At 71.0% G+C, this 57,671-nt stretch carries 39 protein-coding genes and 1 riboswitch (2 of these 40 only partly in view); of the genes, 18 read left to right on the top strand and 21 right to left on the bottom strand.

Features of this window, described 5'->3' with window-relative positions:
- The 6 genes from ACFYY2_RS19475 to ACFYY2_RS19450 form a co-directional block, all read right to left on the bottom strand.
- Positions 1-576, bottom strand: partial view of an ABC transporter permease gene (locus ACFYY2_RS19475; protein WP_388744285.1) — the 5' portion only. Its footprint begins 414 nt before the window's first position; the window shows 576 of its 990 coding nt (coding positions 1-576); the start codon lies at positions 574-576; its stop codon lies off the left edge, out of view.
- Between the two features lie 91 nt (positions 577-667).
- Positions 668-2,431 carry an ABC transporter substrate-binding protein gene (locus tag ACFYY2_RS19470; protein ID WP_388744282.1) on the bottom strand — a complete coding sequence of 588 codons (1,764 nt, stop codon included), beginning with the start codon at positions 2,429-2,431 and terminating at the stop codon, positions 668-670.
- A gap of 44 nt (positions 2,432-2,475) precedes the next feature.
- Positions 2,476-3,468: an ABC transporter permease gene (locus ACFYY2_RS19465; RefSeq protein ID WP_388744279.1), complete on the bottom strand. Its 993-nt coding sequence runs from the start codon at positions 3,466-3,468 to the stop codon at positions 2,476-2,478.
- A 365-nt stretch (positions 3,469-3,833) separates the two neighbouring features.
- Positions 3,834-4,625: an enhanced serine sensitivity protein SseB C-terminal domain-containing protein gene (locus tag ACFYY2_RS19460; protein ID WP_388744276.1), complete on the bottom strand. Its 792-nt coding sequence runs from the start codon at positions 4,623-4,625 to the stop codon at positions 3,834-3,836.
- A 156-nt stretch (positions 4,626-4,781) separates the two neighbouring features.
- Entirely contained in the window at positions 4,782-5,552 is a 771-nt protein-coding gene (locus ACFYY2_RS19455) for an enhanced serine sensitivity protein SseB (protein WP_388744273.1), read from the bottom strand.
- A gap of 192 nt (positions 5,553-5,744) precedes the next feature.
- Positions 5,745-6,434 carry an AAA family ATPase gene (locus tag ACFYY2_RS19450; protein WP_388744270.1) on the bottom strand — a complete coding sequence of 230 codons (690 nt, stop codon included), beginning with the start codon at positions 6,432-6,434 and terminating at the stop codon, positions 5,745-5,747.
- Between the two features lie 184 nt (positions 6,435-6,618).
- Positions 6,619-6,716: riboswitch (glycine riboswitch) on the top strand.
- A 166-nt stretch (positions 6,717-6,882) separates the two neighbouring features.
- On the opposite strand from ACFYY2_RS19450, the gene gcvT reads away from it, so the two are divergent.
- The 4 genes from gcvT to ACFYY2_RS19430 all read left to right on the top strand — a co-directional run bounded on the left by gcvT (position 6,883) and on the right by ACFYY2_RS19430 (position 11,300).
- Complete coding sequence (gene gcvT / locus ACFYY2_RS19445) at positions 6,883-8,010, top strand: glycine cleavage system aminomethyltransferase GcvT (protein ID WP_388744267.1); 1,128 nt, start codon at positions 6,883-6,885, stop codon at positions 8,008-8,010.
- Positions 8,011-8,102: 92 nt separating this feature from the next.
- Positions 8,103-8,480: a glycine cleavage system protein GcvH gene (gene gcvH / locus ACFYY2_RS19440; RefSeq protein WP_327114327.1), complete on the top strand. Its 378-nt coding sequence runs from the start codon at positions 8,103-8,105 to the stop codon at positions 8,478-8,480.
- Positions 8,481-8,499: 19 nt separating this feature from the next.
- A complete protein-coding gene (gene glyA / locus ACFYY2_RS19435) occupies positions 8,500-9,759 on the top strand; it encodes a serine hydroxymethyltransferase (RefSeq protein WP_388744263.1) in 1,260 nt (419 codons plus the stop codon).
- Between the two features lie 155 nt (positions 9,760-9,914).
- A complete protein-coding gene (locus ACFYY2_RS19430) occupies positions 9,915-11,300 on the top strand; it encodes an L-serine ammonia-lyase (protein WP_327114331.1) in 1,386 nt (461 codons plus the stop codon).
- Positions 11,301-11,392: 92 nt separating this feature from the next.
- Here the strand turns inward: ACFYY2_RS19430 and ACFYY2_RS19425 are convergent, their stop codons facing one another.
- Both ACFYY2_RS19425 and ACFYY2_RS19420 read right to left on the bottom strand, forming a co-directional pair.
- Entirely contained in the window at positions 11,393-12,229 is an 837-nt protein-coding gene (locus ACFYY2_RS19425; RefSeq protein ID WP_388744258.1) for a glycoside hydrolase domain-containing protein, read from the bottom strand.
- Between the two features lie 357 nt (positions 12,230-12,586).
- Positions 12,587-19,342: a glycoside hydrolase domain-containing protein gene (locus ACFYY2_RS19420; RefSeq protein WP_388744254.1), complete on the bottom strand. Its 6,756-nt coding sequence runs from the start codon at positions 19,340-19,342 to the stop codon at positions 12,587-12,589.
- Positions 19,343-19,948: 606 nt separating this feature from the next.
- Here ACFYY2_RS19420 and ACFYY2_RS19415 point away from each other — a divergent pair.
- The 5 genes from ACFYY2_RS19415 (at position 19,949) to ACFYY2_RS19395 (ending at position 24,096) form a co-directional block, all read left to right on the top strand.
- Positions 19,949-20,422, top strand: a complete 474-nt coding sequence (locus tag ACFYY2_RS19415; protein WP_388744251.1) for a carboxymuconolactone decarboxylase family protein — start codon at positions 19,949-19,951, stop codon at positions 20,420-20,422.
- Between the two features lie 124 nt (positions 20,423-20,546).
- A complete protein-coding gene (locus tag ACFYY2_RS19410; protein WP_388744248.1) occupies positions 20,547-21,491 on the top strand; it encodes an ABC transporter ATP-binding protein in 945 nt (314 codons plus the stop codon).
- Entirely contained in the window at positions 21,488-22,456 is a 969-nt protein-coding gene (locus ACFYY2_RS19405) for an ABC transporter permease subunit (protein WP_388744244.1), read from the top strand. The genes ACFYY2_RS19410 and ACFYY2_RS19405 overlap by 4 nt, the downstream gene beginning before the upstream one ends.
- A gap of 48 nt (positions 22,457-22,504) precedes the next feature.
- On the top strand, positions 22,505-22,900 hold the full coding sequence (locus tag ACFYY2_RS19400) for a GntR family transcriptional regulator (protein ID WP_388744241.1): 396 nt from the start codon (positions 22,505-22,507) through the stop codon (positions 22,898-22,900).
- A 188-nt stretch (positions 22,901-23,088) separates the two neighbouring features.
- Positions 23,089-24,096 (top strand): terpene cyclase, encoded by a 1,008-nt coding sequence (locus ACFYY2_RS19395; protein ID WP_388744237.1) that lies wholly within the window; start codon positions 23,089-23,091, stop codon positions 24,094-24,096.
- A gap of 138 nt (positions 24,097-24,234) precedes the next feature.
- Here the strand turns inward: ACFYY2_RS19395 and ACFYY2_RS19390 are convergent, their stop codons facing one another.
- The 7 genes from ACFYY2_RS19390 to ACFYY2_RS19360 form a co-directional block, all read right to left on the bottom strand.
- Entirely contained in the window at positions 24,235-24,450 is a 216-nt protein-coding gene (locus ACFYY2_RS19390) for an EF-hand domain-containing protein (protein ID WP_327114431.1), read from the bottom strand.
- Between the two features lie 103 nt (positions 24,451-24,553).
- On the bottom strand, positions 24,554-25,735 hold the full coding sequence (locus tag ACFYY2_RS19385) for a beta-propeller fold lactonase family protein (protein ID WP_388744233.1): 1,182 nt from the start codon (positions 25,733-25,735) through the stop codon (positions 24,554-24,556).
- Positions 25,735-26,529, bottom strand: coding sequence for a polysaccharide deacetylase family protein (locus ACFYY2_RS19380; protein WP_388744230.1), 795 nt, complete (start codon positions 26,527-26,529; stop codon positions 25,735-25,737). Before ACFYY2_RS19380 ends, ACFYY2_RS19385 begins: the two co-directional genes overlap by 1 nt.
- Before the next feature lie 377 nt (positions 26,530-26,906).
- On the bottom strand, positions 26,907-27,410 hold the full coding sequence (locus ACFYY2_RS19375) for an ATP-binding protein (protein ID WP_388744226.1): 504 nt from the start codon (positions 27,408-27,410) through the stop codon (positions 26,907-26,909).
- Positions 27,411-27,672: 262 nt separating this feature from the next.
- Positions 27,673-28,440 (bottom strand): enoyl-CoA hydratase/isomerase family protein, encoded by a 768-nt coding sequence (locus tag ACFYY2_RS19370; RefSeq protein WP_388744223.1) that lies wholly within the window; start codon positions 28,438-28,440, stop codon positions 27,673-27,675.
- 90 nt (positions 28,441-28,530) lie between these two features.
- Positions 28,531-29,781, bottom strand: coding sequence for an Ig-like domain-containing protein (locus ACFYY2_RS19365; protein ID WP_388744220.1), 1,251 nt, complete (start codon positions 29,779-29,781; stop codon positions 28,531-28,533).
- Between the two features lie 203 nt (positions 29,782-29,984).
- Positions 29,985-31,205 carry an Ig-like domain-containing protein gene (locus ACFYY2_RS19360; protein WP_388744217.1) on the bottom strand — a complete coding sequence of 407 codons (1,221 nt, stop codon included), beginning with the start codon at positions 31,203-31,205 and terminating at the stop codon, positions 29,985-29,987.
- 270 nt (positions 31,206-31,475) lie between these two features.
- On the opposite strand from ACFYY2_RS19360, the gene glgX reads away from it, so the two are divergent.
- From glgX to ACFYY2_RS19340, 4 genes are all read left to right on the top strand, one after another.
- Complete coding sequence (gene glgX, locus ACFYY2_RS19355) at positions 31,476-33,596, top strand: glycogen debranching protein GlgX (RefSeq protein WP_388744351.1); 2,121 nt, start codon at positions 31,476-31,478, stop codon at positions 33,594-33,596.
- A gap of 174 nt (positions 33,597-33,770) precedes the next feature.
- Positions 33,771-35,597, top strand: a complete 1,827-nt coding sequence (locus ACFYY2_RS19350; protein WP_388744214.1) for an ABC transporter ATP-binding protein — start codon at positions 33,771-33,773, stop codon at positions 35,595-35,597.
- The gene (locus ACFYY2_RS19345; RefSeq protein ID WP_388744210.1) at positions 35,594-37,465 is read left to right on the top strand and encodes an ABC transporter ATP-binding protein; all 1,872 of its coding nucleotides are present in this window, start codon (positions 35,594-35,596) and stop codon (positions 37,463-37,465) included. The genes ACFYY2_RS19350 and ACFYY2_RS19345 overlap by 4 nt, the downstream gene beginning before the upstream one ends.
- A gap of 463 nt (positions 37,466-37,928) precedes the next feature.
- Positions 37,929-39,974, top strand: coding sequence for a M4 family metallopeptidase (locus ACFYY2_RS19340; protein WP_388744207.1), 2,046 nt, complete (start codon positions 37,929-37,931; stop codon positions 39,972-39,974).
- 96 nt (positions 39,975-40,070) lie between these two features.
- Here the strand turns inward: ACFYY2_RS19340 and ACFYY2_RS19335 are convergent, their stop codons facing one another.
- Positions 40,071-41,858 carry a SpoIIE family protein phosphatase gene (locus tag ACFYY2_RS19335; protein ID WP_388744347.1) on the bottom strand — a complete coding sequence of 596 codons (1,788 nt, stop codon included), beginning with the start codon at positions 41,856-41,858 and terminating at the stop codon, positions 40,071-40,073.
- A gap of 192 nt (positions 41,859-42,050) precedes the next feature.
- Positions 42,051-44,723, bottom strand: coding sequence for an alpha-glucan family phosphorylase (glgP, locus tag ACFYY2_RS19330; protein WP_388744204.1), 2,673 nt, complete (start codon positions 44,721-44,723; stop codon positions 42,051-42,053).
- Positions 44,724-45,431: 708 nt separating this feature from the next.
- Here glgP and ACFYY2_RS19325 point away from each other — a divergent pair.
- From ACFYY2_RS19325 to glgB, 4 genes are all read left to right on the top strand, one after another.
- Complete coding sequence (locus ACFYY2_RS19325; protein WP_388744201.1) at positions 45,432-47,528, top strand: alpha-1,4-glucan--maltose-1-phosphate maltosyltransferase; 2,097 nt, start codon at positions 45,432-45,434, stop codon at positions 47,526-47,528.
- Positions 47,525-49,231 (top strand): maltose alpha-D-glucosyltransferase, encoded by a 1,707-nt coding sequence (treS, locus tag ACFYY2_RS19320; protein WP_329040719.1) that lies wholly within the window; start codon positions 47,525-47,527, stop codon positions 49,229-49,231. The genes ACFYY2_RS19325 and treS overlap by 4 nt, the downstream gene beginning before the upstream one ends.
- A gap of 248 nt (positions 49,232-49,479) precedes the next feature.
- The gene (locus tag ACFYY2_RS19315; RefSeq protein WP_388744198.1) at positions 49,480-50,919 is read left to right on the top strand and encodes a maltokinase; all 1,440 of its coding nucleotides are present in this window, start codon (positions 49,480-49,482) and stop codon (positions 50,917-50,919) included.
- A 49-nt stretch (positions 50,920-50,968) separates the two neighbouring features.
- The gene (glgB, locus tag ACFYY2_RS19310; protein ID WP_388744195.1) at positions 50,969-53,371 is read left to right on the top strand and encodes a 1,4-alpha-glucan branching enzyme; all 2,403 of its coding nucleotides are present in this window, start codon (positions 50,969-50,971) and stop codon (positions 53,369-53,371) included.
- 83 nt (positions 53,372-53,454) lie between these two features.
- Here the strand turns inward: glgB and trxA are convergent, their stop codons facing one another.
- The gene (gene trxA, locus ACFYY2_RS19305; RefSeq protein ID WP_388744192.1) at positions 53,455-53,799 is read right to left on the bottom strand and encodes a thioredoxin; all 345 of its coding nucleotides are present in this window, start codon (positions 53,797-53,799) and stop codon (positions 53,455-53,457) included.
- Positions 53,796-54,212, bottom strand: a complete 417-nt coding sequence (locus tag ACFYY2_RS19300; protein WP_388744188.1) for a MerR family transcriptional regulator — start codon at positions 54,210-54,212, stop codon at positions 53,796-53,798. Before ACFYY2_RS19300 ends, trxA begins: the two co-directional genes overlap by 4 nt.
- A gap of 186 nt (positions 54,213-54,398) precedes the next feature.
- Between ACFYY2_RS19300 and ACFYY2_RS19295 the strand changes: the two genes are divergently transcribed.
- On the top strand, positions 54,399-55,871 hold the full coding sequence (locus ACFYY2_RS19295) for a glycoside hydrolase family 16 protein (RefSeq protein ID WP_388744185.1): 1,473 nt from the start codon (positions 54,399-54,401) through the stop codon (positions 55,869-55,871).
- Between the two features lie 7 nt (positions 55,872-55,878).
- Here ACFYY2_RS19295 and ACFYY2_RS19290 read toward each other — a convergent pair whose 3' ends face one another.
- Both ACFYY2_RS19290 and ACFYY2_RS19285 read right to left on the bottom strand, forming a co-directional pair.
- On the bottom strand, positions 55,879-57,114 hold the full coding sequence (locus ACFYY2_RS19290; RefSeq protein ID WP_388744182.1) for a hypothetical protein: 1,236 nt from the start codon (positions 57,112-57,114) through the stop codon (positions 55,879-55,881).
- 211 nt (positions 57,115-57,325) lie between these two features.
- A protein-coding gene (locus tag ACFYY2_RS19285; RefSeq protein WP_388744179.1) for a cation:dicarboxylate symporter family transporter crosses the window boundary here: on the bottom strand, positions 57,326-57,671 show its final stretch. It continues 1,022 nt past the right edge of the window; 346 of the gene's 1,368 nt are visible here — the last part of the coding sequence; its start codon lies beyond the right edge, outside the window; its stop codon occupies positions 57,326-57,328.

Raw genomic sequence — 57,671 nt, 5'->3', positions numbered from 1 at the left:
CCACTCGACGGGGTTCTGGGTGAACGGGACGTACTCGCCGTTGCCGAACAGCGCCAGGACGACGAGGCCGGTGAAGAACATCGGCAGGGAGACACCGGCGAGGGCGACGCCCATGGAGAGGCGGTCGAAGAGCGACCCCCGCTTGAGGGCGGAGACGACACCGGCGGCGACACCGGAGACGACCCAGAGGACGGCCGCACCGATGGCCATGGACAGCGTGACCGGGATGCGGTCGATGAGCTGGGGCCAGATCTCGGTGTGGGTCTTGAAGGAGTAGCCGAAGCACGGGGCATGACAGGTGACCGGGTCGGGACCGAACTGGTAGTCGGCGCCGACGACGATGCCCTTGATGAAGTTCCAGTACTGCAGGTACAGGGGCTGGTCGAGCCCCAGGTTCTTCTTGACCGCGGCGATGACGTCGGGGTCGGGACTCTTCCCGACGTACTGAGCGGCCATCGAGTCGAGGGTCTGCCCGCCGAGGCGGGGGACCAGGAAGAAGATCGCGAACGTGACTGCGCTGACCACCAGCAGCAGCAACACCGCGGCGAATACGCGTCGGATGATGTACGCAGCCACAGCCGTGCGGCGCCGGGCGGGCGAGCGGGTTGACACCCGCCGGCCCGGCGCCTTCACCTGCCTTTCAAATGATGCTGTCGATGAACAGGTGTTACTTCTTGGTCGAGGTCATCAGCACGTAGTCGTACATGCCGAGGTATGCGTCCGTGACCGTGACGTTCGCCGCGGAGTCCGGGCGGTACAGCAGGTTCTTGCGGTAGACGAGCGGGACGACCGAGGCGTTCTCCATGACCTTCTGGTCGACGTCGCCCCAGGCGGCGTTGCGCGCGGTGGCGTCCACCGTGCCGATGCCCTTGACGAGGGCCTCGTTGACGGCCTTGTCGTTGAGCTCCATCAGGTTCGTGCCACCGGACGGCTTGATGGCCGTGCCGTTCACGATCTGGTCGAGGAAGCCGAAGCCGGTCGGCCAGTCGGCACCCCACTGCATCATCATCATGCCCGCGTTGTTCTTGTGCACCCAGGCCGGGACACCCGCGAAGTCGGTGAAGTACTTGTCCGAGGGGAACTGCTTGATCTCGGCGGTGATGCCGATCGCCTTCAGGCTGCCCTGGAGCTGCGTGGCCGCGGTGATCTCGTCAGGACGGTCGGAGCGCGCCGTGAGCGTGGTCTTGAAGCCCTTGGGCTGACCGCACTTGGTCAGCGCCTCCTTCGCCTTGGCGGCGTCGCCCTTGTTGCCCGCGGTCGGGTACAGGTCGAACTTCTTGTAGCCGGCGACGGTCGGGGGGATGACCGTGGTGGCCGGGTCGCCCTTGACCGAGCCACCGATCGAGTCGATCAGGCTCTGCTTGTCGACCGCGTACTGGACGGCCTTGCGGCACTCGACGTTGTCGAACGGCTTCACGTTGACGTTCAGCGCCATGTACTGCAGCACGCCGGCGTACGGGTTGTCCGTCTTCGCCTTCTCGGCGGCCTTCACGAGGACCTTGGGCTGCGTCTTGGACTGCAGACCGGTGCCCGCGATGTCGGCGGTGGTGACGTCGTTGAGCAGGTGGTCGTCGACCGTGGTGGGGTTGACGTTGAGCTTGAGCTCGATCTTGTCCGGCAGGGCCTTGCGGATCGGGTCCGTCTTCGGGTCCCACTCCGGGTTGCGGACGAGCGTCGCGCCCTTGCTCTCGTCGTACGCCGAGAACTTGTACGGGCCCGAGGACACGATCTTCTGGACGTAGCTGGCGCCCTTGTCGGCCTTCTGCGGGACCGGAGCGGTCTGCGAGAAGGCGGCGAGGTAGTCCATGTCCGCGAACGGCTTGTTCAGCTTGAAGACGATCGTGTAGTCGTCCGGGGTCTCGATGGACTTGAGGCCCTCGGGGGACTTGTCCTTGTAGGGACCCTTGTACTTGTCGCCGCCCTCGAGGTACGCCTTGAAGTAGGTCGGACCGTTGGACAGGGCCTCCGGCGCGAAGTTCGAGCGCTCGACGGCGTACTTGACGTCCTTCGAGGTGATCTCCGTGCCGTCCTCGAACTTCACGCCCTTGCGGATCGTGTAGGTCCAGGACTTGGCGTCCGCGCTGGCCTTGCCGAGACCGGTGGCGAGGTCCGGGACGATCTCCAGGCTCTCCTTGCCGGCGGCCGGCTTGAAGGTGACCAGGGAACGGCCGTACAGGCGGGAGAAGTTCTGCACCCAGCCGTAGTACGTGTTGCCCGGGTCCAGGGAGTCGGGACCGCTCGAGTGCTCGAAGGTGACCGTCCCCCCCTTCTTGTCGGTCTTGTTGACGATGGACGTCAGGCCGGCGTCGGCCTTGCCCCCGCCGGCGCCCCCCGCTCCGTCGGTGCCCTTGTCACTGCCGCTGCAGGCCGACGCGCCGAGCGCGACCGCCACGGCGACGGCGATGGCCGAAGCTGTCTTTCTGTTTCTCATGCTGAGGAAAGCCCCCTCGATCGAACGGTGCGGCATGGCCGCGATTACTTGCCACGAGGGTCGAGTGCGTCACGCAGCCCGTCCCCCAGCAGATTGAAGGCCAGCACGGTGATGAAGATCGCCATACCGGGGATGACCATGAACATCGGGTCCACCTCGTAGAGGTCGACCGCCTGGGTCAGCATTCCGCCCCAGGAAGCCTGCGGCGGCGCGATACCGACGCCGAGGAAGCTGAGGGATGCCTCGAAGAGGATGTTCGTGGGGATCAGGAGTGTCGCGTACACCAGGATCGGCGCGATCAGGTTCGGCAGCAGTTCGCGGAAGAGGATGAAGGGACCGCGGGCGCCGAGCGACCTCGAGGCCTCGACGAACTCCCGCTCGCGGAGCGACAGGGTCTGCGCGCGGACGATGCGGCCGATGTAGGGCCAGCTGAAGAAGCCGATGACGAAGATCAGAACCGCGATCCGCAGCGCCAGTCCCTGCAGTCCGAACGCCTCGCCCTGCAGGGAGGCCGAGATGGAGATCGCGAAGAGCAGCAGCGGGAACGCCAGGAAGGTGTCCATCAGCCGGCTGATGAAGCTGTCCACCCAGCCGCCGTAGAAGCCCGCGACGACGCCCATGACGACACCGATCACGACCGAGAGCAGCGTCGAGCCGACGGCGACGACCAGCGAGACCCAGGAGCCTTCGAGGATGCGCGCCAGGATGTCGCGGCCCGTCTGGGGCTCGACCCCGAACGGGTGGTCCCAGCTGATACCGCCGAAGTCCCCCTTGGGCGCGAGCAGTACGGGATCGACCAGGCTCTGGTTGAACGCGTCGGGGTCGAGCCCGAGGAGCGCCTGGAGCGGCTTGGACAGCAGGGCGGTGAGGATCAGCAGCACGACAACGATGCCACCGGCCATCGCGGCCTTGTCCCGCTTGAAGCGGGTCCAGGCGATCCGGCCGAGCGAGCGGCCCTCGATCTGCTTGCGCGGGGCGCCTTCCAGCACCGCTTCGGGCTGCACTTCCGCCCTGGTGGTCTCGATAGGTGCCGTCATTGCGGTGGAGACCCCTCTCGGCCGACGGTGGCCGGCCCATGACCGCCGCTGTAGCGGCTCGTACAAAACGTGACACACGTGATCGCACACCCCGGAACTGACCCTGTTTGAAAGAGGGATGTGCGGGGCAGGGAACACCTGCTCTGTGGAGTTTGAAGTCAGTTCGCGATCACCCGCCAGACCTGACGGGGAATGTTTGCTCAAACGTGATGCTGCCCAGAGGCTTCCGTTATCCGGACAGCTGTGCTGCGTGAGCGGACCTGTCGGCCACTAATCCGCTATAGCGGACATGCCGCCCAAGCACGTTGATGTGATGACCAATTGACACTCGGCCACACACTCGGCCGCACCGGGCCGACGGTCCGTCAGTACGCCTGCGGGGCCGGGCCGGGGGCGGGCGGGTAGCCGTAACCCGTGCCGGGCACCGGCGCGTGCGCCTCGCGGTCGTAGAAGGGCCGGGAGTTGGCGCGGAGCCACATCGCGACCGGGTCGTACTCGTCGGACATCGAGACCGTGGAGACGGGCAGGCCGTCGGGCACCACGCCGATCGACTGCCGCATCATCGCGCGCACGGCGTCCACGGACGGACGGCCGGTGTCGTAGAGGTCGAGCCCGATCGCCAGGTACGGAACGCCCAGGGCCGGCTGTACCCAGGCGCGCCGCAGTGCGCGGACGGCAGGGGTGCGGTGGGCGTTCTGCGACAGCAGGGCGTAGAACTGCGGGATCTCGATGGCCGGTTCGGAGAGCCGCAGCGGGCCCGCCGGCATGCGGTCGAGTCCGGTCGCGATGCGGCGCAGGTCGAGCCAGGGAATGCCGACGCCCCCGCCGGGAGCGTGCGGGTTGAGCCAGATGCCCCAGCGGTCCGGGAAGAGGGAGCGGGCGATGTCGCGGCCGGTCGTGACCTCGTGGGCCCTGCTCCAGCCGCTCGCGGAGAGTTCCTGGGCGGAGGTCACGCAGGGGGCGTAACCGAGGCCGTCCACCTCCATGTTGCCGTACTGCGCGTCGGGGGAGCCCGCCGTGCCGTGCCAGAGCAGCATCCAGACCTGCCCGCCGGCCAGGGACCTCAGCAGCTCCTCGTACGTGTCGAGGCGCCCGGGGGTCACTTGGCGCAGCATGTGCTCGACCTGTCCGGCCGCCGCGGTGCCTGACGCACTCACCCTGGGTCCCGCCCCTCTTCGATCCGCTGTTCCGCCGCCCGCTCGCCCCGCGGTGCCGTGCAGCCGCTCCCGGGCGCGCCGGTCCCGCCATCAAACCAGCTTATGCGCCGCCCCTGACACCGCCTTGACGCCGCGTGGCGGAGCGTCGCCCGGGCCTCAGTACGCCTCGCGCACGTAGAAAGGGCGCACCTTCTCCAGCATCCAGTCGCCCACCGGGTCCCGAGCCACGTCGAGCAGGACGAGATTGACCGGCCAGGGCACCTGGACGCGTCCCAGGGCCCGGCCGAGCGCGTCCATCGGGGCGCTCTGTCCCGCGTCGTCGAAGACGCCGGCCTCGACGCCGACGAACAGGACGGGGCTGTCGCCCTCGATGCTGGCCAGCGCCCGGCGCGCGGTGCTCACCACGCCCGTCGCCCGGAACTCCTCGGACACCGCGGCCAGGAAGTCGACCGGGTCCTCCTTCCAGTCCGGCTGGTAGAGCCGCACCCGGCCTCCGCTCGCGGCCCCGTCCAGCGGGGTGCGGCCGGCCCGGCAGAGCTCGGCGACGGCGGGCGGCGGCAGGGGCACGCCGACCGCTCCCCCGGGGTTCACCGCGATTCCGAGCTGCGGGGGCAGCCCGCGGGCGAACTCGCGCGCGGGCGCGACGGCGAAGGAGAGGTGCGATCCGACGCACTGGAGGAACTGCGCCTCGGAGCTGAACACGGGGACGTAGGCGGCGCCGTCGATGTCCACGGTCGGGAGGTCGAGGTCGGCGCTGTCGGGCCCGCCGCCGTTCGGCAGGGGCACCCAGACGTGGCTGCGGCCGAGCACCTCGACCAGCCGGCCGCCGGCTCCGGGTATGCCGATGGAGGCGCCGAGCACTTCTTCGAGCTCGTTGGCCGGCCATCCGTTCGTCTGAGGGGGCGCGGCCTGGGCCGGAATGTCCACGGTGTCTGTGTCCCTTTCTCGCCATGCTGTGCGGCAGAAACCTTAGACCGGGTCGAGCCCCTGTCGCAGGGCCGCGGGCGGAAGCGGTGCCAGGCCCCGGCGGGTCGTCCGTATTCCGGACGGCCCGCCGGAGTCCGGCGGACTGTGCGTATGCGAACGGTGACACCCCGGTCGGGCGCCGCCGCCGGGCGGCTACCGCTGCGGAGGCCCGGCCTCCGGGAAGGAGATGCGGGCGACGGCCCCCGCCGACTCCCGGTCGAGGAGCACCGCCGAGGCGCAACCCGGTGGCAGCACCCCGCTCTCGGTGTCACGCAGCAGCCGGCCCACGGCGCGCCGGTGCCGGGCGAAGGCGTATCCGGAGACGCCGCGCCCGCGTTCCCGCTGTCCCTGCCGCGCCACCCCGGGGGCGACGTCGAGCAGCACGAGGTGGAGCCGGCGGCCCCGGCGCCGGGCCTCACGCGCCAGCCAGCGGCGCACCCAGGCCTGTGTGCCGCAGTCGTGCACGACCACGGACGCGCCCGAGCGGAGGGTCCGCCACAGCCCGGCGTAGTGCGCGGCGCGCACCAGGGGGCGGTAGAGCGCGTACGGGAGTAATCCGGGCATGGCCTCGGCCCAGCGGTCCCTGGTGTCCTGGGAGTCGATCGCGTGTTCCTCGACCGCCCGCCGGATCAGCGTCGACTTACCGCTGCCGGGCAGCCCGGAGACCACCACCACGTCCCCCGCGGCGAAGTCCAGGCCGCGCGGGCCCCGCCCCTCGGCGTCCCGCAGATCCCGCACCACAGGCGCCGGTCCGCCCGTCAGCTCCCTGGCCGGCGCGCCCGGCTGCTGGGGCATGACCTCGTGCGTGACCCCCGCGGTCGTCGCGTAGCGCTGCAACCTCATCGCCGTCCCCCTGCCGATTCACCCACTGACCTGCCCAAGAAGTGTAAAGAAAAGGTAATGCGGCACAACCGGTCCGGACCGCACGTGTCGCGGGCGTCCCGCTCCGGACACCCGCACGGACCTGGACGCCCCACTCTCTCCCAATGCGTGCGATGATGACCCCGCCAATTGCATACCGGCCGTTTGAATCCGCGCGGGAGAGTCCCGGACACCGTGTGCGCCGGGCGCCGAAGGAGCAAGTTCCTCCCTTGAATCTCTCAGGCCCCGTACCGCGTGGATGAGGCAGATCTGAAAAGCGGGCCGCCGTGCGGCCCCACCCAAGGTGCAAGCCGAACCCGAAGGGCGCGACCCTTCTGGACCCCTTCGGGGGGTCTCGGCGAACCTCTCAGGTTCCGATGACAGATGGGGAGGGATCAACCCTCTGTCGTCATGCCCTGGAGCCATGTCCATGAGCACTGCCCCGAGCGCCGCCCCCCGACTCACCGCCCTCGACGCCCTGCACCGGTCGCTGGGCGCCACCATGACCGACTTCGCGGGCTGGGACATGCCGCTGCGGTACGCCAGTGAGCGCGACGAGCACAACGCCGTACGCACCCGGGCGGGCCTGTTCGACCTGTCGCACATGGGCGAGATCACCGTCACGGGCCCGCAGGCCTCGGCGTTCCTGGCCTACGCGCTGGTCGGCAACATCGCCACCGTCGGCGTGGGCCGGGCCCGCTACACCATGATCGTCGCGGCGGACGGCGGGATCCTGGACGACCTGATCGTCTACCGCCTGGCCGACACCGAGTTCATGGTCGTCGCCAACGCGGGCAACGCCCAGCTGGTCCTGGACACCCTCACCGAGCGCGCGGCCGGCTTCGAGACCGAGGTGCGGGACGACCGCGAGGCGTACGCCCTGCTCGCCGTACAGGGGCCCGACTCCCCCGCCGTACTGAAGTCGGTCACGGACGCCGACCTGGACGGACTGAAGTACTACGCGGGCCTCCCGGGCACGGTCGCCGGGGTCCCGGCGCTCATCGCCCGTACCGGTTACACGGGCGAGGACGGCTTCGAGCTGTTCGTCGCGCCCGAGCACGCCGAGCGGCTGTGGACCGCCCTCACCGAGGCCGGCGCGCCGTACGGCCTGATCCCCTGCGGGCTCTCCTGCCGCGACACGCTCCGCCTGGAGGCGGGCATGCCGCTGTACGGGCACGAGCTCACCACCGCGCTGACCCCCTTCGACGCGGGCCTCGGCCGGGTCGTGAAGTTCGAGAAGGAGGGCGACTTCGTCGGCCGCGAGGCGCTGTCCGCCGCCGCGGCCCGCGCGGAGGCCGCCCCGCCCCGCAAGCTCGTGGGCCTGGTCGCCGAGGGCCGCCGGGTGCCCCGCGCGGGCTTCCCCGTCGTGGCCGGCGGGGAGGTCGTCGGCGAGGTCACGTCCGGTGCGCCGTCGCCCACCCTGGGCAAGCCGATCGCCATGGCCTACGTGGACGCGGCGTACGCCGAACCCGGCACCGCGGGTGTCGGTGTCGACATCCGGGGCACGCACGAGCCGTACGAGGTCGTGGCACTGCCGTTCTACAAGCGCCGCAAGTGACAGGGCCGCGCAGCACCACGTGACGCATTCGTGTCTCACACCGTAAGACCACCGTTCATCAGCACTCCCCCGCGTACAGGAGAATTCAGGTCATGAGCAACCCCCAGCAGCTGCGGTACAGCAAGGAGCACGAGTGGCTGTCGGCCGTCGAGGACGGCGTCGCCACGGTCGGTATCACCGAGCACGCGGCCAACGCCCTCGGTGACGTCGTCTTCGCCCAGCTCCCGGAGGTCGGCGACACGGTGACCGCGGGCGAGACCTGCGGTGAGCTGGAGTCGACCAAGTCGGTCAGCGACCTGTACTCGCCCGTGACCGGCGAGGTCACCGCGGCCAACCAGGAGGTCGTGGACGACCCGTCGCTGGTGAACTCCGCCCCCTTCGAGGGCGGCTGGCTGTTCAAGGTGCGCGTCGCGGAGGAGCCGAACGACCTTCTCTCCGCCGACGAGTACACCGCGTTCTCCGGCAACTGAGACCCCAAGGGACCCACTGATGTCGCTTCTGAACTCCTCCCTCCACGAGCTGGACCCGGACGTCGCCGCCGCCGTCGACGCCGAGCTCCACCGTCAGCAGTCCACCCTCGAGATGATCGCCTCGGAGAACTTCGCTCCGGTCGCCGTCATGGAGGCGCAGGGCTCGGTCCTCACCAACAAGTACGCCGAGGGCTATCCCGGACGCCGCTACTACGGTGGCTGCGAGCACGTCGACGTGGTCGAGCAGATCGCGATCGACCGCATCAAGGCGCTCTTCGGCGCCGAGGCCGCGAACGTCCAGCCGCACTCGGGTGCGCAGGCCAACGCCGCCGCGATGTTCGCACTGCTGAAGCCGGGCGACACGATCATGGGTCTCAACCTGGCCCACGGCGGTCACCTGACCCACGGCATGAAGATCAACTTCTCCGGCAAGCTCTACAACGTGGTCCCGTACCACGTCGACGACACCGGTGTCGTGGACATGGCCGAGGTCGAGCGCCTGGCCAAGGAGTCGAAGCCGCAGCTCATCGTGGCCGGCTGGTCCGCCTACCCCCGTCAGCTGGACTTCGCCGCCTTCCGCCGCATCGCGGACGAGGTCGGCGCGTACCTGATGGTCGACATGGCGCACTTCGCGGGCCTGGTCGCCGCCGGTCTGCACCCCAACCCGGTGCCGCACGCCCACGTCGTCACGACCACCACGCACAAGACCCTCGGCGGTCCGCGCGGTGGCGTGATCCTGTCGACGCAGGAGCTCGCCAAGAAGATCAACTCGGCGGTCTTCCCCGGTCAGCAGGGCGGCCCCCTGGAGCACGTGATCGCGGCCAAGGCGGTCTCCTTCAAGATCGCGGCGGGCGAGGAGTTCAAGGAGCGCCAGCAGCGCACCCTGGACGGCGCCCGCATCCTGGCCGAGCGCCTGGTCCAGCCGGACGTCACCGAGGTGGGCGTCAGCGTCCTCTCCGGCGGCACGGACGTGCACCTGGTCCTGGTCGACCTGCGCAACTCGGAGCTCGACGGCCAGCAGGCCGAGGATCGGCTCCACGAGCTGGGCATCACGGTCAACCGCAACGCCATCCCGAACGACCCGCGTCCCCCGATGGTCACCTCGGGTCTGCGGATCGGCACCCCGGCCCTGGCGACCCGCGGTTTCCGGGCCGAGGACTTCACCGAGGTCGCGGAGATCATCGCCGCCGCGCTGAAGCCCAGCTACGACGCAGAGGGCCTCAAGGCCCGGGTTTCCGCGCTCGCGGAGAAGTTCCCGCTGTACGCCGGCCTCAAGTAGGCCACCCGCAATTTGCACGCAGGGTGGGGGCACCACGCACACTGAAGAGTGAGCGCGGTGCCCCCACCCTTGTCCCCGCGCTCTTCGTGCCCACAGGCCCGTCCCGCACCACCCGGCAGACAACGGCGTCCGCCGCACCCCTTAGGAGTACTCCCGTGGCCATCTCGGTCTTCGACCTCTTCTCGGTCGGCATCGGCCCGTCCAGCTCCCACACGGTCGGCCCGATGCGCGCGGCGCGCATGTTCGCCCGCCGCCTCAAGAACGAGGGCCTCCTGGCCCACACCGCGTCGATACGAGCCGAGCTGTACGGCTCGCTCGGCGCCACCGGACACGGCCACGGCACCCCGAAGGCCGTCCTGCTCGGCCTGGAGGGCGAGTCGCCCCGCACGGTCGACGTCGAGGGCGCCGACGCCCGCGTCGAGGAGATCCGCGCCTCGGGCCGCATCAACCTGCTGGGCATGCACGACATCCCCTTCGACGCCGACGAACAGCTGGTCCTGCACCGCCGCAAGGCCCTGCCGTACCACGCGAACGGGATGACGGTCTTCGCGTACGACCGCGAGGGGGCTCCGCTCCTGGAGAAGACCTACTACTCCGTCGGCGGCGGCTTCGTCGTCGACGAGGACGCCGTCGCGGGCCAGGACCCGATCGTCCCGGAGGACACGGTCCTCAAGCACCCGTTCCGCACCGGCGACGAGCTGCTGAGGCTCGCCCGGGAGACGGGGCTGTCGATCTCCTCGCTCATGCTGGAGAACGAGAAGGCCTGGCGCACGGAGGACGAGATCCGCGCCGGTCTGCTGGAGATCTGGCGGGTCATGCAGGCCTGCGTCACCCGTGGCATGTCCCGGGAGGGCATCCTGCCCGGCGGTCTGAAGGTACGCCGCCGCGCCGCGAACTCCGCCCGGCAGCTGCGCGCGGAGGGCGACCCGCAGGAGCACGCGATGGAGTGGATCACGCTCTACGCGATGGCCGTCAACGAGGAGAACGCCGCCGGCGGCCGCGTGGTCACCGCTCCGACCAACGGCGCCGCGGGCATCATCCCGGCCGTGCTGCACTACTACATGAACTTCGCGGCGGGCGGCTGCACCGAGGCCGAGAAGGACGACAGCGTGGTCCGCTTCCTGCTGGCCGCGGGCGCCATCGGCATGCTGTTCAAGGAGAACGCCTCGATCTCCGGCGCCGAGGTCGGCTGCCAGGGCGAGGTGGGCTCCGCCTGCTCCATGGCGGCCGGCGCGCTCGCCGAGGTCCTGGGCGGATCTCCCGAGCAGGTGGAGAACGCCGCCGAGATCGGCATGGAGCACAACCTGGGCCTGACCTGCGACCCGGTCGGCGGGCTCGTCCAGATCCCCTGCATCGAGCGCAACGGCATGGCGGCGGTCAAGGCCGTCACGGCCGCGAAGATGGCGCTGCGCGGCGACGGCAGCCACATGGTCTCCCTGGACAAGGTCATCAAGACCATGAAGGAGACCGGGGCGGACATGAGCGTGAAGTACAAGGAGACGGCGCGGGGCGGGCTCGCGGTGAACATCATCGAGTGCTAGCGGGCAGGTGACGCGGAGACCCGCCTGCCGGGTCTCCGCACCGCCCCCGCGTCTCCCGGCCAGGCCCCGGCGGACCGGCCGCGTGTGAAAGGTCAGCCGACGATCGCGACGGGGCCGTCCCACGCGTTCCGGTCGACCGTGATGGTGTACGCGCCGCGCTTCTCCTTGCTGTTGACCATGTACTGGTGGCCACGGCTGTGGTTCGTGTACAGCGACTTGGACCACGGCCAGTCGGTGGTCGTGGTGTTCGCCTTGTCCCACTTGGCGTACCAGAGGTTGCCCGGCAGGTTGGTGCGGTCCGTGGCGGTCGCGATCGCGGCCGCGCTGGAGCTGGAGAACCCGTAGAAGCCCGCCCGGTAGGTCTTGTCGTGCAGGACCTTGTCGAAGGCGCGGACGTAGGAGAGCACGGCCTTGTTGCAGGACGTGTTCTTGATGTCGTACGGCTCCATGTCCAGGTACAGCGCGCTGCCCGCCTTCATGCCGAGGGCGGCGGCCTTGGCGACGGCGTCCTTGCCGTCGGTGGCGCCGAGCGCGGCGGCGCCGGCTGTCGTCATCTTCTCGTTGCGCGTGCCGGTCTGGCACGGCGGCTGGGCACCCACGTAGAGCGGGATGAGCTTCCAGCCCTGGGAGTTGACGGTCTTGACCCAGGACGCGGTGAGGTTCGGCTGGGAGCAGCCGCGGTTCTTGCCCCCGATGTACACGGCGGCGGCGCCGTAGAAGCCGGTGTGCCAGGCCTTCATCGCGGCGGCGGACGGCGCGGTGCAGGCGTCGAAGGCACGGCCCGTGAACGTCTTCTGCGCCGGCCAGGCCGTGGTCGCCGAGGCGCTGGTCGCGGCGAACGCTCCCGCGGCGGCCACGACGACGCCGGTGGCGCCCCAGGCGAGGTAGCGGTTGCGCTTGGACAGCCGGTGTCTCTTGGACGTAGACATGATGCGTTTCCCACCCCTGGTTCTGCTGATTCGTCGCTGCTGCGTCGTCCGGGCCGCTCCGGTCCCCCGGCACCCGGACTTCGCGCGCATCGAAAAGTACCCTGCCGCCGTGGCGCGTTCGGACCGTCCGCCCCTTGGGCCCGGCAAGCTTTGCCCAAGGCTGCGCAAAAGGTGCTCGACGACCGTGTCGCGGCGGGGAGCCGGCCGGCCCTCATGCCGGCGGCCCCTCCGGAAGAACCGAGCGGTTCTTCCGGAGGGGCCGCCGGCCCGGGGCCGTTGCGCCTCCCGGCGGACCCACCGCGCCTTCACGGCACGGCGGGTCCGCCGGTCACCGGGTCGCACCGCCCCTCGGGGTGATCACCTCCCGGCGCCCGGCCGGTGGTCCTTCGACGTCGGCTGGAACCCGACCGTGTAGGTCCGGGTGACCGACCCGTTGGCCGAGGTCACCTTGATGGTGCGGGTGGTGAACCTGCTCACCGGCGACGAGAGGACCGGACTGCCGTCGGTGATCCTCAGCCGCGCGCCGTGCTGGGCCGCGACGGCGATGACGGCGGGGATCCTCTTGTCCTTCGGCCAGTCCACGACGTAGGTGGACACGGCCGGGTCGAACCCGTCGATCGCGACGCCTCCGACCTTGATCGACTTCGCGTCGGCGACGCTTCCCTTGGTGGCGTCCGAGAAGTTCTTCACCGTGACCGAGCCGTCGGCGTTGACGACCACCTTCGCCGCCATCGCGGCCGCCAGGTTGATGCGCTCCCAGCTCGCCCCGCCCTTCGCGGTGAGGTCGAGCGGGTACCCGGAGTCCGTCGCGGTCTGTTCGAGGACCTGGGTGCGCTGCTCGGTGGTGAGGTCCGGGAAGGCCGTGATCAGCAGGGCCGCCGCGTCGGAGGGCGCCTTGAGTGCCTGCCCGGACGCGCCGACCCGGGAGAACCCGTAGGTCAGGCGGCGCGTGTACAGGCTGACGTGCTCGTCCGTGTTCAGGCCGGCGTAGGAGTCGCCCTGGCAGGCCGCGAGCGTGTCGCCGTATCCCTCCTTCTCGCACTGCGCGAGCAGCACGTTCTCCATCTCGGTGTGCGCCTGGGTCAGCAGCTTCGCGAAGCCGGGGTCGGCCCAGCGGTGCGCGACGGTCGCCTGTGCGCCGATGCGGCCGCCCATGACGTCGAGCGGGTAGTGGAACCCGAGGACGATGCGGTTGTTCCCGTACTCCGAGGTGCGGGCGAGGATCGACGGTGCCAGCTCCGGCAGGAGCGTGGCGAGGATGGTCCCGGCCTCGTAACCGCCGTAGGTGTGACCGCTGGGGTACGAGCCGCTGGTGGTGAGGCCGCCGTAGGAGCCGTCCTGCGACTCGTAGATGTCGCCGCCGTCGCCCACGAATCCGAGCCGCACGTACGGGCGCATGTATCCGAAGTGGTCCTTCGCCGCTCCGCCCTTGTCGAGCCCCTTCGTGACGCGGGAGAAGAGGGCGCTGGTCTTCGGCAGCCGGCCGCCGCCGAGGGCGTCGCCGTAGATCCGGCCGAGCCGGGATCCCAGACCGTCCGCCATCGTGACGGTGGAGCTGTTCGTCGCGTCGATCTCGGCCCGGTCCACCTCCTTCTGCGTGGCCGCGTTGTTGATGCTCACGGCGATGCGGTCGTTCTCGGCGGTGACCGCGGCGCCGTGCGGCACCTTGGTGTTCGCACCGAGGATGCCGGAGCCGAGGTCGTCGAAACCGTTGAGCAGGCCGAAGAAGTAGTCCGTACCGTCGCCGTCACCCGGCCACTTGTCCGACGCGTAGTCCGCGTTCAGCGTGTCGTCCGGGAAGGGCGAAGGCTCGTACGCCGGGTCGGCGGACCGCGCCGGGGCCTTCGCGGCGGAGCCGGCCGAGGTGCCGGCCAGGGTGACCGCGGTGACGGTGGCGGTGTGCGCCTTCGCCTTGTCCGAGGCCGTCAGCAGTGCCGTGTTCATCGTGGCCGGTACGTGCGCGGTGGTGCCGTCGCCGAGGGTCACGGTGTAGCCGATGACGGGGAATCCGCCCGTGTCGGCCGTCCGCCAGGTCACGCGGACCTGCTTGCCGTCGGTGATCACGCTCGTCACGGACGGGGCGTGCGGCTTGATGCCGCCGATGACCACGGGTGCCGTGGCGGGGCTCTGCGAGGAGTTGCCGACGCTGTTCACCGCGCGGACGCGCGCGGTGTACGAGGAGCCGGCGCGCAGCCAGCTGAACGTCGCCTTCCGGCCGGCCGGGTCGGAGATCTTGATCTCGTGGCCGTCGCTGAGGGTGATCCGGTAGCCGGTCACCGGCGAGCCGCCGGTGTCGGCGGGCGCCGACCAGGCGACGGTCACACTCGTGCCGGACACCGTGGCCGAGACCGCGCCGGGCGTGGCCGGCACCGTCCTGGGCTTCGTGACGAGGGCGGACACGGCGTGGCCGAGGGCGTCGTGGCGCGCGGCGAGGGCCGCGTCCGTCGCCGTGGCGTCGGCGAGAGCGGTCTTCGCCTCGGCGAGCGCCTTGGTGAACGCCTTCCACGACGCGTCCGTGTAGCGCGCGTTGTCGAGGGCCGACGCGGTCGCGACGAGGTCCTCCAGCTTCAGCCTCGGGAGAGGGATCAGCTGCTTGGCGGCGAGGGTGAGGCTGCGGGTCCGGGTGTCGGCCTCCAGCTGGGTGACGCCGTCGGCGTCGGCCGCGGCGCGCGCGGCGGCGAGCTCGCGCCGGTACACGCCGAAGTCGATCGCGTCGTAGCGCACGGCGTCGCCGGACAGCGTCTCGTACTGGGCGATCGCCTTGCGCAGGGCGGACTTGTCGGTGACGGCGGGGGTGTCGACGTGCTTGAAGGCGACCCGGCCGAGGTTGGCGACGTAGGGGTGCGACGCGTCCGGGCTGGTCGTCAGCCGCAGGTGGACGGCGTGCTTACCGGTGATCGCCGTGGGCAGGGTCAGGCTCGTCGTCCCGCCCGACGACCACGCCGCTCCCGTCACCGGCAGCGGGACGGTCGCGTACGGGGTGCCGGGGCTTGCCGCGTCGAAGGAGTCCAGATAGATCTGGACGGCCGAACCGGTTCCGCAGCGGGCGGAGTTGTTGACGTAGGTGACCGTGACGGTGCTCTTCGCGGAGGTACCGAAGTCGATGTCCCCGTAGTCGAGCCAGGCTCCGTCGTAGGTGCCGCCGAGGCTGGTGGCGGAACCCGCGCCGGTCCAGCCGGCCGGCTCGCTCTTGAGCCCGCCGCCGCTGTGGGAGCGGAACGCGGTGGCGTCGAACGCCACGGGGGCGTCGGCCTCCTGCGTCAGGGCCAGCGAGTGGACGTTGCCCACGTAGGGCTGGGCGTCCGTCTGCGTGCTGGAGACGAAGGCGGCGTACACGTCCTGGACGCCGGTGAAGACGGACGGGTCGAGGTGCACGCTCGTGGTGGCGGTCGTGCCCCAGCCCGATCCGCTGTAGTCGAGCGGGACGGTGACGGTCTTCGGGCCGTCCTTCGAGCCGAGGTGGAGCTCGATGCGCGAGTCCGACGCCGCGCGCGACTGGGGCTTGTCGTAGCGGACGGTGACGGTGTCGGCGCCGCTACGGAGGTCGGTGTCCTTCCACTCGGCCCACGCACCGTTCGTCACGTTCTCGAAGATGCCGTTGGAGAGCTTGAGGGGCAGCGAACCGCCTCCGGTCGTGGTGCTGTTCACCGCGGTCAGCGCGGCGAGAGTGGTCACCGGCGACGAGGAGACGTCGTACGGCGAGAACTGGTACCAGTCGAAGTTCGACACCCACTGCTGGCCGGACGGGGCGTGGAACACGAACGTCGCACTGGACGCGTCCAGCAGGGCGTCCGCGTCGGTGACGGCCGCCTGCACCGTGCTGTAGTTCTGCCAGGCGGCGGTGCCGGGGAGCTGGACGGTCGCGACGACGGGCCCGTCGGCGGCGCCGGCGTGGACGTCGACGCTGCTCGCCTTGGCGTTAGTCGCCTGCGAGTTCGCGTAGCGGACGGAGATGCTCCGCGGGGCGACCCCGCCGAAGTCGAGCTTGTTGAACCGCTCCCACGATCCCTCGGTCACTCCGCCGAGGTTGCCGTCCGAGTTGTTCCGCTCGCTGACGAGGCTGGGCCCCTCCTTCTGGTCGGGGGACTCGGCCTGCAGGACGGCGTAGCCGCCCTCGTCGATGGTGAGCGCGTCGACGGCGGACCGCAGCGCGTCGTCCGCGGCCATGATCGTGCCCGTCGCGGAGGAGGTGTCAGCGACGACGGTCCGTGCGCGTTCGAGCGCCGACCGGAACAGGGTCCAGGACCCGTCGGAGTAGTTGCCGCTGCGCACCAGGGACGCCTCGGCGACGAGGGCTGCGAGGGCCTTGCGGTGCACCGCGGCGGCGGAGACGAGGAGCGGGTCGGTCGGGGAGATCCCGGTGCCGCGGACCGTGGAGGCCTTCACTCCGTGGGCGAAGGCCGCGTCCTGGAAGGTGATGCCGAGACGGGCGTCGGTCTTCGTGGTGCCGCTCAGCGACAGCGTCGCCGTGCGCGGTCCGCTGACGCGGAGGTCCGCGGTGACACCGGCCGGCAGGCCGGTCAAGGTCGCCGCGCCGGTCTTCGTGAGGCTGGTGCCCGTGCGGGCGGCGAACGACGCCGGCCCGGTCAGGGTGAGCACCACGCTGCCGCCGAGCTTGCCGTCCGCGGCGGTGGAGACGGTCCCGGGCTTGGCCGAGACGACGGTGTCGCCCTTGCCCGTGCCCGTGCCGCCGTCACCCGTGCTGGTGCTCAGGGAGTACGCGGGCTTCGTGTGGGCGCCCCACTGGGAGGGCTTGGATCCCATGGTGAAGTCCAGCGTTCCGCCGGCGATGATCTGGGAGTAGTCGAGCCAGGTGTTGTCGAACCGCGAGCCGTTGAGCTTGGCGCTCTGGACGTAGTAGTTGTCCGGCGAGACGCCGTCGGCCTTCACCGTGAACCGGGTGCCGTTGGCGTAGGTGATCGTCGTCGAGTCGAAGAACGGGCTGCCGATCTGGAACTGGCTGGAACCGGCGGTCACCGGGAACAGCCCCAGGGCGGCGCCGACGAACATCGTCGACATGGTGCCGGCGTCGTTGTCCATCGTCGGCAGGAAGCCGTTCGGGGAGAGCTTGTAGACCTGCGTCTTGACCGGCGGGGTGAACTGGCCGCCCGAGCTGGGGGCTTCGTTCGAGGAGCCCGTCGCGATGTAGCGGTTCCAGGTCGTGCCGGTGTAGATGGAGCGCACCCACTTCTGCGTCAGGCTGGGCTCGCCGACGTAGTTGAAGAGGTACGGGGCCTGCAGGTCGATCTCGTTGGCGTTGGAGTGCAGCATGGTCGAGCCGTCGTCGACGGCGGAGTCCTCGCCGAACATGTGCTTGACCGCGGCCTTGCCGGCCTTGGCGCCGCCCATGGCCTTGATGAGGCGGTCCATGTCGTAGGCGTCGTACCAGTGGTACTGCCAGAGCGTGCCCTGGTAGAGACCGGCCGCCTCGAACTTCTCGTAGTCGGCGCTCTGCCAGTCCCCGCCCGTCGCGCGCGGGGTGAGCAGACCCACCTTGGTGCCGTCGGGCGCGGTCCAGGCGCCGGACTTCACGAGGTTGTCGATCGCCATCGTGGACTGGGTGCGCAGCTTCTTCGCGTCGTCCTTCTTGCCGAGCGCGTCGGCGATGACGGACAGCGCCCACTGGTCGTAGCCGCGCTGGACGGTCGTGCCGGGGTCACCGGACACGTATCCCTGGCGCAGCTGTGCCCCGGTGTAGTAGCCGGAGTACGACAGCAGTGCGGGGTAGGCCTCGTCGAGCCGGTCGAAGTTCTTGAAGCCCTTCGACAGCGCGTCGGCGACGAGTACGGCCGAACGCTCCCAGCGCACGGTCGGGACCGAGTGCGTGAGGCTGCCGAGGCTCTTGCCCGAGGTGCGCGTGTCGGCGAAGAGCTCGACGAGCGACTGGATCATGTCCCGGTAGGTCGCCGGGTCGATGTACGCCTCGACGGAGTACTTGCGGAAGTCGTCCCAGGTCGACCAGCCGTCGTAGTACGTGAAGCCGTTCGCCTTGTGCACCGCGCCGTCGGCGCCGCGGTACGTGCCGCTGGTGCTGGTGGCGTTCACCGGCAGCGCGTACATGCGGTACAGGTGGGTGTAGAACTCCTTGGTGAGCGTCGACCCGGGGTCGGACTTCGCCGAGGAGCGCACCGCGACGGCGCCGAGCGTACGGTTCCACTCCGCCTTCGTGCGGTCGCGCGCCTGGTCGAAGGTGAGCCCGCCGACCTCCTGGGCCTGGTCGGTCGCGGCCTGCTCGGCGCTGATCGGCGAAAGGGTGATGCGCAGTTCGACGTCGTTCGCGGCGGACGTGTCGAAGCCGAGGACGGCGCCGGTGTCGGTGCCGTCCTGGCTGGTCGCGTCGCTCAGCCTGCCGTCGTTGCCCCAGCTCTTCAGCGACGTCACCGGGACGTTCGTGGTGGCGTTGTAGTACAGCTGGTACGCGGCGCCGTTGAACGATCCCGCGATGACTCCGGAGATCGAGCCGGTCCCGTCGGGGAGCGTCGTCGCCTTCATCGTGGAACGGGTGCGGCTGGTGTAGTTGTTGGCGAGGTCGAGGACGAGCTGGGGCTTCGACCCGGCGGGGAAGCTGTAGCGTTCGAGCGCCGTGCGCGTCGTCGCGGTCATCTCGGCCTTGATGGTGCCGGAGTCCCGCACGACCGACGCCCCGGTCCCGGACACGGCCCCGAGGCCCACCTTGTACGAGCCGGGCGACGCGCTCTCGTCGGTGTGGCTGTACGTGTGCGCGTACGTGCTGGGGGCGGGCCGCTTGTCGTACTGCACGGAGGTCGGGACGACGAGCAGGTCGCCGCCGCCTCCCGAGCCGCCCACGCCGTCGAGGTTCGTCGCGGTGAACCCGGCTATCTGCTTCTCGTTGTAGTCGTACCCGGTGTGGTTGCGGCCCGGCGTGGTCATCGGGTTGACCTTGGCGAGGCCGTGGGGCGCCTGGGCGCCCGGGAGGTCGTTGCCGTCGTCACCCGCGGTAGACACGAAGGGGTCGACGAGTGCCGTGTAGTCCGTGCCGCCGGACGTTCCCGCGGACGCCGTGGCGTGGGGCGCGGCAACGGCCGCTCCGCCACCGGCCAGTGCGGCGAGGCCGAGCGCCCCGGAGAGCAGGGTGGCGACCGTCGCGCGCATGCGCCGGCGATGCCGGCCCGCTGGTCTCGGGAGCGCCGGGCGAGGCAGGGCGGGATGGGATCTTATGGACACGTAACCTCTCCAGGTCGCGATACGCACGCACGGTCCGGCGGACGACGCCACGAGCATGACAACGTTGTCCAACTCCGACCGGCATGCACCGGGGCGAAATGGTGGTGGACGCACGGGATCACGGCCACCGCGTTCACGACCACCCGTCATTAGACACGGGGAAAGCGGACAGTGGGCAAACTGAATTCATACAGTTTGCGTCACGATCGTCCGCCGGTCGGCACGCGGATCACGCGCTTCCCGCGAACACCCTTGCCCCGTAAGCCGATTGGGACCGTTCAACCCTCCCATACGTTCGGAGCCCCAACACCTGGCCCGTCGGCGGTTCATGGACGTCGTGACGGGGCGCCCGCCGGGACGGGCGGACGCACGCGTCGCGGACCGGTCCGGGCGACGGCGGCGGCACCCGCGCGGGCCCGCACGCACCAACCCCCGGGGCGAGACGCACGCCACATCCGCCGCCATGTCACATCCCGCCGGGTCCCGTCCGTCGAAGGGGTGCAACCGACAACGGCAACGGCACAGGAGTTCGTCATGGACGCTCGCTTGAACCTCTTCGGCAACCCGCTCGCGGCGCGGTTCCTCCAGCACATCAACTCCGCGGGCAAGGTCCTCGCGGAAGCGGGACTGCCCGACGCGACCCAGGAGCTGGTGAAGATCCGCGCCAGCCAGATCAACGGCTGCGGCTTCTGCACGGACATGCACACCAAGGACGCGGCGGCGGCCGGTGAGACCCCGGCCCGCCTCAACCTGGTCGCCGCCTGGCGCGAGGCCACGGTGTTCACCGAGGCCGAACGCGCCGCCCTGGAACTGGTCGAGCAGGGCACCCGGATCGCCGACGCGGCCGGCGGGGTCACGGACGAGGCCTGGTCCGCCGCCGCCAAGCACTTCGACACGGACCAGCTCGTCGCCCTGGTGGGCCTCGTCGCGGTCATCAACGCCTACAACCGGCTGAACGTCATCGTGCGGCAGCCCGCGGGCGACTACCGGCCCGGCATGTTCGGCTGAGGCACTGCACCCGGCCCCCGGGCCCGCGGCTCCGGCCGACGGGCCCGGGGGCCCCTTTGTTGACAGTCGCGCCCACTCATGACCATGATTCCATTAATTGACTAGTGGAATTGAGGCGAGGCGCGTGGTGGAGACGAGTACCCCGGACACGAGTCCGGGCGCCTGGGCACTGGAGGCCCGCGGCCTGGGCAAGCGCTACCGGCGCGGCTGGGCCCTGCGCGACTGCTCCTTCCGGCTTCCCGCCGGAAGGATCTGCGGTCTCGTCGGGCCCAACGGTGCGGGCAAGAGCACCCTGCTGGGCATCGCCTCCCGGCAGGTGGCGCCGACGGAGGGCGAACTGCGCGTCTTCGGGGTGCCGGTGAGCGACCCCGGCGTGATGCCGAGGTTCGCGTTCCTCGGACAGGACAAGCCCCTGTTCAAGCGGTTCACCGTGGCGGACACCCTGCGGATGGGCGGTGAACTCAACCCCGGCTGGGACGGGGAGGCGGCCGAGCGGATCGTGCGCTCGGGAAACGTGCCGATGAAGGCCGCGATCGGAACGCTCTCCGGCGGTCAGCGCACCCGGGTCGCGTTCGCCCTCGCCTTCGGCAAGCGGCCCGACGTGCTGCTGCTCGACGAGCCGATGTCCGACCTCGACCCGCTCGCCCGGGACGAGATGAGCACCCTGCTCATGGCGGAGGCCGTCGAGCGCGGGACCACCGTGGTGATGTCCTCCCACATGCTCGCCGAACTGGAGGACATGTGCGACTACCTGCTCGTCGTCGCCGGGGGCAGGATCCGGATGGCCGGTGACGCCGACGCGCTGGTCCCGGCCCACGCCCTGGTGACCGGAGTGACCCACAACGGCGCCCTCCCCGACGCGCTCGCCGGCCACACGGTCATCGAGAACCGGGTGCAGGGACGGCAGTTCCAGGCGCTGGTCCGGCCGAACGGCCCGCTGCGGGGGGACTGGCAGGTCGCCGAACCCAGCCTGGAGGAAGTGCTGCTCGCGCATCTGCGGTCGCCGGACGCACCCGCGCTCTACACACCCGGCGCCCGTGTCGAACCCGAGGAGGCCAGGACCGCATGAGCACCACCCTGACCGGCGTGCCCGCCACCCCGACCACGTCCCGCCGGATGACACGCGGGCTCACCTGGCTCGTCGTGCGCCAGCACCGCGCCGCAATGCTCTGCCTTCTCGCCCTGACGGTGCTCGGCTCGCTGTGGATCCTGTACCAGCGCGCCCAGCTGGCCGACCTGCTCGACGCGGCGGGCTGGCCGGCGAAGACCGCGCCGCAACCGGTCACGGGCCAGAGCTACAGCGCCCTCACCACACTGCTCGGACTGCTTCCGGGAGTCCTCGCGCTCTTCGTCGGCGCCCCGCTGATCGCGGCCGACCAGGAGCAGGGCACCGCGCAACTCGTCACCACGCAGTCCGTGACGCGCCGCCGCTGGCTCGTCGCGAAGCTCGGCTGGTGCTTCCTCGCCGTCCTGGTGGTCTCCGTGACCCTGTCCGTGTTCTTCACGTGGTGGTGGCGCTCCTACCACTCGGTCCTGGCGGACAGCTGGATCGACGCCTCGGTCTTCGACACCACGGGCCCGGTCCTGCCGGCACTCGCCCTGTTCCTCACCGCCGCCGGCGTCACCATCGGCGTCCTGCTCCGCCGGGTGCTCGCCTCCATGGTCGCGACCTTCGCCGTCTGCGTCGCCGTACAGGTCGCCTGGGGCGTCCTCCGGGACCACCTGGCCACCTCGCGCACCCTCACCTACCCGCTGAACGGCGACTCCCCCGCGCTCCTCGACGACGCCCACGAACTCGACCGCTGGGTGGGCAGCGCGGACGGGCATCTGTACGGATGGGGCGCGTGCGCGGAGGCGACCGAGAAGGCCACGAACGCGTGCATCGCGGAGAAGGGCATCGTCAACAACGTCGTCGAATACCTCGGCTACGACCAGATGGCGGCCATGCAGTGGACCGGCGCGGGCCTTCTCCTGGCAGGGGCGGCCGCCCTGACCGCGTTCGTCCTGTGGCGGGGCTCCAGGAGGCCGCTGTAGGCCCGGCTCCCCTTCCTACGTAAAGTGTTGCCATCTGAGCGGAAGGTGATGTCCGTGGTCGTGTTCCGCATCGACCGGCGCAGCGGTGTGGCGACGTATCTTCAGATCGTCCGTCAGGTCGAACAGGCCCTGCGGATGGGTGCGCTGGAGGAGGGTGACCGGCTGCCCACGGCCGCGCAGGTCGCGGCCACCACCAAGGTCAACCCGAACACGACGCTCAAGGCCTACCGCGAACTGGAGCGTGCCGGGCTGGCGGAGGTCCGCCAGGGAGCGGGGACCTTCATCACCCGCAGCCTCAACGAGCCCGATTCCGGACCCGGATGGCCCCTGCGGGCCGCGCTGAACGACTGGCTGCACCTGGCGCGCGAGGAGGGGCTCGGCGGCGAGGAGGTCCAGGCCGTGTTCCGGTCGGCCTTCGAGGCGGTCTACCCCTCCGGGCCGTAGGCCTGAACCGGCCTCCAGGAGCGCCGCCCGGCGCCAAGTGGGCAGCAATAGATGGCTTTCCGCCATAATCATGCGGCTTCACTGGCATATGCCTTCCCACGGGCACCCCCAAGGGGTTCACTGACAGTGACTTGAGGTGACGCGGCCACCCGTCCGGCCCGCCGACCCTTCTCCGAGGAGGGGCCGCAATGAGCAAGATCGTCCTGCCCGCGCTCCACATGCCCTTCAGGAGCGCGGGCTGCAACCCGCACATGGAGCTCGCCGGTAAGGCCGTCTGGCACTGGGCCGGGGAGAACGGCCTCTCGCTCTCCCCCGCCGCCCGGAACAGGATGCTCCGGGCCCGGCCGGAGCTCTGGACCTCGCTCGTCTTCCCCGATGCCTCGCAGGAACATCTCGACCTCTTCTCCCAGTGGCTCTTCTGGATGCTCCTGGTCGACGACGAGTTCGACGACGGGGTCGCGGGCCGCGACCCCGGCCTCTGCGAGCGGGTCGTCGCGCGGCTGGTGGGCGTCCTCGACGGCGCCGGACCGGCCAGCCCCATGGAGTACGCCCTCGGGGACCTGCGGGAGCGTGCCTGCCGGGGCCGGTCGGCGGGCTGGACCCGGCAGTTCCGGCGGGACACCGCTTCCTGGCTGTGGACGTACTACGCCGAGGCCGTCGAGCGGGCCGCCGGACGGGAGCCGGCCCGGGCCGACTTCACCGAGCACCGCCGCGACTCCGTGGCCGTGCGGCCCTTCCTGGACCTCCAGGAGGTCGCCGCCGGAACGGATCTCCCGGAGTCGGCACGCGGCCTGCCGTCGTACATCGCCCTGCGGAACGCGGTCGCCGACCACGCCGGGCTCTGCAACGACATCTGCTCACTGGAGAAGGAGGCCGTGCTCGGATACGGGCACAACGCCGTCCTCCTCCTCCGGCGGGACCGGGGCTACACACTCCAGGAAGCGGTGAACGAGGCGGGCATCCAGTTGTCGCGCATGGCCGAGCGGATACAGCGTGCGGAGAAGGAGCTCACCAGGGAGATCGGCGCCGCACGCCTCGCGGGCCCTGTCCGCACGGCGCTGCGGGACTGCGCCCGGAGCCATCGGGGCCTGGCGCGCGGGAGCTTCGACCACCAGGCGCGCGCCGAGCGCTACACCCGTCCCGATCTCGTCCGGGCCGAGTGGCAGGGCTCCCTGTCCCCCCACTTCACCGCCTGACCGTCCGGCCGGTCCGGCCGGAGCGGACCGCCGGACCGGGCAGCCGGCCGCCGCGAGCGGCACCGGGAACGCCTCACCGGCGCGGACCCCCACCGGCCGCTCGGCCGCCCGGAACCCGCGACCGCCGGTCCGGTGCGGTCAGGCCTTGTTCTGGGAGGCCCAGAACTCGTCGAACGTGAGCTCGCCGTCGCCGTTGGTGTCGTGGGCGTTGATGACGGCCTGCGCCACGGTCTCGGTGACGTAGGGGTCACCGAGCTGCGCCATCGCGCTCTTGTACTCGGCGGCCGTGATGCTGCCGTCGCTGTTCTGGTCGAAGCGCTCGAATGCCTTGCGTGCCGACTCGATGTCCGCCACTGTTCCGCCCCTTCGTTAAGCGTTGCTGACGGAGGTCAGATTATCCGGCAGCGCGGGCGGACCGTCCGGGGGGCGACCGACGGGTGGGGTCCCGGGACGGCCGTCAGCGGAAGACCCCGGTGTGGCCGAGCGAGTAGCGGCCCGGCTGCGGGTACACGGCCAGTCCGTGCGGCCCGCTGCCGACGGGGATCCTGGCCAGTTCCTTCCCGCTCGCGGTGTCGATGGCGTACACCTCGGCGTCGTAGCGTCCGGAGAGCCAGAGCACCTTGCCGTCGGCGGAGACACCGCCCATGTCGGGGCTGCCGCCGCCGGGAAGGTGCCACTTCTTGGTGAGCCTGTTCTTCGCGAAGTCGAAGACCGACACGGAGCCCTCGCCCCGGTTGGTGACGTACATCTCGCGGGAGTCGCGGCTGACGTAGAGGCCGTGGGCCCCCCTGCCCGTCGGCAGCAGCTTCGGGACGGTGAACGCCTTGCCGTCGAGCACCCACATGCCGTGCGACATCATGTCGGCGATGTAGAAGGTCCTCCCGTCCGGGGAGAGCTTCACGTCCTGCGGCATCGCACCCTGCCGGGGCAGCTTCTGCTGTCCGACGATCTCCATCTTCTCCGTGTCGACCTTGAGCAGGTCCCCGGAGAACTCGCAGGAGACGATGAAGTACCGTCCGTCCGCCGAGAAGTCCGCGTGGTTGACGCCCGCGCAGTCGACCGGCAGCGTCTTGGCCGTCTTCATCGTGTGCGGGTCACGGAAGACCAGTTCGCGGTCCATGGACGCCATGACCACGGCGTACTTGCCGTTGGGCGTGAAGTAGAGGTTGTACGGGTCGGAGACGTCGAGCGTCCGGCCGGTCTTCCCGGTCGCGGGGTCGATGGCGGTGAGGCTGTCGCCCAGGTCGTTGTTCACCCAGAGCGTCTTCAGGTCCCAGGAGGGCACGACGTGCTGGGGCTGGTTGCCGACGGGGATCGTCTCGATCACCTTGTACGTCGCCGGGTCGATCACCGAGACCGTGTTGGAGTTCGTGTTGGGCACGTACACCCGGGACGGGAAGTCCTTGACGGCCGGCGCCAGCTTCCCGGGCCGGTCCGCCGCGTAGACGTCCGCCGGGTCGAGCACGGGCGGCATCCCGGGCAGGCCCGGCGGCGTCGCGGGCCGGGCGGCCCGGTCGGGCGGCGCGGCGGCCTCGGTGCGCGAGGCGGCGGACCGCGCGTGGTCGGCGGGGGCCGCACACGCGGCGAGTGCGGCGACCAGCAGGGCCGCGGCGGCGAGGGGACGCGGGGAGGGAGGCATCAGGTCAACAGCTCCGTGGTGGTCACCGCGCGCAGTTGGCGCCGGTCGATTTCGGTGAGGAGGAGGGGGAGGGCGGCGACGGTGTCGCGGTAGCCGAAGTGCAGGCTCACCACGGAACCGTTGCGGAGTTCACCGGCGACCTTGCGGGTGACCGCCGGGACGCCGGGCGAGGTGAAGTCGAGGGAGTCCACGTCGTAGGACAGCACGTGCGGGTAGCCCGCCCGGCGCGCGAGGTCCTGGACCAGAGGGGTCGCGAACTGCGCGCGCGAGGGCCTGAACCAGGTGCCGATGGACCCGGTGAGCCTGCGCAGACGCTGTGCGCAGCCGGTGATCTCGGCGTAGGCCCGCGCCTCGTCCATCGCGTTGATGTCGAGGTGGCCCTGGGTGTGGTTGCCGAGGTCGTGGCCGCCGTCGAGGATCCGCCGTGCCATGCCGGGGTGCTCGTCGAGCCAGCTGCCGACGGCCAGGACGGTGACCCGGGCCCCGGCCCGCTCGGCTTCGGCGAGGACGGCGCGGGCGAGGACCGGGTCGCCCTGGCCGTGGAAGGTGAGGGCGACGCGGGGGCGGCTGCGGGAACCGTGGGCGATCTGGACCGGCTGCCCGGGGAAGCGGCGCGGGGCGGCGGCGGGGCCGTGGGCCTTGCGGGCGGGGCGGGCGCGGAGCTCGTCCGCCGTGGCGGCGGGCCGTGACGGGGTGTCCCGCGCGCAGCCCGCGGCGGCGGTGGCCGTCAGGAGCGTGCCGGCGGCGGCACGCAGCGCGTCACGGCGGGGCACCGGTGTCCTGCGACCGTCCATGGCCGTCCACCTCGCGGGTCGGTTCGGGTGCTGATCTTCCCGAGACACCCCCACGTTAGGGCGGAACCAGCTGATTGTTCGGCTGGACGCTTCCAGGAGGTCATCAATGAATCACCCAGCGGAGGCGATGAAAGTGTGAAGAAAACCAGGCGAGTGACCCATCGCACCTATGATTCAGAAACGAAACATGCACTTTTGATGCCTATTGCCCGTTTTCGCACATTGGCTCCCGGGTCGCCCGTCTGCCATAGTCGGTGACACGACCTCCTCCGACCCGAGCCAGGTCCCGCGAGCGGCCGTGGACACACCCCCCATTCCACGGCCCCCTCAGAAGCCCCCGACGTGCCGCACCCCGGCCGCCCGGGGGTTTCTGTGTGTCAGCGGTCGACGGTGCGCATCTCGAACCAGGTGGTCTTCCCGCGCGGAAGCAGGTCCACGCCCCAGCGGTCCGAGAGCTTGTCCACGAGGAAGAGCCCCCGGCCGCTCACGTCCATCTCCCGGACGGGCATCAGGCACGGGAGCCCGCGCGACGGGTCGCGCACCTCGATGCGGACCCAGCCCCGCCGACGGAGCATGCGTAAGCCGAAAACCCGCGCACCGGTATGCCGTACCGCGTTGCCCACGAGCTCGGACACCAGTAGCACACCGTGTTCGACGGTCTGCGGCGGAAGCTGCCACTGGCGCTGCATCACGCACGAGGTGATGCGGCGGGCGGTCGCGGCGGACTCCGGGCGGGACGGCAGCGCCACCTCGCCGTCCGTCGGATTCCCGAACAACTCCAGCGCCTTGAACGCCTGTTCGTCATCGACGGCAGACGTCCAGCGCGCCGCGGTCGCACTGCTGCGCGGTCGCGGCTGTTCCACACCCTCCAGGCCCGCCATGCCCCCATCATGGCCGCAAGGAACGCGCTCCGTGACCGTTCCGACGGAATCCCTTTCCCGGAACCAGTCATTCCGGGTTGGTTCTCCGGCATATGCCAGAGGCAGTACGGACCGCTCTGCGGCCACATCCACCTGCGCGGACGCCGCGGAGCGGGGTAATTGCACGAGCGGCCGGAGCACTGGACCTTAAGGCTCTCTTAAGGTCCAGCTAATCCGCCCACACGGATGAATACGCGTCCCTCTGTACGCAGTTGACTTCCGGTCAGAGGAATGTGGCCTTGCCCGGGCCCTCCTCCACGAAGCTGCGCATGCCTCGCTCCCGGTCCTCCGTGGCGAAGAGGCCGGCGAACCAGTTCCGCTCGATCGTGAGGCCGGTGTCGATGTCGGTCTCCAGCCCCGCGTCCACGGACTCCTTGGCGGCCCGCAGCGCCAGCGCGGGCCCCTGGGCCAGCTTCGCGGCCCAGGCCCTGGCCTGCTCGTAGACCTCGGCGGCGGGCACCACCCGGTCCACCAGGCCGATCGCCAGGGCCTCGTCGGCCCTGACCTGACGGCCCGTGAAGATCAGGTCCTTGGCCCGCGAGGGCCCCACCAGCCGGGCCAGACGCTGTGTGCCCCCGGCGCCGGGGATCAGCCCGAGCAGGATCTCCGGCTGGCCGAGCTTGGCGTTGTCCGCGGAGATCCTGAAGTCGGCGCAGAGCGCCAGCTCGCAGCCGCCGCCCAGGGCGTAGCCGGTCACCGCGGCGACGACGGGCTTGGGAATGCGCGCCACGGCGGTGAAGGACTCCTGGAGGGCCCTGGACCGCACGACCATGGCCGCGTGGTCCATCGCCTGCATCTCCTTGATGTCCGCTCCGGCCGCGAACACCTTCTCGCCGCCGTAGAGGATGACGGCCCGCACGTCGTCGCGCCGGGCCGCCTCCTCGGCGAGCTCGCGCAGCCGGTCCTGGACGGCGACGTCCAGGGCGTTCATCGGCGGCCTGTCCAGCCGGATCGTGCCGACTCTGTCGCTCACTTCAAGGGTTACGGTCATGGGAAGCAGGTTAACCGCCGCTAACGCGCACGGGCCCGGTGCTGTTGGTCACAGCACCGGGCCCGCCTCACATCCGCCGTACGGGAGGACTTACTCGGTCCACTCCGACCAGTCCATGTTCCAGCCGTTGAGGCCGTTGTCCGGCTGGATCACCTTGTCCTTGGAGTTCTTGACGATCACGACGTCGCCGATCAGCGAGTTGTCGAAGAGCCACGCGGCGGGGGTCTTGCTGTCCCACGCTCCGCGCACGTCCCGCAGCCCGACACAGCCGTGGCTGGTGTTGGTCGAGCCGAAGATGCCCGACCCTCCCCAGTAGTTGCCGTGGATGAAGGTGCCCGAGGTCGACAGGCGCATCGCGTGCGGGACGTCCTTGATGTCGTACTCACCACCGAAGCCCACGGTGTCGCCGTTCATCCGGGTCACCTTGAGCTTCTCGCTGATGACCATCTGGCCGTTGTACGTGGTCGTCGCCGGGGCGCCCGCGGAGATCGGGATGTCCTTGATCTGCTTGCCGTCCCGGACCACCTTCATCCGGTGCGAGCTCGCGTCGACCGTGGAGACCTGGCTGCGGCCGATCGTGAACTTCACGGTCTTGGCCTGCTTGCCGTAGACCCCGGGCCGGCCCTCGACGCCGTCGAGGTCGAGGCGCACGGTCACCTTGGTGCCCGCCGCCCAGTACTTCTCGGGACGGAAGTCGAGGCGGTCGTTGCCGAACCAGTGCGGCTCGACCGCCACGGCGGGCTCCGCCGTCACGCTGATGGCCTTCTCGACGGCCTCGGGGGCGGTGATCCCCCGGGTGAAGTGGATCGACACCGGCATCCCGACGCCGACGGTCGACCCGTCCTCGGGGGTGTACTGCCCGATGAAGGTGTTCTGCGGGACCAGCGTCGTGAAGGTGGTGTCCTTCGCCGACTGGCGGCCCTTGGCGTCCTTGGCGACCGCGTGCACCGTGTACTTGGTGGCGGCGGCCAGATGGCGGTCGGGCACCCAGCTCAGGCCGTCGGCCGCGATCCTGCCGCCGACCTCCTTGCCCTTGGGATCGGCGACCTTCACCGTGCTCAGCTTGCCCTGGGCGGCCGAGACCTTCAGCGCACCGCTGGTCGCGACGTCGTCGGCGCCGTCCTTGGGCGCGATGGTCACCACCGCCTGCGAGGCGCTGGTGTCGTCCACCGCGGCGCCCGCCTTCTTGTCGTCGGTCGTGCCCGTGGTGCCGTTCCCCCCGCACGCGGTCACCAGCAGCAGCAGCGCGCCCAGTACCAGCGGCAGGAGTCCGGGGGCACCGCGCCCACGCCGTCCCCCGCCCGCGCCGGATCCTGCCCCCGATATCGGCTGCCCGTTCATGTGGTCGTCTCCCCTCGCACGGCCCTGGCCCCGCCATGGCCCGCACCCCCGCGCGCTGCACATGCACGCCAGACGCCAGATAATCACACCGCGCGTAAGGAGAACTTCCCCGGGATGTCACCGTTCGGTCCCAAGTCCGCCCGGGGCGACGCCCGGTGGTCCCGGAGAGTCCTTCTCCGGGACCTTCGCAGGTCGGACCGGGGTCAGCGCAGTGCGGAGCCCGCCTTCCACCGGGGCCAGTCGAGGTTCCATCCGCCGAGGCCGTTGTCCGGTGCGACGGTCCGGTCGGCGGAGTTGACGACCTCGACCACGTCGCCCACGAGCGTCCGCTCGAAGAACCATCCGGCCGGGGTGTCCGAGCCGCCGCCCTTCACGTCGCGAAGCCCGATGCAGCCGTGGCTGGTGTTCTCCGAGCCGAAGATGTCGGGGTCCTCCCAGTAGTTGCCGTGCAGGAAGGTGCCCGACTTCGTCAGACGGATCGCATGGGGCACGTCCTTGATGTCGTACTCGCCGCCGAAGCCGACGGTGTCGCCGTTCATCCGGGTCACGTCGTGCAGTTCGGAGACGACCATCTTCCCGTTGTAGGTGGTCGTCTTCTCGGCACCCGCCGTGATCGGTACGGCGCTGACGAGTTCGCCGTCGCGCCGCACCTCCATGGTGTGCTCCCTGACGTCCACCACGGACGTCTGGGAACGCCCCACCCGGAAGGTCACCTTCTTCCGCTGGCTGCCGTACACACCGGGAGCCCCCTCGACGTCCCGCAGGCCGACGTCGACGGTGACCTCGGTGCCGGGCTCCCAGTAGGCGGCGGGGCGGAAGTCGAGACGGTTCTTCCCGAACCAGTGGCCGGCCACCTCGACCTCGGGCTCCGTGGTGATCCGGATGGCCCTCTCCACAGCGGCCCGGTCGGTGACCGGCCGGCTGAAGTCGAAGGAGACGATCATCCCGGTGCCTACGGTGGACCGGTTCTCCGGCTTGAAGTAGCCGATGAAGCGGTCCTTGGGGACCAGGGTGGTGAAGGTGGTGCTGCGGGCCGAGCGGTGACCGTCCCCGTCGACCGCGACCGCCTCGACGCTGTACTTCCCGGCCAGCCCGAGCCGGTAGCCGTCCTCCCTGGGAGCCCAGGAGCGCCCGTCACCCGCGATCCGGCCGGGCACCTCCTGCTGTTCCGCGTCCTCGATGCGGGTGACCCTGACCCGTTCGAGGCGACCGTCGGGGACGGTCACCTCCAGCGGGCTGTCGGCGCCGACGTCCGCGGCGCCGTCCTTGGGGACGATCCGGATGGCGTCCCCGGGTGAGCGGTCGTCACCGAAGAACGACGACGTCCCGGTGCAGCCGGTCAGTACGGCCAGCACGGTGAACAGTCCTGCCCATGTCAGCACGGCGGTCGAACCCGCCCGTGCTCTCTTCGCTACGTGGTTCACGCTCCCCCAACGACAGGGGTCGTCCGGGGGAAACGTGAGTGCGGGGCCCCCGGTGGGCAGAACAAGGGGTGAGGACACCATCAGGAAGGCCGCCGCCGGGACGCCGCGGACCCCTTCCGCCGGTGGCCGCTCCGACGAGCCGCAGGAGGCCGAGAGGTGTCGAGCACAGCCGAGCAGGAGGAAACGCCGCGCACCGCCGGGAGGATCGTGGAGACCGGACCGGTCCTCAGGAACGGTCCGGACGAACCACCCGTATGGCCGGGTGCCCCTATGCCGTTGGGGGCACGCTTCCGGGTCGGACCCGACGGTGTGGCGGGCACCAACTTCGCCCTCTGGGCCGGCGGCGCGGAAGCCGTCGAGCTCTGCCTCTTCGACGAGCGGGGACACGAGACGCGGCTGCCGCTGACCGAGCTGACCCACGAGATCTGGCACGGCTTCGTCCCGGGTGTGCGTCCGGGGCAGCGTTACGGCTACCGGGTGCACGGCCGGTGGGATCCCTGGACGGGAGCCCGCTGGAACGCGGCGAAGCTGCTCCTCGACCCGTACGCCCGCGCGGTGGACGGGTCGTTCACCCTGCCGCCCGAGGTGTACGGCCATGTGCGGGACTGGCCCGAGCAGCACGTCGCCGACACGGTGCGCGACGACCGGGACTCCGCCCCCTTCGTGCCCAAGGCCGTCGTGGTCCACGACGACGACGACTGGGCCGAGGACCGCCGCCCGAAGACGCCGTGGGCGGACTCGGTGATCTACGAACTGCACGTACGCGGCTTCACCAAGCTCCACCCCGGCATCCCGCCGGAGCTGCGCGGCACCTACGCGGGTCTCGCCCACCCCGCGGCCATCGCCCACCTCAGACGCCTCGGGGTCACGGCGGTCGAGCTGCTTCCGGTCCACCAGTTCGCCCACGAGGACCACCTGCTGCGGCGCGGGCTGCACAACTACTGGGGCTACAACTCGATCGGCTACTTCGCCCCGCACGCCGGCTACGCGGCGAGCGGCACCACCGGCCAGCAGGTCGGCGAGTTCAAGCAGATGGTGCGCGCCCTGCACGACGCGGGCATCGAGGTCATCCTCGACGTGGTCTACAACCACACCGCGGAGGCCGGGGAGCTCGGCCCCATGCTCTCCCTGCGCGGGATCGACAACCGCGGCTACTACCGCCTCTCCCAGGACGCGCGCCGTTACGCGGACTACACGGGCTGCGGCAACACCCTGCACGTGGTGCAGCCGCAGGTGCTCCGCCTGATCACCGACTCCCTGCGCTACTGGGTGACGGAGATGGGCGTCGACGGCTTCCGTTTCGACCTGGCGGCGGCGCTCGCCCGCTCGATGCACGACGTCGACATGCTCTCCCCGTTCCTCGCCGTGATCGCCCAGGACCCGGTGCTCCGCCGGGTCAAGCTGATCGCCGAACCGTGGGACGTCGGCAACGGGGGCTACCAGGTGGGCGCGTTCCCCCCGCTGTGGACCGAGTGGAACGACCGCTACCGGGACGCCGTACGGGACTTCTGGCGGGGCGCGCTGCCCGACGTGCGCGACATCGGCTACCGGCTGACCGGGTCGAGCGACCTGTACGCCTGGGGAGGCAGGCGCCCGTACGCCTCCGTCAACTTCGTCACCGCGCACGACGGTTTCACCCTGCGCGACCTGGTCAGTTACGAACAGAAGCACAACGAGGCCAACGGCGAGGGCAACCGCGACGGGACGAACGACAACCGCTCGTGGAACGGCGGGGCCGAGGGCGAGACCGAGGACCCGGAGGTCAACGCCCTGCGCCGCGGCCAGTTGCGCAACCTCCTGACCACGCTCCTCCTGTCGACGGGGGTGCCCATGCTCGTCGCCGGTGACGAGATGGGCCGCACCCAGGGCGGCAACAACAACGCCTACTGCCAGGACAACGAGGTCAGCTGGCTCGACTGGTCCCTGCTGGAGCGGCCCGAGTGGCGGCAGCTGACCGAGCTCACCGCCCGGGTGCTGTCCCTGCGCCACCGGCATCCGGTGCTGCGGCGCCGCGCGTTCTTCGCCGGTACGCCCCAGGCCCCGGACGGGCTGCGGGACCTGGCGTGGTTCACCTCGCGGGGCGAGGAGATGACCGAGGCCGACTGGTACGCGCCGGCGGCGACGCTCGGCCTCTATCTTTCCGGCCGCGACATCCCCGGCCGGGACGCCCGCGGCGGGCAGATCACCGACGACAGCTTCCTGGCCGTCCTGCACGCGGACCACCGCCCCTGCGACTTCCGGCTCCCGGGGCCGCCCTGGGCGCAGGCCTACGAACTGCTGGTGGACACCTCGCGCGAGGAGCAGTCCACGGCCCCGGGGACCCTCCACTCCGGCGGCACCGTGCTCACCGTGCCGGGGAGGTCGGTGCTGCTGCTGCGGGTGACGGGGTGAGGCCCGTCCGGCACGCGGGTTCGTCCGGCGGAGCTCCGGCGGGCGGCCCGCGCCGGTGCCCGCCGAGGCGGCCTGACGGCACCCGCCGATCGGCTGATGCGGCGCTGCGGCCAGGACGGCGTGACCCGAAAACAAGGTGAGTGATGTCAGTGGTGAACCTTAGGCTCACTCCTGATGCCCGAAAAACCTGCAGAGCCCACGGAACGGTCCGCCGTGCGCTCCCTCCTGCGCCTGTGGCCCTACGTCCGGCCGGTGCGCGCGCGCTGGATCGGTGCCGCCCTCGTGGCGGTGCTGGCCTCCGCTCTCGCCCTGGTCATCCCCCTGGTCCTGAAGTGGATGGTGGACGGCCCGGTCGCGCGGCGCGACCCCGGCGGGGTGTGGCTGGGGGCTCTCTGGCTGCTGCTGCTGGGGATCCTGGAGGCGGGGCTGTTCGGTCTGCGGCGGTGGCTGGTGGCCCGTCCGCTGGCGAGCGTGGAGGCGTCGATGCGCGCCGACCTCTACCGCCATCTGCAGCGCCTGCCCGTGGCGTTCCACGACCGCTGGCCCTCGGGTCAGCTCCTCTCCCGCGGCACCACGGACCTGATGCTCATGCGGATGTTCCTGGCCTTCCCGCTGACCTTCCTGCTGGTGAACGGGACCACGATCCTGGTCGGTTTCGTCATCCTGTTCGCCCAGGACTGGTCCCTGGGACTGGTCCTGCTGGTGCCCGCGGTACCCCTGATGATCCTGTGCTCCCTCTTCGAGACGAAGTACGCGCTGGTGGCCCGCAAGGCCCAGGACCAGGTCGGTGACCTCACGACGGTCGTCGAGGAGAGCGTGCTCGGCATCCGTATCGTCAAGGGCTTCGGCCGTAACCGCAGCCAGGCGCTGGCCTTCCGCACGCTCGCCCGGCGGCTGCGCGGCACGGAGCTCGGCAAGGCGAGGCTGCTCGCCGGGATCTGGGCGCTCATCACCGCCATCCCCGAGCTGGCCATCGGGGCGGCGCTGGTGCTCGGCACGGTGCAGGTGGCGGACGGCGAGCTGTCGGCCGGGACACTGGTGGCGTTCCTGTCGACCGCCCTCGCGTTGCGCTGGCCCGTCGAGTCGATCGGGTTCCTGCTGGCGATGAGCCAGGAGTCGGCCACCGCCGCCGACCGCTTCTTCGAGGTGATGGACGTCGAGGAGGAGCCGGAGCCCGAGGCGCCGGAAAGCCCTGCGGGGAAGGCCGGCGCGGCCGGCGAGGGCATCGTCTTCGAAGGGGTCGAGTTCCGCTATCCCGACGCGGGGCCGGGCTCCCCGCCCGTGCTCGCCGGGATCGACCTGCGGATCCGGCCCGGCGAGACGATGGCGCTGGTGGGCGCGACGGGTTCCGGCAAGACGACCCTGACGGCCCTCGTCCCGCGGCTCCACGACGTGACCGCCGGCCGGATCCTGCTGGACGGTGAGGACATCGCCCGCATGGAGCGCCGCACGCTGCGCGAGCTGGTGTCGGTGGCCTTCGAGGAGCCGACCCTCTTCTCGGCCACGGTCGGGGAGAACGTGCTGATGGGTGCGGAGGACGCGGGCGAACAGGACCTGCGCCGCGCCCTGTCGGTCGCGCAGGCCGGCTTCGCCGACGACCTCCCGCAGGGCGTCGGCACCCAGGTCGGGGAGCAGGGGCTGAGCCTTTCCGGCGGTCAGCGTCAACGCCTCGCACTCGCCCGTGCCGTGGTCGGCAGGCCCCGGTTCCTCGTGCTCGACGACCCGCTCTCCGCCCTGGACGTGCACACGGAGGCCCTGGTGGAGGCGGCCCTGCGCCGTGTCCTGGCGGACACGACGGCCCTGGTCGTCGCCCACCGCCCGTCCACCGTGATGCTCGCGGACCGGGTGGCGCTCCTGTCGGAGGGCCGGATCAGTGCCGTGGGCACCCATCAGGAACTCCTGCGGACGAGCTCCGAGTACGCCTGGCTGATGGCCGGCTCCCATGACGGCGCCGGTGACGGCGCCGGTGTTCTCGTGCCCGAGGAGGGCAGCACCCGATGAGCAGTACGACTGCCGACGGCCCCGCCCTCACCGGCGACGACCTGCCCGACGAGGGGTCCGGCCCGGCGCGGACGGAGGACGACGCCTTCGAAGGTGACTCCCTGCCTGCGCCCGGGGGCGCCACGCGCGCCCTGCTGATGTCCCTGCTCGGGCCGATGCGGGCCAGGGTGGTCGTGGCCTCCCTCCTCCTGCTGGTCCAGCAGGCGGCAGTGCAGGCGGGACCACTGCTGGTGGCATACGCCATCGACAGCGGGGTGCCGGCCTTCCGGAACCACGACTACGGCCCGCTGGCCGCCGTCGGAGCCGGATACGCGGTGTGCTCGCTGGGCGCGGGCGTCATGCAGTACGCCTTCATCCGGGCGGCCGCGCGGATCAACCAGGACGTGCTGCTGGACCTGCGCGGCCGGATCTTCCGCCACGCCCAGGCGCTGAGCGTGGACTTCCACGAGCGCTACACCTCTGGCCGGCTGATCTCCCGCTCGACGACGGACGTGGAGTCCCTGCGCGAGCTGCTCAGCGAAGGGCTCCAGGAGCTGATCGGCGTGATCCTGTCGTTCGTGTCGATCTCGCTCCTGCTCCTCTGGCTCGACCTCGGCATCGGGGCCATCGCGGTGGTCTCCTTCGCTCCCCTGTACGTGCTGGTGCGGCGTTACCGCCGACGGGCCGCGCAGGCCTACTCGGCGCGCTCGTCGGCCATCGCCGGGGTCATCGTGAAGTTCGCCGAGACGATGAACGGGATCCGTCCGGTGCAGGCCTTCCGCCGGGAGCTCGTCAACGACCGGGACTTCGCGGTGCTCAACCGGCGCCACGAGCGCACCAACGGCGACGCCCTGCTGGAGATGGCCCGTTACGTCGTCGGGTCCCGGCTCGTCGCCAACACGGCGGTGGCGGGCATGGTGCTGTGGGGTGCCTACCGCGTGGCGTCGGGCACGCTGGCCCTCGGCGTACTGGCCGCGGCGGTCCTGTATCTGCGCAGGCTCTACGACCCGATCGACCGGCTCGCGATGTTCCTCAACTCCTACCAGTCGGCGGCGGCGTCGCTGGAGAAGATCGCCGGTCTGCTGGCCCAGACGCCCTCGGTCCCCGAGCCGCTCACCCCGAAGGCGCTGCCGCCCCCGGCCGGTGAGCACCCGGGCCGCGAGGTGACCTTCGACGGGGTGCGGTTCGCGTACCGGACGGGCGGCGAGGTCCTGCCCCGCTTCGCCCTGACGATCCCGGCGGGCCAGACCGTGGCGGTGGTCGGTTCGACGGGTGCGGGCAAGTCGACGCTCGCGAAACTGCTGGCGCGCTTCTACGACCCGACGGAGGGCCGGGTGCTGCTCGACGGGACGGATCTGCGTGATCTGGCGGTCGACGAGCTGCGGCGGGGTGTGGTGATGGTGACCCAGGAGGCGTTCCTGTTCTCGGGGACGATCGCCGAGAACATCGCGATCGGCCGTCCGGACGCGACGCCCGAGGAGATCGAGCACGCGGCGAAGGCGATCGGGGCGCACGACTTCATCAGCGCCCTGCCCGACGGCTACGACACCGACGTACGCAAGCGGGGTGGCCGCATCTCCGCCGGGCAGCGTCAGCTCGTCGGGTTCGCACGGGCGTTGCTGGCGGATCCCGCGGTGCTGATCCTGGACGAGGCGACGAGTTCGCTCGACGTGCCCGGCGAGCGTGCGGTGCAGAGGGCGATGGACACCGTGCTGCACGGGCGCACGGCGGTGGTGATCGCGCACCGCCTGTCGACCGTCGAGATCGCCGACCGGGTCCTGGTGATGGAGCGGGGGTGCGTGGTGGAGGACGGAGCCCCGGCGGACCTCATCGCGGGGACCGGCCGGTTCGCGGGCCTGCACCGTGCGTGGCGCGAGAGCCTGGCGTGACGTGTGTGCCGGGTGTGGTCACAGCGCGGCCGCACCCGGCACCGGCGGCACGGATTTCCGTCCGCCGGGACGGCCTCTCCCCCGGTCCCCGCGGCTCCGCCCGGGGTGCCGTTCGGGACGGCGCGGAACTGGCCACAGTGCCGCGCCGTCCCGACTCCGTTTCCGCACCTCCCGCGAGCCTTCCTGTTCGAACGGCGCAGATTCGAACGAAATCTCAAGTCCTCCCGCGATTTCCGGCCCCCCGGCATTCCGGCACCCCCCATACGGCACCGGTATGACACACGACGAAACGTCCGCTTAACGAACACGGCACTTCCGGCAACGGACGACTTCCGGCCATTGTGTTGACGCGGTCCTGACACGCGCCCGTTTCTGCTGGCACTCTTCCCCCGTTCCGCGCACCGCCTGCTCTGCCGGTCGGCTCACCCAGTCGGCCGTGACCCCCCTCGCAGAAGGAGTCCGCGTGAGACCCACGCCCAGCCGTCGTGCCACCGCGACCGGCGCTCTGATAGCCGCAGCAGCCCTCCTCGCCGTCGGAATGCAGGGCGGTGCCGCAACGGCCGCCCCCGAAGGCGCCTCCGCGGCCCCGGCCGCCGCTGTGAAGGGCGCCGACCCCGGCGCGCTGCCCGCGAAGCTCTCCCCCGCCGAGCGGGCCGAACTGCTCCGGGAGGCCAACGCCACCAAGGCGGCCACCGCCAAGGAGCTCGGCCTCGGGTCGACGGAGAAGCTCGTGGTCCGGGACGTCGTCAAGGATGTCGACGGCACCACCCACACCCGCTACGAGCGCACGCTCGACGGGCTCCCGGTCCTCGGCGGCGACCTCGTCGTCGCCGAGTCCAAGGCGGGGAGGACCGAGAGCGTCACCAAGGCGTCGAAGGCGACCGGAGCACAGCTCAAGGCCGTCGGCACCGCGGCGGACGTCGCGCCGGCCGCCGCCGAGAAGCAGGCTCTGACCGCGGCCAGGGCGGACGGCTCGAAGAGCACCGAGGCGAGCAAGGCCCCGCGCAAGGTCGTCTGGGCGGCGAACGGCACCCCGCAGCTCGCGTACGAGACCGTCGTCGGCGGCCTCCAGCACGACGGCACGCCCAACGAGCTGCACGTCATCACCGACGCCTCCTCGGGCGCCAAGCTGTTCGAGTGGCAGGCCATCGAGACCGGCACGGGCAACACGCAGTACAGCGGCACGGTCACGCTGGGGACCTCGGGCTCCGGCAGCTCGTACAACCTGACCGACACGGGGCGCGGCAACCACCGGACGAACAACCTGAACCGCGGCACGTCCGGCACCGGGACCCTGTTCTCCGGCACCGACGACGTCTGGGGCAACGGCAGCGCGTCCAACGCGGAGACGGCCGCCGCCGACGCGCACTACGGCGCGGCGGAGACGTGGGACTTCTACAAGAACGTCATGGGGCGCAGCGGCATCCGGGGTGACGGAGTCGGCGCGTACTCCCGTGTGCACTACGGCAACAGCTACGTCAACGCCTTCTGGGACGACAGCTGCTTCTGCATGACGTACGGCGACGGCAGCGGCAACCTCTCGCCGCTCACCTCGCTGGACGTCGCGGCCCACGAGATGACGCACGGCGTCACCTCCAACACCGCGGGTCTCAACTACAGCGGCGAGTCGGGCGGCCTCAACGAGGCCACCTCCGACATCTTCGCGGCGGGTGTGGAGTTCTACTCCAACACCTCGACGGACCCGGGCGACTACCTCGTCGGCGAGAAGATCAACATCAACGGCGACGGCACGCCGCTGCGTTACATGGACAAGCCGAGCAAGGACGGGGCGTCCAAGGACTCCTGGTACTCGGGCCTCGGCTCGATCGACGTCCACTACTCCTCGGGCCCGGCGAACCACTTCTTCTACCTGCTGTCCGAGGGCAGCGGCGCGAAGACGGTGAACGGGGTGTCCTACAACTCCCCGACGTCGGACGGGCTTCCGGTGACCGGCATCGGCCGGGACAAGGCGCTCCAGATCTGGTTCAAGGCGCTCACCACGAAGTTCACCTCCACCACGAACTACGCGGCGGCCCGCACGGGCACCCTGGCCGTGGCCACCGAGCTGTACGGCGCCACCAGCGCCGAGTACACCGCGGTCGCCAACGCCTGGGCCGGCATCAACGTGGGCTCGCGCCCCGGCGGCGGCGACCCCGACCCGGGTGGCAAGGTCTTCCAGAACACGACCGCGAAGGCCCTCGCCGACCGCAGCACCACCAACATCCCGGTCGTCGTCACCGGCCTCACCGGCAACGCGCCGAGCACCCTGTCGGTGGCGGTCAACATCACGCACACCTACCGCGGCGACCTCGTCCTCGACCTGGTGGCCCCGGACGGCACGGCGTACCGGCTGAAGAACTCCTCGTCCAGTGACTCCGCGGACAACGTGGTGGCGACCTACACGGTCAACGCCTCGTCCGAGGCGGCCAACGGCACCTGGAACCTCAGGATCCAGGACGCCTACACGGGCGACACCGGCACCTTCAACAGCGTCAAGCTGACCTTCTGAGCACCGCCCGGGGGCGCCTGAGAAGGCGTCCCCGGGACGGCGCGCAGGACTTCCGACGGCCCCGGGGAAGCACGCTTCCCCGGGGCCGTCCCGCGCTCAGTCGGGGATGTTCTGCTCGGCCCAGACCACCTTGCCGGTCGCCGTGCGGCACGAACCCCAGCTCCGGCACAGCAGGTTGATGAGCTGAAGTCCCCGGCCGCCCTCGTCGCTGACGTCGGCGTGCTGGATCTGCGGCAGGTCGGGCCCGGTGTCGGCGAGCTCCACCACGAGCCGCTCGTCCCGCAGCAGCCGGAGCCGGCCGGGCCCGCCGCCGTACCGCAGGGCGTTGCCCACCAGCTCGCTGACGACCAGTTCCGTCACGTCCGCGAGATCGGCGAGACCCCACAGGGCGAGCTGCTCGGTGACGAGCTTGCGCGCCGTGGAGGCGGGGTTCCCCTCCGTGGGCAGGTCCCACTCCCGCAGCCGGACGTCGGCCGGCAGCTCATGGCCCCCCGCGACGAGCAGCACCGCCTCGTCGAAGCGGCCGTCGTCCGGCCGGGGGCAGGTCAACGGTTTTCCGGAGTCGAGGAGTTCGGGCGGCATCACCGCGACGGACGTGCGGAGCGTCTCCAGCTGCACGTCCACGTCGTCGGTCCGCGTCTTGATCAGCCCGTCGGTGTAGAGCACCAGCCGCGCGCCGACCGGGCCGCGCAGCCGCAGCGGGTCGTACGGGATGACGCCCGCCCCCAGCGGCGCCCCGACGGGCACGTCGACGTAGCGGGCGGTACCGCCGGCGTCCACCAGCAGGGGCGGCGGATGCCCCGCGCTCGCGATCGTGTAGCTGGAGTCCGCCGGGTCGTACACGGCGCACAGGCAGGTGGCGACCTGGTCGTCCTCCAGGTCGCGGGTGGCGAGGTCGAGCCGGGCCAGCACCCTGTCGGGCGCGATGTCCAGGGTCATGAGGGTGCGGGCGACCGTCCGCAGCCGGCCCATGGTCGCGGCGGCGGGCAGACCGTGGCCGGTGACGTCACCGACGACCAGGGCCGTGCGGCCTCCGGGCAGTGCCACGACGTCGTACCAGTCGCCGCCCACCCCGTGCGCGTCGACGGCCGGCGCGTAGTGGGCGTGCACCCGCAGACCCGGTGTGCGCGGGGTGGCACGCGGGAGCAGGGAGCGCTGGAGCGAGACGACGTGCTCGCGTTCCCGCCCGTAGAGCCGCGCGTTGTCTATGAAGACGGCGGCCATGGAGGCCAGCTGACCGGCCAGGTCCAGGTCCGCGCGGTTGAAGGGCGGGCTGTCCCCGGCGCGCACGAAGTCCGCGGAGCCCAGCAGGACACCGCGCGCGGTCAGGGGCACGGCCATGTAGCTGTGGACTCCCTGGCGCCGCATGGCCACCGCGGCGCTCGCGGTGGGGGTGACGCGCTCGTAGTCCAGCGGAGTCATCCGGCTGACCAGCACGGGCCTGCCGTTGCGCAGGCACTCGGTGGTGAGCAGCGTCTCCCGGCGCTCCCTGCGGTCGACCACCTCACCCACGGGAGAGGGTTCGAGCCCCTTGAGCGAGTCGATGGCCCGGACCGCCATGGCTCGGGTGACGGGGACCGCCGCGCCGGTCACGCGCTCGCCCTCCTCGCCGCGCAGCACGGACTCCAGCAGGTCGACGGCGGCTCCGTCGGCCAGCCTCGGGACGCTGTACGCGGCCAGCTCCTCGGCCGTCCGCTCCAGGTCGAGGCTCGTGCCGATCCGGGTGCTCGCCGCGTTGAGCCAGCGCATCCGTACCGCGGAGGTGAAGCGGTCACCGCGCAGGGCCCCTGGTTCGGACTGGCGTATGTGCAGCCGCCGGGAGACACCTCCCTTCGCGGCCGGCCGACGGGTCAGGCGTCTCGCTCGGCCTCCGCCGCCGTTCACCGTGCTGACCTCCACTCGCGTCCGGGGGAACGCCTCGCTCGTCACGTCGGTGGTTGCTGGGCAGCACCGGCAGGGCTGTCATGTTAGCGAGATCACGGCGAAAAAACCCCTGCCGGTCGTCTACGGGGCCACCGGGCACGGCGGTGGGCCCGGCGCCGCACGCGCGCGCCGGGCCCACCGCAGCGGGGGACGTCAGCGCAGGAGCACCCCTCCGCCGTCGCCCGTGGACGCGTTCGGCACCGCGACGAGACCGAGCTCGGCCCCCGAGGCGAGCAGCCGGTGCGAGGGCAGGACACGCACGGTGTATCCGTACGGGCCGGTGCGGTCGAGGGCGAGCGGACCCTCGTAGAGCCAGCGGTCCTCCAGGTCGTGACCGCCCGCCGGCTTCAGCGGATACGTCCGGGCCTCGGCGATCGCGTCACCGGAGTCGACACGCCCGGCGACGACCTGCACCTCCACGTCGTCCGGGTCGAGACCGCCCAGGGCGACCCGGACCCGGAGTGCCAGGGTGGAACCGAGCTCCGCCGAGTCGCCGACGACCGTGTCCGCCGTGGCCTCCACGTGGTCGACCGCGACCTGCGGCCAGGCCGCGCGGACCCTGGACTTCCAGGCGGCGAGCTCCCGGGCGGCGGCAGGCTCCAGTGCCCGGCGGGCCCGGGCGGCGGGGGCGTAGAGCCGCTCCACGTAGTCCCGCACCATGCGTCCCGCGAGGACCTTGGGCCCCAGGGTGACCAGCGTGCTGCGGACCATCTCGATCCACCGCTCGGGCAGGTCCTCGGCGTTGCGGTCGTAGAAGCGCGGGGCGACGCGGTCCTCGATGAGCGCGTAGAGGGCGTTGGCCTCCAGCTCGTCGCGCCGCTCCTCCCCGGTGGCGGAGCCGTCGGCGGTGGGGATGTCCCAGCCGAAGTCGGGACCGAACCACTCGTCCCACCAGCCGTCGCGCACGGACAGGTTCAGGCAGCCGTTCAGCGCCGCCTTCATCCCGCTGGTCCCGCAGGCCTCCAGGGGGCGCAGCGGGTTGTTGAGCCAGACGTCGCAGCCCGGGTAGAGCTTCTGTGCCATGGCCATGCCGTAGTCCGGCAGGAAGACGATGCGGTGGCGCACGCGCGGGTCGTCGGCGAAACGCACCAGCTCCTGGATCAGCCGCTTGCCGCCGTCGTCGGCGGGGTGGGCCTTGCCGGCGACGACGATCTGGATCGGGCGCGTCGGGTGGAGCAGGAGCTCCCTCAGCCGGTCACGGTCGTGGAGCATGAGCGTGAGGCGCTTGTACGAGGGCACCCGGCGGGCGAAGCCGATGGTGAGCACGTCGGGATCGAGCACGTCGTCGATCCAGCCGAGCTCGGCCGCGCCCGCGCCGCGCCCGCGCCACGAGGCGTGGAGCCGCTTGCGCACCTCGGTGACGAGCTGCTCGCGCAGATCCCTGCGCAGGTCCCAGATCTCCCGGTCGGGGGCGGCCGTCACCGCCTCCAGGGGCCCGGGTGAGCCGGCCCGGCCGCCGCTGGTGCCGTCCGCCGCGCCGGCGTCGGCTGACGCGTTCTCCGCGCCACCGGAACCGGAGGTGCCGGCTCCGAGCCGCAGGACCGCGGGGGCGACCCACGTCGGCGCGTGCACGCCGTTGGTGACCGAGGTGATCGGCACCTCGGAGGGGTCGAATCCCGGCCACAGCCCGGAGAACATCTCCCGGCTGACGGCTCCGTGCAGGGTGGAGACGCCGTTGGCGCGCTGCGCCAGCCGCAGTCCCATCACCGCCATGTTGAAGAGACCGGGCTCGCCGCCCTCGTAGGTCTCCATGCCGAGGCGCAGGACCTTGTCCACGGAGACCCCGGGCAGTTCGCCGTCGTCCCCGAAGTGGCGGGCCACGAGCTGGCGGTCGAAGCGGTCTATCCCGGCGGGTACCGGGGTGTGCGTGGTGAAGACCGCGCCGGCCCGCACGACCTCGATGGCCGCGTCGAAGTCCAGTCCGGTCTCGGAGAGTTCCCTGATCCGCTCCAGACCGAGGAATCCGGCGTGGCCCTCATTGGTGTGGAACACCTCGGGAGCCGCGTGCCCGGTCAGCCGGCAGTAGGTGCGCACCGCGCGCACCCCGCCGATGCCCAGCAGCATCTCCTGCAGCAGCCGGTGGTCGCTGCCGCCGCCGTAGAGCCGGTCGGTGACGTCACGCTCGCCCGGTGCGTTCTCCTCGACGTCGGAGTCCAGGAGCAGCAGGGGCACGCGGCCCACCCGGGCCTGCCAGACGCAGGCGTACAGCGAGCGGCCGCCGGGCAGTGCGAGCACCACCCGGCTGGGAGTGCCGTCGGTCTCCCGCAGGAGGGTGAGCGGCAGCTCGTTGGGGTCGAGGACGGGGTAGTGCTCCTGCTGCCAGCCGTCCCGGGACAGGCTCTGGCGGAAGTAGCCGTGCCGGTAGAGCAGGCCGACCCCGATGAGGGGTACGCCCAGGTCGCTGGCGGCCTTCAGGTGGTCGCCGGCCAGGATGCCGAGCCCGCCGGAGTACTGCGGCAGGGCGGCGGTCACCCCGAACTCGGGCGAGAAGTAGGCGACGGCCGCGGGGAGCTCCGCGCCCTGGGAGAGCTGGTCCTGATACCACCTCGGGCCGCCGAGGTACTCCTTCAGGTCCTCGGACACCTCGGCGAGGCGGTCCAGGAAGTGCTGGTCCCCGGCCAGCTCGGCGAGCCGGGCGGCGGAGACGGCACCGAGCAGCCGGACGGGGTCGGCGTCCGCGGGCCGCCACCCCTCGGGGTCGGCCGCCCGGAACAGCTCTTGGGTGTCGGTGTGCCAGGACCAGCGCAGGTTGCGGGCGAGGTCGCTGAGCGGTCGCAGGGGTTCGGGGAGGACGGGACGCACGGTGAATCGACGAATGGCCTTCACGTATCCCACCTTTACAGGGGACGTACGGATCCGAGGGGACGCACGACGGTGGACGCCCTCTCCGTCACCCTCGACGGTAGCGGTGGGCCGCCGTGCGCGACCACGGCGCGCGGACGGCTCAGTGGGCCACGGCGGCCCGGCGCGCCCGCCCCCGTCCCCGGCGTTGCACGGCACGCGCCTTCCCCCTGGCGTCGCTGACGCCACATCCACCACCCGGGCCCCGCGTGTTCCCTCGCCCCCGGCCGTCCCATGGGCCAGATGCGCCAGTTGCGTACCCATCTGTCACGGGCGATATGGCTGATTTCCCCACCGCACGCGGACTTGTGGCACCCCGCACCACAGGGAAGGCTTCGGAGGTGCCCGCGAAACCGCCGGATGACCGGCGTGCGGACATGAGCGTGTGCGCCGGTTGCACCCAGGAGTTAACACACCGCCGGGTTGGCCGCCCGAGAACGGTGGGAAGGCTCCCCCGGTAACAGTCCCGCGCTGCACACCCCAGGTGCCCCGGTCGGAGCCCGAATCCCCCGCGCACCTGCCATTCGAGTGCCATTCGAGTGAACGCGGACAGGAGCGGCCATGCCCACAGCCCGCCAGCCGACGACCGAGCAGCTACAAAGGACGCAACCCCACCATCGCGGCGCGCGCGGTCAGCCCTTCACGCCCACGTCGCGCACCGTGCATGCCGAGCTCCGACCCCCAGGTGATTCCATGATCGGTCGCATTCCCGTCCTGGACGTGACTCCGCTCGTCGACTGCGGCAGACGGCCGGCCAAAGCCGTCGCGGGCGAGACCTTCCAGGTCAGCGCCACAGTCTTCCGCGAGGGCCACGACGCGGTGGCCGCCAACGTCGTCCTGTGCGACGCGAACGGACGGCCCGGCCCCTGGACCCGGATGCGCGAGCTCGCCCCCGGCACCGACCGCTGGGGCGCCGACGTCACCCCCGACTCCGAGGGGGCCTGGACGTACACCGTCGAGGCGTGGAGCGACCCCGTCACCACGTGGCGGACGGCCGCGCGGATCAAGATCCCCGCGGACATCGACACCGCTCTCGTGTTCGCGGAGGGGGCCGAGCTCTACGCACGCGCCGCCGAGGGCGTGCCGAAGAAGGACGGCCGCGAGGCCGTGCTGGCCGCGGTCGACGCGCTCCGCGACACCGGCCGCCCCGCCGCCGCCCGGCTCGCCGCCGCGCTGGCCCCCGAGGTGGACGACGCGCTCGGCCGCCACCCCCTGCGCGAGCTGGTCACCGCCTCCCGGCCGCTGCCGCTGACCGTCGAGCGGCGGCGTGCCCTGTACGGCTCCTGGTACGAGCTGTTCCCCCGCTCGGAGGGCGCCCGGCTGGAGCCGGTGGCGCCCGCGAAGCCGGCGCGGAAGCCGCGGGCCACGAAGACCGCGAAGACGGCCGCCGCCACGCGGAAGAAGGTTTCCGCAGTCACCGCGGAGGTCGCCGCGCCTGCCACCAGGCTGGTCAGCGGCACGTTCCGCACCGCAGCCGAGCGGCTTCCCGCCGTGGCCGCGATGGGGTTCGACGTCGTCTACCTCCCGCCGGTCCATCCGATCGGCACCACCCACCGCAAGGGCCCCAACAACACCCTCACCCCCGGTGCCGACGACCCCGGGGTGCCCTGGGCGATCGGTTCGGCCGACGGCGGTCACGACGCGGTGCACCCGGACCTCGGGACGCTGGAGGACTTCGACCACTTCGTGGCGACGGCACGCACCCTGCGGATGGAGGTCGCGCTGGACTTCGCGCTCCAGTGCTCCCCGGACCACCCGTGGGTGACGGAACACCCGGAGTGGTTCCACCACCGCCCGGACGGCTCGATCGCGTACGCCGAGAACCCGCCGAAGAAGTACCAGGACATCTATCCCATCGCGTTCGACAAGGACATGAGCGGGATCGTGCGCGAGACCGTGCGCATCCTGCGGTTCTGGATGGACCACGGCGTACGGATCTTCCGTGTCGACAACCCGCACACCAAGCCGGTCGTCTTCTGGGAGAAGGTGATCGCCGACGTCAACCGCACCGACCCGGACGTGATCTTCCTGGCAGAGGCCTTCACCCGCCCGGCGATGATGCGCGCGCTGGCCTCGGTCGGCTTCCAGCAGTCGTACACCTACTTCACCTGGCGTAACACGAAGGACGAACTCACCGAGTACGTCAGGGAGCTGTCGGGCGAGAGTTCCTCGTACATGCGCCCCAACTTCTTCGTGAACACGCCCGACATTCTTCCCGGTTACCTCCAGGACGGGGGCCGCCCCGCCTTCGAGGCCCGGGCCGTGCTGGCCGCGACGCTGTCCCCCTCCTGGGGCGTGTACGCGGGCTTCGAGCTGTGCGAGAACACCCCGGCGCACCCCGGGAGCGAGGAGTACCACGACTCGGAGAAATACCAACTCAGGCCCAGGGACTGGGAGTCGGCGGAACGTGAGGGCCGCTCGCTCGCCCCCCTGATCACCTCCCTCAACCGGGTCCGGCGTCGCCATCCGGCACTCCAGCAACTGCGCGACGTGCACTTCCACTCCGTCGACAACGACGCCCTGATCGCCTACAGCAAGCGGTCGGGCCCGGACGTCGTCCTCGTGGTCGTGAACCTCGACCCTCACCACACCCAGGAGGCCACGGTCTCGTTGGACATGCCGCGTCTCGGCCTCGACTGGCACGAGAGCGTGCCGGTGCGCGACGAGCTCACCGGCGACACCTATCACTGGGGCAGGGCCTTCTATGTGCGTCTCGAGCCGGGTGTGACACCCGCGCACATCGTCGCCCTGCGACCGTCCCCGCCGACCGGAGGGTCACCCACGCCATGATCGTCAATGAGCCCGTCCACGACCTGTTCGAGGACACTCCCGCCAAGGACCGCGACCCCGACTGGTTCAAGCGCGCCGTCTTCTACGAGGTACTCGTCCGCTCGTTCCAGGACTCCAACGGGGACGGCGTCGGTGACCTCAAGGGCCTCACCGCCAAGCTGGACTACCTGCAGTGGCTGGGCGTCGACTGCCTGTGGCTGCCGCCGTTCTTCAAGTCCCCGCTGCGAGACGGTGGTTACGACGTCTCCGACTACACCGCCGTGCTTCCGGAGTTCGGCGACCTCGCCGACTTCGTGGAGTTCGTCGACGCCGCGCACCAGCGCGGCATGCGCGTGATCATCGACTTCGTCATGAACCACACGAGCGACCAGCACGACTGGTTCCAGCAGTCGCGGACCGATCCGGACGGACCGTACGGCGACTACTACGTCTGGGCGGACGACGACAAGCAGTTCCCGGACGCGCGGATCATCTTCGTCGACACGGAGACGTCCAACTGGACCTTCGACCCGGTGCGCAAGCAGTACTACTGGCACCGGTTCTTCTCGCACCAGCCCGATCTCAACTACGAGAACCCGGCGGTGCAGGAGGAGATCATCTCGGCGCTGCGCTTCTGGCTGGACCTGGGCATCGACGGCTTCCGCGTGGACGCCGTCCCCTACCTCTACCAGCGCGAGGGCACCAACTGCGAGAACCTCCCGGAGACCCACGACTTCCTCAAGCGGGTCCGCAAGGAGATCGACGCCAACTACCCGGACACGGTGCTGCTGGCCGAGGCCAACCAGTGGCCCGAGGACGTCGTCGACTACTTCGGCGACTACACCGGGGGCGGCGACGAGTGCCACATGGCGTTCCACTTCCCGGTGATGCCACGGATCTTCATGGCCGTCAGGCGGGAGAGCCGCTACCCGGTCTCGGAAATCCTCGCGAAGACGCCCGAGATCCCGTCCGGGTGCCAGTGGGGCATCTTCCTGCGCAACCACGACGAGCTCACGCTCGAGATGGTGACGGACGAAGAGCGCGACTACATGTACGCGGAGTACGCCAAGGACCCGCGGATGCGCGCCAACATCGGCATCCGCCGCCGGCTCGCCCCGCTCCTGGACAACGACCGCAACCAGATCGAGCTGTTCACGGCGCTGCTGCTGTCCCTGCCCGGTTCCCCGATCCTCTACTACGGGGACGAGATCGGGATGGGCGACAACATCTGGCTGGGCGACCGGGACGCCGTGCGCACCCCGATGCAGTGGACGCCGGACCGCAACGCGGGCTTCTCGTCCAGCGACCCGGGGCGGCTCTACCTCCCCACGATCATGGACCCGGTCTACGGCTACCAGGTCACCAACGTCGAGGCGTCCATGGCCTCGCCGTCGTCGCTGCTGCACTGGACGCGGCGGATGATCGAGATCCGCAAGCAGAACCCCGCGTTCGGCCTCGGCTCGTACAACGAGCTGCCGTCGTCGAACCCCGCGGTGATCGCGTTCACGCGTGAGTACAAGGACGATCTCGTCATGTGCGTCCACAACTTCTCGCGGTTCGCACAGCCGACGGAACTCGATCTGCGGGCCTTCGACGGGCGTCATCCGGTGGAGCTGATCGGCGGGGTGCGCTTCCCGGCCGTCGGCCAGTGGCCCTACCTGCTGACACTCGCGGGCCACGGTTTCTACTGGTTCCGCATGCGCAAGGACGCCCCGGTCGGCTGACCGCCGACGACGGGCGGCTGACGGCGCCCCGGCCCCGGGGCGCCACCCGCGGGGCGGTTTCCACCGCCCCGCACGGGGCACTCTCCCCCATATCGAGCTCTCCGGGCTCCATCCGGCCCCTGGGGCCGATCGATCGAGTCCGTACGGACTTTCCTCACCCGACACGTCCCGCACAGTCGGACAGCCATTGCCGCAATCCGGGACACTCTTCGCATCCTGTGGTGTGCCCGGGGAAAGGACGCGATGCCATGTCGGAGGCTGCATCCACTCGAGTCGCCCTGGCGAAGAGCACAACATCGAGAAAGACGACAAGACGACACCCGGCGAGTACGGGCACGACCGCCCTGCTGCCGTCCCTCGCGCCGCTCCTCCACGAGTGGGTGCCCCGGCAGCGGTGGTTCGCGGGCAAGGGACAGCCCGTCACCGGGTTCTCGCTGGTGGCCGCGACGGAGATACTGCCGCTGGACACGGCGGGCACGGGACCCGGGCTGCTGCACCTGCTCGTCCGGGTCCACCAGCCGGGCGCCCGGCCCGCTCAGGCGCAGGGAGACTGCTACCAGCTGCTGCTCGGTGTGCGCACGGCCCTGCCCCAACGGCTGGCCGGGGCGCGCATCGGCCGGGTCACCGAAGGGCCGCTGGCCGGGCGGACCCTGTACGAAGGACTGCACGACCCGCGCGTCGCCGACCTTCTGCTGGAACGATTCCGTAACCCCGGATCCCTCGGCCCGCTCCGCTTCGACCGGGCCGAGCCGGTCCCGGCGGGACTCACCCCGCGTGTCCTGGACACCGAGCAGTCCAACTCCTCGCTCGTGTACGGCGACGCGCTCATCCTGAAGATCTTCCGCCGGGTGTTCCCGGGCACGAACCCCGATCTGGAGCTGCCGCTCGCTCTCGGCCGCGAGGGCTGCGGCCGGGTCCCGGCGCCGGTCGCCTGGTTCGAGGCGGCCACCGGGCCGGAGCCGCTCACGCTCGGGGTGCTGCAGCCGTTCCTGCGCGGCGCGCAGGACGGGTGGCAGCTCGCGCTCGCGGCCCTGGCGGCCGGACGGGACTTCGTGTCCGAGGCACACGCGCTCGGCCGGGCCACCGCCGAGGTCCACACGGCTCTCGCGTCCGCCCTGCCGACGCCTCCGCTGGCGCACGACCGGACCCGGCACCTGGTGGCCGGGATGGTGGAGCGGCTGGAGGCCGCCGCTCAGGCGGTGCCGGCCCTCGTCCCGTACGTACCGGGCCTGCGGACCGCGTTCGACGCCGTCGCGGCGCTCGGGGACGAGGGCCGCGGCTGGGCCGCGCAGCGGGTCCACGGCGATCTGCACCTCGGTCAGACGCTGCGGGGCGAGGACGGTTTCTGGTCGCTGATCGACTTCGAGGGCGAGCCGGCCAGACCACTGCCCGAGCGCCGCAGTCCGCAGCCGACGGTGCGCGACGTCGCGGGGATGCTCCGCTCCTTCGACTACGCGGCCCGCTCCCACCACCCCTGGAACCCGGAGTGGGCGGCGCGCTGCCGCACCGCCTACTGCGAGGGCTACGCCCGCGCGGCCGGCGCGGATCCGCGCGCCGAGCCGGAACTGCTGCGCGCCCACGAGACCGACAAGGCGGTGTACGAGGTGCTCTACGAGGCCCGGCACCGTCCCGACTGGCTGCCCGTCCCGATGGCCGCCATCCAGCGCTTGGCCGCCGCGCCGGCGTGAACTCCCCTACCCCCGTTTCCCCTTCGAGTCATCCGAGGAGGCAGTCCCTGTGACCGCCCGCAAGCCGTCCCGCAAGTCGCCCGAGCCCATCGAGGCCCCGCCCGCGGCAAAGCCGGTGACCACCGAGGTCACGGCGGCCGCCCCCGCCGATCCCCCCGCCCCGGCCGCGGAGGCCGCCGCGGCACCGGCCCCGGTCAAGCGCGCCCGTGCCAAGCGGACCCCCGCGGCCGCCGGCACCCCGCCGCGTCCGCGTCGCGGCGGGGGCAGCAAGAACGCGCTGCCCGCCACCACCCTGGACGACGCGGACCGCGGCCGGCTGCTCGCCGGTGAGCACCACGCCCCGCACGCCGTCCTGGGCGCGCATCCGGTCACCGGCGGGGTGCTCTTCCGGGCCCTGCGGCCCTTCGCCCGCACGGTGGCCGTGCTGGCCGGGGGGAAGCGTGCCGAGCTGCAGAGCGACGGTGACGGCTTCTTCTCCGGGGTCCTCCCGATGCCCGCGGTGCCGGACGCCTACCGGCTGGAGGTCGCGTACGACGACAACACGATCGAGGTCGACGACCCGTACCGCTTCCTGCCCGCGATCGGCGAACTGGACCTCCACCTGATCGGTGAGGGGCGGCACGAGGAGCTCTGGAAGGCGCTCGGGTCCGCGCCCATGGAGCACCAGGGCGCCCAGGGCACCCGCTTCACGGTCTGGGCGCCGAACGCCCGGGGGGTCCGCGTCACGGGCGACTTCAACTACTGGGACGGCACCGCCTTCCCCATGCGCTCGCTCGGTTCCTCCGGCATCTGGGAGCTGTTCCTCCCGGGCGTGGGCGAGGGCGCGGCCTACAAGTACGACATCTGCCGCCCCGACGGGTCGCACACCCAGCGGGCCGACCCGATGGCCCGGCACACCGAGGTGCCGCCGGCCACCGCCTCGGTGGTCACGGCGTCCCACCACGAGTGGCAGGACGCCGACTGGATGGCGCACCGGGGCGACCGCCCCGTCCACGAGGCGCCGTTCTCCGTGTACGAGGTCCACCTGCCGTCCTGGCGACCAGGCCTGACGTATCGACAGCTCGCGTCCCAACTCCCGGCGTACGTCCGCGAGCTGGGCTTCACGCACGTCGAGCTGATGCCGGTGTCGGAGCACCCGTTCGGCGGCTCGTGGGGCTACCAGGTCACGGGCTTCTTCGCCCCGACGTCCCGGATGGGCACCCCCGACGACTTCCGCTTCCTCGTCGACGCGCTGCACGCGGCGGGCATCGGGGTCCTCATGGACTGGGTGCCGGCGCACTTCCCGCGCGACGACTGGGCACTCGCGGAGTTCGACGGCCGGCCGCTGTACGAGCACTCCGACCCGCGGCGGGCGGCGCACCCCGACTGGGGCACCCTGGAGTTCGACTACGGCCGGACGGAGGTCCGCAACTTCCTGGTCGCCAACGCCACGTACTGGTGCGAGGAGTTCCACATCGACGGCCTGCGCGTGGACGCGGTGGCCTCGATGCTCTACCTCGACTACTCCCGCGAGGACGGCCAGTGGTCGCCGAACGAGTTCGGGGGCCGGGAGAACCTCGACGCGGTGGCCTTCCTCCAGGAAATGAACGCGACGGTCTACCGCCGCAACCCCGGTGTCGTCACGATCGCCGAGGAGTCGACCGCCTGGGAGGGCGTCACCCGCGCCACCGACCACGGCGGTCTCGGTTTCGGGCTCAAGTGGAACATGGGCTGGATGCACGACTCCCTGGTCTACGTCTCCAAGGAACCGGTGCACCGCAAGTACCACCACAACGAGATGACGTTCTCGATGGTGTACGCCTACAGCGAGAACTACGTGCTGCCGATCTCGCACGACGAGGTCGTGCACGGCAAGCAGGCACTGGTCAGCAAGATGCCCGGGGACTGGTGGCAGCAGCGGGCGAACCACCGCGCCTACCTCGGCTTCATGTGGGCGCACCCCGGCAAGCAACTCCTCTTCATGGGCCAGGAGTTCGCACAGGGAGCGGAGTGGTCCGAGGGGCACGGACCCGACTGGTGGCTGCTCGACGAGACGTACGAGGCATCCGGTGACCACCGCGGCGTACGCACCCTCGTGGGCGACCTGAACGCCGTGTACGGCGCGCTGCCCGCGCTGTGGCAGCGCGACACCGATCCGGCGGGCTTCTCCTGGATCGACGGCGGCGCGGCGGAGGACAACGCGTTCTCCTTCGTGCGCTACGACGCCGACGGCTCGCCGCTGATCGCCGTCTCCCACTTCTCCCCGGTGGTGCGGCACGACTACCGCATCGGCGTACCGGACGGCCCCGAGGCATGGGTGGAGATCATCAACACCGACGCGGCCCGCTACGGCGGAAGCAACGTGCGCAACGAGGAGCCGCTGAAGCCGGAGGCGGTGCCGGCGCACGGCCGGGACACCAGCATCACGCTGACGCTCCCGCCGCTGGCGACCATCTGGCTGCGGCCGGCCTGAGGTCCGCACGAGGGGGCGGCGCACGGGACAACCGGCGCGCCGCCCCCTCGGCGTCCTGCGGGGGTGGAACCCGCCCACAGGTGTCAGACTCCTGCCGGGAGCACGTCCTCCAGCTCCTGGAGCAGGCGGCGCTTCGGCCGGGCGCCGACCATCGACCTCACCGGCTCACCGTCCTGGAACACCATGAGGGTCGGCATCGACAGCACCGCGTAGCGGGACGCGGTCCCGGGGTTGTGGTCCACGTCGATCCGGACGACCTTGAGGCGGTCCGCCTCCTCCCGGGCGATCGCACCGAGCACCGGGGCCAGTTGACGGCAGGGGCCGCACCAGTCCGCCGTGAACTCGACCAGGACCGGCAGGCCCGCCTCCAGTACCTCGGCGCCGAACGTCGCGTCCGTGACCTCGGCGACACCCTCTGCGTGGATCATCCCTCGTCCTTCCGGTTCAGTTCGCATCGTGGTTCGGGGCCGCCCGGCATTTCGGCGGAGGCCGCCAGTTCGGCCCGGGTGAGCTGGGCGTCCACTTCCGCCCGGACCGCACTCAACTGGTCGATGAGTGCGTCCAGTTCGCCGAGTTTGCGCCGGTAGACCGCCAGCGACGCGGGGCACGCGTCGCCCGCCGGGTGACCGGCGCGCAGGCAGTCGACGAAGGGGCGGGTCTCCTCCAGGTCGAACCCGAAGTCCTGCAGGGTCCGGATCTGCTCGATCAGGCGCAGATCGCCCTCGTCGTACGTGCGGTAGCCGTTCCCGGCGCGGCGGGCGGGCAGCAGCCCGCGCGACTCGTAGTAGCGCAGGGTCCGTGTCGTCGTCCCGGCTCGTTCGGCCAGTTCCCCGATTCGCATACCGCGACCGTAATCCTTGACGTCGGCGTCAAGGCAAGAGCCGACGGGGCGACGGGGCGACGGGGCGACGGGCCAGCCTTCGGGAAGTAAAGCGGCCGGGACCATTGACGACCGGCCCGGGTGCATCTAAATAACACTGAGAGCGCTCTCAGAATCCTTCCCGGCACGTCCCCACCGGAGGTTCACTTGCATACGAGCCGCACCGTCCCCCACAGACGCACATCCCTCCTCGCCCTCCTCACCGCCCTGGCACTCACCCTCGCCGGAGTGATCACCGTCGCCGGTTCCGGGTCCGCCCGCGGCGACGTGCCCTCCACTCCCGGCTGGGACCTGAAGTGGAGCGACGACTTCAACGGCGCGAACCGCAGCCTGCCGTCGTCGGCGAACTGGCAGATCGACACGGGCCACGGCTATCCCGGCGGTCCGGGAAACTGGGGCACTGGAGAGATCCAGAACTACACCGCCAGCCCCGACAACGTCAGCCTCGACGGCAGCGGCAACCTCCGCATCACACCGCTGCGCGACAACGCGGGCAACTGGACCTCGGGCCGCATCGAGACCAAGCGGGCCGACTTCAAGGCGCCGGCCGGCGGCACCCTGCGCATCGAGGGCCGCGTCCAGATGCCGAACGTCACCGGCAACGCCGCCCTTGGTTACTGGCCCGCCTTCTGGGCCCTCGGTTCGCCCTACCGGGGCAACTACTGGAACTGGCCGGGCATCGGCGAGTTCGACATCATGGAGAACGTCAACGGCATCAACTCCGTCTGGGGCGTGCTGCACTGCGGGGTGAACCCGGGCGGCCCCTGCAACGAGACGACCGGCCTCGCCAACAACCGGGCCTGCCCGGGGTCCAGCTGCCAGTCGGCGTTCCACACCTACCGCTTCGAGTGGGACCGCGCCGTCAGCCCCAACGCACTGCGCTGGTACGTCGACGACCAGCTCTTCCACAGCCTCACGCAGAACCAGTTCGACGCCGCGACGTGGTCGAACATGACGGACCACGCCGGGTACTTCCTGCTGCTGAACCTCGCGATCGGCGGCGCCTTCCCGAACGCGCTCGGCGGCTCCACCCCGACCGCCGAGACGGTGCCGGGCCGGCCCATGCTGGTCGACTACGTCGGCGTCTGGACCAAGGGCGGCGGCGGGACCACCGACCCGCCCACCGATCCCCCCACCGACCCGCCGACCGGTTCCTCCACCCTCGCCCTGCGCACCGGCGGCGGCCTCGGCGCGGCCCAGTCCTCCGCCTCGTCCGTGACGGTCGCCTCCGCGGGTGGCGGCAACTACGACGGCACCCCGCACAGCCCGCAGACGTTCACGGCCACCGGCCTCACGCGGGCGTACGACGGCGGCTCGACCCAGTTCGACGTCTTCGCCGACTCGGGCACCACTGTCGCCAACGGGCAGCAGGTGCGAGTGAGTTACGACCGCACCGGTGACGGGACCTGGGACCGCACGGAGACGTACAACTACTTCGCCACCGATCCCGTCAGCGGATACGAGCACTACACCCAGTCCAAGGGGCTCAAGTCCTCGACCGGAAGCCACGGCAACCTGTCCAACGGGACGGTGAAGGTCGAGGTCTGGAACGCCATCGGCAACGGCACGAGCGCCGTGGGGATCGGCAACCAGTCGGTCGTCCACATCCCGTACGGCTGATGGCTCGTCAGGCAGACCGCAGGTAACAGGTGTAGGTGCCTGTCACCGTCGTCTCCGCCCCGGCTTCACCGCCGAAGCTGCTGCCCACCTGGGAGGACCCGACAAAGCTGAAGCCCTCGGCGTACGCGCCGCCGCGCCGCCAGTCCTCCGGCGCGGCGGCCAGTTTCCGCTCGCACGCCACCCTGGCGAACGGGTCGCCGTTCTCGATGTCCTGATTGCCGGGGAGCCTCCGGTCCACCTTCACCTGTCCGAACACCCTGAGGTCGTGCGGCTTCGCGCAGTCGACGGGCCGTACGACCGCCGTCGTGCCGAGCCCCGTATCGCCCGTGGTGGCACACCGCCCGCGCTTGAGGGTGTCGACGGGGGCCAGCACCTCGGCAGCGTCCTCGACAGACGCGCCGCCGGACGGGCCCTTGCTCTTCACCGGCTCACCGAAGGCGCTGAGCGCGAACGCGGCGTGCAGCCGCTTCACCGGGCGGAGTTCCCCCCGCGCGTGGAGCCGGTCGAGCACGGGCCCGAGGTCGGCGGTGGCCGAGGACAGCCGCCCGTCGGCGTCGAGGCGCACCGTGACGTCGACCGGGTCGAGGCCCCAGTCGTTCTGGAGGCTCTGCAGGTCGCGGGGGAGCAGTTCGGACGCGACCTCGGGAAGTGCGGTCAGTTGGTACACGCGGCTGCCGTCGGCCTGCCGTTCCGGCTTCTCCCGCGGGATCAGGCGCGGCACGAGATCCGCGAGGGTGCCGCTGTACGGGGCCGCGTCGCCCGCGGCGTGTGCCGCGATCACGCCGGTGGACTCACCGAGTTCGTTGACGGCGCGGGGCGTGAACTTCAGCCAGGAAGAGGCTCCGTGCCGGAGGTAGACGTCCTCACCGGATGTCACAAGGACCTCCCCGGCCTTCGGATCCGACGCATGGAGCTGCTCGCGGAGTTCGGCCGGGAAGTGCCGGTCGGCGTCGAGGCCGAGCTTCGCGAAGGACGTACCGCGCGTGTAGTCCAGGCTGCCCCGCGTGCGGTCCACCGCGTCGCCACCCGCCGCTCCGTAGGTCAGCGTCGAGCTGAAGGCGGCGGTTCCCGCGTCACGGGTGGCGTCGGTCGCCGCCTGGAACTGCTCGGCGAGCGGCCTTCCGTAGACCGCCTCCCCTGCGGGGGTCTTGTCCTCGGCGGCGCATCCGGCCATGCCGATGATGACCGGCAGCAGCAGCGCGGCTGCTGCTCTCCGGTGTCGTGCGGTCTTCAGTGTCCCCACCCCTTGTGCCTGGTCAGGACATCCTCTACGTCTGACCGGAGCCCTGATCGTGGCCCCTTCGGCCGTCCGGCACCAGCACGGGATGATCACGCTCTCCGATTACCGGACACATCGGCGACCGGACGGCCGGACGTGACAGGACATGGCGGTGCGGCCCGCACGGGATTCCCGTGCCGGCCGCACCGTCGCGCCCAGGCCTCCTCGCCGGCGCCTAGGCCTTGACGAGCGAGGGCTTCTCGCCGTCCCCGTCCCTGGCGTCCGGGACGTGCGGCTCGCCGCCGTGGGCGTCGTCCGTCATCGTCTGCTCGTCGAAGGGAAGCGCTCCGGAGAGGACCTGGTCCACCCGCTCCCGGTCGATCTCCTTGGTCCAGGTGCCCACCAGCACCGTGGCCACCGCGTTGCCCGCGAAGTTCGTCAGGGCACGGGCCTCGCTCATGAAGCGGTCGATGCCGACGATCAGACCGACCCCGTCGACCAGTTCGGGGCGGTGCGACTGGAGGCCGCCCGCGAGGGTGGCGAGGCCGGCGCCGGTGACCCCCGCGGCGCCCTTGGAGGCG

Source organism: Streptomyces sp. NPDC001822 (assembly GCF_042892135.1).
Lineage (GTDB): Bacteria > Actinomycetota > Actinomycetes > Streptomycetales > Streptomycetaceae > Streptomyces.
This window is presented reverse-complemented; position numbering and strand designations above follow the sequence as displayed.

Bases quoted from the DNA above. Each gene is read 5' to 3' on its own strand.
- ACFYY2_RS19470 (WP_388744282.1), bottom strand. From the start codon at position 2,431: ATGAGAAACAGAAAGACAGCTTCGGCCATCGCCGTCGCCGTGGCGGTC.
- ACFYY2_RS19465 (WP_388744279.1), bottom strand. From the start codon at position 3,468: ATGACGGCACCTATCGAGACCACCAGGGCGGAAGTGCAGCCCGAAGCG.
- ACFYY2_RS19450 (WP_388744270.1), bottom strand. From the start codon at position 6,434: ATGAGGTTGCAGCGCTACGCGACGACCGCGGGGGTCACGCACGAGGTC.
- gcvT (WP_388744267.1), top strand. From the start codon at position 6,883: ATGAGCACTGCCCCGAGCGCCGCCCCCCGACTCACCGCCCTCGACGCC.
- gcvH (WP_327114327.1), top strand. From the start codon at position 8,103: ATGAGCAACCCCCAGCAGCTGCGGTACAGCAAGGAGCACGAGTGGCTG.
- glyA (WP_388744263.1), top strand. From the start codon at position 8,500: ATGTCGCTTCTGAACTCCTCCCTCCACGAGCTGGACCCGGACGTCGCC.
- ACFYY2_RS19425 (WP_388744258.1), bottom strand. From the start codon at position 12,229: ATGTCTACGTCCAAGAGACACCGGCTGTCCAAGCGCAACCGCTACCTC.
- ACFYY2_RS19420 (WP_388744254.1), bottom strand. From the start codon at position 19,342: ATGCGCGCGACGGTCGCCACCCTGCTCTCCGGGGCGCTCGGCCTCGCC.
- ACFYY2_RS19415 (WP_388744251.1), top strand. From the start codon at position 19,949: ATGGACGCTCGCTTGAACCTCTTCGGCAACCCGCTCGCGGCGCGGTTC.
- ACFYY2_RS19405 (WP_388744244.1), top strand. From the start codon at position 21,488: ATGAGCACCACCCTGACCGGCGTGCCCGCCACCCCGACCACGTCCCGC.
- ACFYY2_RS19400 (WP_388744241.1), top strand. From the start codon at position 22,505: ATGTCCGTGGTCGTGTTCCGCATCGACCGGCGCAGCGGTGTGGCGACG.
- ACFYY2_RS19395 (WP_388744237.1), top strand. From the start codon at position 23,089: ATGAGCAAGATCGTCCTGCCCGCGCTCCACATGCCCTTCAGGAGCGCG.
- ACFYY2_RS19385 (WP_388744233.1), bottom strand. From the start codon at position 25,735: ATGCCTCCCTCCCCGCGTCCCCTCGCCGCCGCGGCCCTGCTGGTCGCC.
- ACFYY2_RS19380 (WP_388744230.1), bottom strand. From the start codon at position 26,529: ATGGACGGTCGCAGGACACCGGTGCCCCGCCGTGACGCGCTGCGTGCC.
- ACFYY2_RS19375 (WP_388744226.1), bottom strand. From the start codon at position 27,410: ATGGCGGGCCTGGAGGGTGTGGAACAGCCGCGACCGCGCAGCAGTGCG.
- ACFYY2_RS19370 (WP_388744223.1), bottom strand. From the start codon at position 28,440: ATGACCGTAACCCTTGAAGTGAGCGACAGAGTCGGCACGATCCGGCTG.
- ACFYY2_RS19365 (WP_388744220.1), bottom strand. From the start codon at position 29,781: ATGAACGGGCAGCCGATATCGGGGGCAGGATCCGGCGCGGGCGGGGGA.
- glgX (WP_388744351.1), top strand. From the start codon at position 31,476: ATGCCGTTGGGGGCACGCTTCCGGGTCGGACCCGACGGTGTGGCGGGC.
- ACFYY2_RS19350 (WP_388744214.1), top strand. From the start codon at position 33,771: ATGCCCGAAAAACCTGCAGAGCCCACGGAACGGTCCGCCGTGCGCTCC.
- ACFYY2_RS19345 (WP_388744210.1), top strand. From the start codon at position 35,594: ATGAGCAGTACGACTGCCGACGGCCCCGCCCTCACCGGCGACGACCTG.
- ACFYY2_RS19325 (WP_388744201.1), top strand. From the start codon at position 45,432: ATGATCGGTCGCATTCCCGTCCTGGACGTGACTCCGCTCGTCGACTGC.
- treS (WP_329040719.1), top strand. From the start codon at position 47,525: ATGATCGTCAATGAGCCCGTCCACGACCTGTTCGAGGACACTCCCGCC.
- ACFYY2_RS19315 (WP_388744198.1), top strand. From the start codon at position 49,480: ATGTCGGAGGCTGCATCCACTCGAGTCGCCCTGGCGAAGAGCACAACA.
- trxA (WP_388744192.1), bottom strand. From the start codon at position 53,799: ATGATCCACGCAGAGGGTGTCGCCGAGGTCACGGACGCGACGTTCGGC.
- ACFYY2_RS19300 (WP_388744188.1), bottom strand. From the start codon at position 54,212: ATGCGAATCGGGGAACTGGCCGAACGAGCCGGGACGACGACACGGACC.